General features: G+C 36.1%; 44 protein-coding genes. 27 read left to right on the forward strand and 17 right to left on the reverse strand.

From position 1 onward, the window contains the following. The first annotated feature begins 85 nt into the window (after positions 1-85). On the forward strand, positions 86-2,587 hold the full coding sequence (locus tag ACZ1AQ_RS09105) for a cation-translocating P-type ATPase (RefSeq protein ID WP_489632601.1): 2,502 nt from the start codon (positions 86-88) through the stop codon (positions 2,585-2,587). A 106-nt stretch (positions 2,588-2,693) separates the two neighbouring features. Here ACZ1AQ_RS09105 and ACZ1AQ_RS09110 read toward each other — a convergent pair whose 3' ends face one another. The 4 genes from ACZ1AQ_RS09110 to ACZ1AQ_RS09125 form a co-directional block, all read right to left on the reverse strand. After that, the gene (locus tag ACZ1AQ_RS09110; RefSeq protein ID WP_489632602.1) at positions 2,694-4,100 is read right to left on the reverse strand and encodes a DUF5723 family protein; all 1,407 of its coding nucleotides are present in this window, start codon (positions 4,098-4,100) and stop codon (positions 2,694-2,696) included. After that, positions 4,097-4,639 (reverse strand): hypothetical protein, encoded by a 543-nt coding sequence (locus ACZ1AQ_RS09115; protein WP_489632603.1) that lies wholly within the window; start codon positions 4,637-4,639, stop codon positions 4,097-4,099. Before ACZ1AQ_RS09115 ends, ACZ1AQ_RS09110 begins: the two co-directional genes overlap by 4 nt. Positions 4,640-4,696: 57 nt before the next feature. Beyond that, on the reverse strand, positions 4,697-5,560 hold the full coding sequence (locus ACZ1AQ_RS09120) for a hydroxymethylglutaryl-CoA lyase (RefSeq protein WP_489632604.1): 864 nt from the start codon (positions 5,558-5,560) through the stop codon (positions 4,697-4,699). A gap of 136 nt (positions 5,561-5,696) precedes the next feature. Continuing rightward, entirely contained in the window at positions 5,697-6,719 is a 1,023-nt protein-coding gene (locus ACZ1AQ_RS09125; protein ID WP_489632605.1) for a quinone-dependent dihydroorotate dehydrogenase, read from the reverse strand. 131 nt (positions 6,720-6,850) lie between these two features. Here ACZ1AQ_RS09125 and pepT point away from each other — a divergent pair, with 131 nt between their 5' ends. After that, positions 6,851-8,128: a peptidase T gene (gene pepT, locus ACZ1AQ_RS09130; protein WP_489632606.1), complete on the forward strand. Its 1,278-nt coding sequence runs from the start codon at positions 6,851-6,853 to the stop codon at positions 8,126-8,128. Positions 8,129-8,335: 207 nt separating this feature from the next. Next, positions 8,336-8,899 (forward strand): hypothetical protein, encoded by a 564-nt coding sequence (locus ACZ1AQ_RS09135; RefSeq protein WP_489632607.1) that lies wholly within the window; start codon positions 8,336-8,338, stop codon positions 8,897-8,899. Between the two features lie 78 nt (positions 8,900-8,977). On the opposite strand, the gene yajC is transcribed toward ACZ1AQ_RS09135, so the two are convergent. From yajC to ACZ1AQ_RS09150, 3 genes are all read right to left on the reverse strand, one after another. After that, positions 8,978-9,250, reverse strand: a complete 273-nt coding sequence (gene yajC, locus ACZ1AQ_RS09140; RefSeq protein ID WP_489632608.1) for a preprotein translocase subunit YajC — start codon at positions 9,248-9,250, stop codon at positions 8,978-8,980. A 60-nt stretch (positions 9,251-9,310) separates the two neighbouring features. Beyond that, a complete protein-coding gene (gene nusB / locus ACZ1AQ_RS09145; RefSeq protein ID WP_489632609.1) occupies positions 9,311-10,222 on the reverse strand; it encodes a transcription antitermination factor NusB in 912 nt (303 codons plus the stop codon). Between the two features lie 194 nt (positions 10,223-10,416). After that, positions 10,417-11,520, reverse strand: coding sequence for a Glu/Leu/Phe/Val family dehydrogenase (locus tag ACZ1AQ_RS09150; protein WP_489632610.1), 1,104 nt, complete (start codon positions 11,518-11,520; stop codon positions 10,417-10,419). Between the two features lie 198 nt (positions 11,521-11,718). Here ACZ1AQ_RS09150 and ACZ1AQ_RS09155 point away from each other — a divergent pair, with 198 nt between their 5' ends. From ACZ1AQ_RS09155 to ACZ1AQ_RS09170, 4 genes are all read left to right on the forward strand, one after another. Further along, entirely contained in the window at positions 11,719-13,497 is a 1,779-nt protein-coding gene (locus ACZ1AQ_RS09155) for an ABC transporter ATP-binding protein (RefSeq protein ID WP_489632611.1), read from the forward strand. Positions 13,498-13,561: 64 nt separating this feature from the next. Further along, complete coding sequence (locus tag ACZ1AQ_RS09160) at positions 13,562-13,942, forward strand: PUR family DNA/RNA-binding protein (RefSeq protein ID WP_489632612.1); 381 nt, start codon at positions 13,562-13,564, stop codon at positions 13,940-13,942. Between the two features lie 241 nt (positions 13,943-14,183). Next, positions 14,184-15,011: an alpha/beta hydrolase gene (locus tag ACZ1AQ_RS09165; protein ID WP_489632613.1), complete on the forward strand. Its 828-nt coding sequence runs from the start codon at positions 14,184-14,186 to the stop codon at positions 15,009-15,011. Further along, positions 15,011-15,556, forward strand: coding sequence for an RBBP9/YdeN family alpha/beta hydrolase (locus ACZ1AQ_RS09170; protein ID WP_489632614.1), 546 nt, complete (start codon positions 15,011-15,013; stop codon positions 15,554-15,556). The genes ACZ1AQ_RS09165 and ACZ1AQ_RS09170 overlap by 1 nt, the downstream gene beginning before the upstream one ends. Here ACZ1AQ_RS09170 and ACZ1AQ_RS09175 read toward each other — a convergent pair. Beyond that, positions 15,553-15,906 (reverse strand): tRNA-binding protein, encoded by a 354-nt coding sequence (locus ACZ1AQ_RS09175; protein WP_489632615.1) that lies wholly within the window; start codon positions 15,904-15,906, stop codon positions 15,553-15,555. The genes ACZ1AQ_RS09170 and ACZ1AQ_RS09175 overlap by 4 nt on opposite strands. A gap of 88 nt (positions 15,907-15,994) precedes the next feature. Here ACZ1AQ_RS09175 and ACZ1AQ_RS09180 point away from each other — a divergent pair, with 88 nt between their 5' ends. Continuing rightward, complete coding sequence (locus ACZ1AQ_RS09180) at positions 15,995-16,513, forward strand: lactoylglutathione lyase family protein (RefSeq protein ID WP_489632616.1); 519 nt, start codon at positions 15,995-15,997, stop codon at positions 16,511-16,513. 67 nt (positions 16,514-16,580) lie between these two features. Here the strand turns inward: ACZ1AQ_RS09180 and ACZ1AQ_RS09185 are convergent, their stop codons facing one another. The 6 genes from ACZ1AQ_RS09185 to ACZ1AQ_RS09210 form a co-directional block, all read right to left on the reverse strand. Then, a complete protein-coding gene (locus ACZ1AQ_RS09185) occupies positions 16,581-17,513 on the reverse strand; it encodes a peptidylprolyl isomerase (protein ID WP_489632617.1) in 933 nt (310 codons plus the stop codon). A 58-nt stretch (positions 17,514-17,571) separates the two neighbouring features. Continuing rightward, entirely contained in the window at positions 17,572-18,033 is a 462-nt protein-coding gene (locus tag ACZ1AQ_RS09190; protein WP_489632618.1) for a hypothetical protein, read from the reverse strand. A gap of 26 nt (positions 18,034-18,059) precedes the next feature. Further along, the gene (locus ACZ1AQ_RS09195; RefSeq protein WP_489632619.1) at positions 18,060-18,443 is read right to left on the reverse strand and encodes a VOC family protein; all 384 of its coding nucleotides are present in this window, start codon (positions 18,441-18,443) and stop codon (positions 18,060-18,062) included. Positions 18,444-18,483: 40 nt separating this feature from the next. Next, a complete protein-coding gene (locus ACZ1AQ_RS09200) occupies positions 18,484-19,203 on the reverse strand; it encodes a hypothetical protein (protein WP_489632620.1) in 720 nt (239 codons plus the stop codon). Between the two features lie 153 nt (positions 19,204-19,356). Then, positions 19,357-19,923 (reverse strand): PepSY domain-containing protein, encoded by a 567-nt coding sequence (locus ACZ1AQ_RS09205; protein ID WP_489632621.1) that lies wholly within the window; start codon positions 19,921-19,923, stop codon positions 19,357-19,359. A gap of 146 nt (positions 19,924-20,069) precedes the next feature. Then, the gene (locus ACZ1AQ_RS09210) at positions 20,070-22,193 is read right to left on the reverse strand and encodes a M3 family metallopeptidase (protein WP_489632622.1); all 2,124 of its coding nucleotides are present in this window, start codon (positions 22,191-22,193) and stop codon (positions 20,070-20,072) included. Positions 22,194-22,354: 161 nt separating this feature from the next. Between ACZ1AQ_RS09210 and ACZ1AQ_RS09215 the strand changes: the two genes are divergently transcribed. The 10 genes from ACZ1AQ_RS09215 (at position 22,355) to uvrB (ending at position 34,443) form a co-directional block, all read left to right on the forward strand. Then, a complete protein-coding gene (locus ACZ1AQ_RS09215; protein WP_489632623.1) occupies positions 22,355-22,825 on the forward strand; it encodes a DUF1569 domain-containing protein in 471 nt (156 codons plus the stop codon). A gap of 228 nt (positions 22,826-23,053) precedes the next feature. Continuing rightward, on the forward strand, positions 23,054-23,731 hold the full coding sequence (gene trmD, locus ACZ1AQ_RS09220) for a tRNA (guanosine(37)-N1)-methyltransferase TrmD (RefSeq protein ID WP_064714047.1): 678 nt from the start codon (positions 23,054-23,056) through the stop codon (positions 23,729-23,731). Positions 23,732-23,917: 186 nt separating this feature from the next. Next, positions 23,918-24,268: a 50S ribosomal protein L19 gene (rplS, locus tag ACZ1AQ_RS09225; RefSeq protein WP_438061146.1), complete on the forward strand. Its 351-nt coding sequence runs from the start codon at positions 23,918-23,920 to the stop codon at positions 24,266-24,268. A 266-nt stretch (positions 24,269-24,534) separates the two neighbouring features. Then, the gene (locus ACZ1AQ_RS09230) at positions 24,535-26,757 is read left to right on the forward strand and encodes an NADP-dependent isocitrate dehydrogenase (protein ID WP_489632624.1); all 2,223 of its coding nucleotides are present in this window, start codon (positions 24,535-24,537) and stop codon (positions 26,755-26,757) included. Positions 26,758-26,885: 128 nt separating this feature from the next. Next, complete coding sequence (locus tag ACZ1AQ_RS09235) at positions 26,886-29,297, forward strand: TonB-dependent receptor (RefSeq protein WP_489632625.1); 2,412 nt, start codon at positions 26,886-26,888, stop codon at positions 29,295-29,297. A gap of 5 nt (positions 29,298-29,302) precedes the next feature. Then, complete coding sequence (locus tag ACZ1AQ_RS09240) at positions 29,303-30,124, forward strand: DUF4249 domain-containing protein (protein ID WP_489632626.1); 822 nt, start codon at positions 29,303-29,305, stop codon at positions 30,122-30,124. A 22-nt stretch (positions 30,125-30,146) separates the two neighbouring features. Beyond that, positions 30,147-30,593 (forward strand): DinB family protein, encoded by a 447-nt coding sequence (locus ACZ1AQ_RS09245; protein ID WP_489632627.1) that lies wholly within the window; start codon positions 30,147-30,149, stop codon positions 30,591-30,593. Between the two features lie 65 nt (positions 30,594-30,658). After that, positions 30,659-31,321, forward strand: coding sequence for a thiamine diphosphokinase (locus tag ACZ1AQ_RS09250; RefSeq protein ID WP_489632628.1), 663 nt, complete (start codon positions 30,659-30,661; stop codon positions 31,319-31,321). 43 nt (positions 31,322-31,364) lie between these two features. Then, positions 31,365-32,312 (forward strand): 23S rRNA (adenine(1618)-N(6))-methyltransferase RlmF, encoded by a 948-nt coding sequence (rlmF, locus tag ACZ1AQ_RS09255; protein WP_489632629.1) that lies wholly within the window; start codon positions 31,365-31,367, stop codon positions 32,310-32,312. A gap of 139 nt (positions 32,313-32,451) precedes the next feature. After that, complete coding sequence (gene uvrB / locus ACZ1AQ_RS09260; protein WP_489632630.1) at positions 32,452-34,443, forward strand: excinuclease ABC subunit UvrB; 1,992 nt, start codon at positions 32,452-32,454, stop codon at positions 34,441-34,443. On the opposite strand, the gene ACZ1AQ_RS09265 is transcribed toward uvrB, so the two are convergent. Next, positions 34,440-34,886, reverse strand: a complete 447-nt coding sequence (locus ACZ1AQ_RS09265; RefSeq protein ID WP_489632631.1) for a tellurite resistance TerB family protein — start codon at positions 34,884-34,886, stop codon at positions 34,440-34,442. The genes uvrB and ACZ1AQ_RS09265 overlap by 4 nt on opposite strands. An 11-nt stretch (positions 34,887-34,897) precedes the next feature. On the opposite strand from ACZ1AQ_RS09265, the gene ACZ1AQ_RS09270 reads away from it, so the two are divergent. The 5 genes from ACZ1AQ_RS09270 to ACZ1AQ_RS09290 all read left to right on the forward strand — a co-directional run bounded on the left by ACZ1AQ_RS09270 (position 34,898) and on the right by ACZ1AQ_RS09290 (position 39,101). Then, on the forward strand, positions 34,898-35,710 hold the full coding sequence (locus ACZ1AQ_RS09270; RefSeq protein ID WP_489632632.1) for an alpha/beta hydrolase: 813 nt from the start codon (positions 34,898-34,900) through the stop codon (positions 35,708-35,710). Positions 35,711-35,740: 30 nt separating this feature from the next. Next, positions 35,741-36,751, forward strand: a complete 1,011-nt coding sequence (locus tag ACZ1AQ_RS09275) for a dipeptide epimerase (RefSeq protein ID WP_489632633.1) — start codon at positions 35,741-35,743, stop codon at positions 36,749-36,751. A gap of 5 nt (positions 36,752-36,756) precedes the next feature. Next, positions 36,757-37,785: an aminotransferase class I/II-fold pyridoxal phosphate-dependent enzyme gene (locus ACZ1AQ_RS09280; protein WP_489632634.1), complete on the forward strand. Its 1,029-nt coding sequence runs from the start codon at positions 36,757-36,759 to the stop codon at positions 37,783-37,785. 207 nt (positions 37,786-37,992) lie between these two features. Next, positions 37,993-38,445, forward strand: coding sequence for a DUF1456 family protein (locus ACZ1AQ_RS09285; RefSeq protein WP_489632635.1), 453 nt, complete (start codon positions 37,993-37,995; stop codon positions 38,443-38,445). Further along, entirely contained in the window at positions 38,445-39,101 is a 657-nt protein-coding gene (locus tag ACZ1AQ_RS09290; RefSeq protein ID WP_489632636.1) for an oxidoreductase, read from the forward strand. The genes ACZ1AQ_RS09285 and ACZ1AQ_RS09290 overlap by 1 nt, the downstream gene beginning before the upstream one ends. A gap of 51 nt (positions 39,102-39,152) precedes the next feature. On the opposite strand, the gene sucC is transcribed toward ACZ1AQ_RS09290, so the two are convergent. After that, positions 39,153-40,346, reverse strand: a complete 1,194-nt coding sequence (gene sucC / locus ACZ1AQ_RS09295) for an ADP-forming succinate--CoA ligase subunit beta (protein ID WP_489632637.1) — start codon at positions 40,344-40,346, stop codon at positions 39,153-39,155. A 406-nt stretch (positions 40,347-40,752) separates the two neighbouring features. Between sucC and gltB the strand changes: the two genes are divergently transcribed. From gltB to ACZ1AQ_RS09315, 4 genes are all read left to right on the forward strand, one after another. Next, the gene (gltB, locus tag ACZ1AQ_RS09300; protein ID WP_489632638.1) at positions 40,753-45,270 is read left to right on the forward strand and encodes a glutamate synthase large subunit; all 4,518 of its coding nucleotides are present in this window, start codon (positions 40,753-40,755) and stop codon (positions 45,268-45,270) included. 2 nt (positions 45,271-45,272) lie between these two features. Then, the gene (locus tag ACZ1AQ_RS09305; protein ID WP_489632639.1) at positions 45,273-46,727 is read left to right on the forward strand and encodes a glutamate synthase subunit beta; all 1,455 of its coding nucleotides are present in this window, start codon (positions 45,273-45,275) and stop codon (positions 46,725-46,727) included. A 186-nt stretch (positions 46,728-46,913) separates the two neighbouring features. Further along, a complete protein-coding gene (gene lysA / locus ACZ1AQ_RS09310; protein WP_489632640.1) occupies positions 46,914-48,131 on the forward strand; it encodes a diaminopimelate decarboxylase in 1,218 nt (405 codons plus the stop codon). Between the two features lie 118 nt (positions 48,132-48,249). Next, entirely contained in the window at positions 48,250-49,665 is a 1,416-nt protein-coding gene (locus tag ACZ1AQ_RS09315) for an alkaline phosphatase (RefSeq protein WP_489632641.1), read from the forward strand. Positions 49,666-49,719: 54 nt separating this feature from the next. Here the strand turns inward: ACZ1AQ_RS09315 and pafA are convergent, their stop codons facing one another. Beyond that, positions 49,720-51,336, reverse strand: a complete 1,617-nt coding sequence (gene pafA / locus ACZ1AQ_RS09320; RefSeq protein WP_489632642.1) for an alkaline phosphatase PafA — start codon at positions 51,334-51,336, stop codon at positions 49,720-49,722. Between the last annotated feature and the right edge of the window lie 221 nt (positions 51,337-51,557).

Consider the following 51,557-nt stretch of genomic DNA (forward strand, 5'->3'; position numbering starts at 1 on the left):
TTACATTTATTGCCTAAATTGCAGGAATTGGAATATTTGTCAGTACTCATCAAACGGACAAAAACAATCAACAACCCCTATCATCATGTCTGAATCCAATATTACCTCTATTCAAGGGCTTTCTTCGGAAGAAGTAATCGCCTCTAGAACAAAAAACGGTGCCAATTCAACCGAACATCAACAAAAAAACAACTTTTTGCACTCGCTCTTCGAATTGATAAAGGAACCTATGTTCTTATTATTACTCACGGCTTCTAGTGTTTATTTCATAACTGCGGATTACAATAATGGCATTTTTATGCTTTTGGCTATTATTTTGGTCGTATCGATTTCCTTGTACCAGGAATCGAAAAGTAGAAATGCCATCGCTGCATTATCAAAATTAACACAACCCAAATGCAAAGTCATTCGAAATGGGGTAGTTGTTGAAATTCCTAGTGAAGAAATTGTTTTGGGCGATTTTATGCAAACAGAAGAAGGAACTTTTGTTCCCGCAGACGGAATTATCATCCAATCCAATGACTTTTCAGTTAATGAATCCATATTAACAGGCGAATCTTTAGCTGTATTTAAAAGCGAACAAACCCAAGACAAACAAATTTATCAAGGAACTATAGTCGCTAGCGGATTGGCTATTTGCCAAGTTACAGCTATTGGTAATCAAACACAATTGGGTAAAATTGGAAAAAGTCTAGACAACATAACGGAAGAAAAAACGCCATTACAGATTCAAATCAGCAATTTTGTCACTTACATTTCTTTGATTGGTTTGATTGCTTTTGTAATTGTTTGGGGAATCAACTATTGGAATTCTAAACTAATTTTAGACAGCTTACTAAAAGCATTAACCCTCGCTATGAGTATTATCCCCGAAGAAATTCCGGTAGCTTTTACCACTTTTATGGCACTTGGAGCTTGGCGATTACTCCGAATGGGAATTATTGTAAAGCAGACTAAAACCGTAGAAACTTTAGGAAGTGCCACCGTAATTTGTACCGACAAAACAGGTACCATCACCGAAAACAAAATGAGTCTTGCCGAATGGTTTACTCTTGATGCTACAACGGTTACGGCAAGCCATACCCATTTAAACCCTAAAGAACAAGAACTTATCAAGGCTGCAATGTGGGCAAGTGAGCCCATCCCTTTTGATGCTATGGAAATAGCGTTGCATGAAACCTACACCAACTCCATTGCAACAGACGAGCGTCCTCTCTATAAAATGATTCACGAATATCCTTTGAGTGGAAAACCACCCATGATGACACATCTATTCGAAAACAAAGAAGAAAATCGAATTATTGCAGCCAAGGGAGCTCCAGAAGCCATTATTGCCTGTTCAAAACTATCGGAATCTGAAAAAGAAAAAATCAACAATGCTTTTCTCGCTATGACCCAAAAGGGATTTCGTGTGTTGGGCGTCGGGACAGCTGATTTTAACGGAACCAATTTCCCTAAAACACAACAAGAATTTGAACTAGATTTCAAAGGGCTAGTTGCTTTTTATGACCCTCCAAAAAAGAACATCAAAGCTGTTTTAGAAACTTTTTATAAAGCTGGAATTGCCGTAAAAATAATTACAGGCGACAATGCCGCAACCACCGCAACAATTGCTCAACAAATTGGTTTTAAAAACCCTGAAAAAATACTCAATGGAGACGAACTAATGCAAATGAGTCCTGCTACATTAAAAGAGAAAGTAATGGAAACTACTATTTTTACTAGAATGTTTCCAGAGGCAAAACTCAAAATCATTCAAGCGCTAAAAGACAATAATCAAATTGTAGCCATGACCGGAGATGGTGTAAACGACGGGCCTGCGCTAAAATCAGCACACATCGGAATTGCTATGGGCAAAAAAGGAACTGAAATTGCCAAACAAGCCGCCAATTTAATTTTGATTGACGATGATTTTTCAAAAATGACAGAAGCCATTGCCATGGGAAGAAAAATCTATATGAATCTCAAAAAAGCCATTCGATACATTATCTCTATCCATATTCCCATCATTTTAATTGTGCTTATTCCTTTAGCTTTGGGATGGGTTTATCCTAACATCTTTTCACCAGTGCATATTATTTTTTTAGAAATAATTATGGGACCTACTTGCTCTATCATTTATGAGAATGAACCAATGGAAGACAATCTGATGACACAAAAACCAAGACCATTGAGTACCACTTTTTTCAGTTGGAAAGAAATCACCATTAGCCTAATTCAAGGACTATGGATAACCGCAGGATTGTTGGTCGTTTACCAATTTGCTGTAGTCAATCAATATAGCGAAAACAGTACTCGAACTATGGTATTTTTGACCTTGATTCTGTCGAATGTGTTCTTAACTTTAGCCAATCGCTCCTTTTATTATTCTGTTTTAACCACTTGGAAATACAAGAATAACCTGGTAGTGCTCATCATCGGAATCACGCTTTTCATCACCGCTTTACTGCTTTTTATTCCACCATTATCTGAATTTTTCTTATTCGAAAAAATCACTTTACTTCAAATAGGATGGTGTACTCTAGTAGCTATAATTGCCGTCTTTTGGATTGAAATTTACAAATTCTTCAAAAGAAGAAAAAGCTAAAAAATATAAAATTTCAAGAATAAAAAATCCCAAATTCCAACTATAACTTTGGAATTTGGGATTTACTATTTAGGATTTGGAATTTAGGATTTGGGATTTGAATTATCTAGTATTCTCCCTCTTTTTTCTCAGCAAAAATAAGGTTAAGTCCTAGTTGAAAAGAGGCACTTTGCGCCTTGGCTACATCTCTAAGTTCTAATAAATTATCGGCCATCAAATAAAAATTGACAGGCCCTATTTGTGTTGACAAACCCAAACCAATATTCTTACTCGAAAATGAATCAACGGTATACGAGGCTTTGGCTTCTAAACCAGTAAAAATTTTCTTTCTATAAAAAGCCGTCAGCGCCATCATTGGAAGTCGTGGTGTAGACATTGCAAAATATTGTAATCCAACGGAATTATTATACTTTTCAGAGCCATCATTGGGTTTACAATTACAACTTTCTTCTTCGGTTTGCCCAAAGGAATATTGAGCAGAAGCATTAAATTTGACGGGTCTCCAAGAAGTGTAACTTCCATAGAGTGTATCTCTTGGAAAAGCATCATTAAACTCTTTGGTAATGTTATTACCTCCAGTTCCTGTAAAAAAATCAGGAAGAATACCTTCATATTTATAGGTTCCTCTGGCACGATAGCTCTCTACTTCTTTTGTATGACGAATAAAACCTACATCAAGTACGCTAGCGGTAATTTGAATGTCTTTTTTGGGATAATAGGTGATTCCAGCATCGAAACCTAAACCTAAATTACCTCCTAAAAGCGCTCTTTTTTGTATGTCTTTTGCAACATCCGAGTCGTCATCTTTGTCATCATACTTTGCAATTCCAGAGGTATTCAACAACATATCAGCCGAGATGACTTGTTCATACATAGTGTTCCCATTTGAAGGAATCGTATACAAATAGCCTGAATTTTTGGTGGAACGCGCATCGAAAATACTAGAATAAATCTTTCCTCTCACACCCCAAACCAATTTTTCATTTTCTCGCTTATTGTAGCCTACGTGAAAAACACTCAACATTTCGGCACGAGCATTCAAATCACTCAGATTAAAATACTTTCCTAAATAATTTTGATTTCCGTCTAAAGCTAAAATGGCTAAATCCTTCGGTACATAACTCAACACATCAAATTCTTCATACATTCCAAAAGAAATATAAGCAGTATTATTCCAATCGCCTACTTTAAATCCTCCTTGAAAAACCTCCAATTGCTGATTAACACTTACTTTGTCATTTCTTGATGTTGAAAAAATAACATTACGCAATTTGGTATTAAAATCTACACCATTGTCCGCAAATAAATCATAAGCAGAAAATCCAGTTGAACCAACATTCGCAGAAATCCCAGACAATAAAGGAACACCAGCGTACCATCTATAAGATACATCAGCCCCTGGATTTAAAGATAAAGATTGTGGAATTGCCGTAAAATTATACAAAACGGCTTTGTTTTGAGCCAATAGTACACCCCCTAAAATTAGTAGCGCACAGGTAATAACTTTTCTCATTGAATATCAAAATAGGCGGTTACACTTGAACGTAATTTCAAATTCCCAACACTAGTCGAGGATAATGGCGGCCCTGGCAATAAGGTCACAACAAAAGCAATCTTTTTGGTTTGCTTTAATAAATCAAGATTAGTGCCTTGAAATGTTTGTGTCAAAGTGGTTTGATTGGGTGTTCCAGCATAAGCAGGAATATTCATTTGAATCGTTGTAAGTGGTGTATTGGCAGCGTCAAGAAATACCAATCGCAAAGTAAAAGCTCGATTGATGGTATTGTTGACTTCAAAAAACAAATCGGCTTTGTTTAAATTATCTCTAAAAAAAGAATCATTAAAAACACCCACTTCTGGTGTATCTATTGAGACCGCTTGTTCTGTACCATTATTTACAAACTGATTTGCCGCAACGTCAAAACTTGATAAATTAGCCACAACCACAGGTTGCAACTGAAGATCATTTACCTGATCAAAATCAAGATCACTACTGCAAGACACCGTCAAAAGCAGTACAAAAAATCCGAGTAGGGTTTGGGTTACTTTCATTTTATCATCTTTATTTCTACTATTCCAAACGAATAGTTCGTTACTTTAGTACATTTTTTAATGAAACGCTCCAAACAATTTTGAAGCCTCATTGTAGGCGCTTTCAAAACTCATGGCGCTTAAATTGGTGTTTTCTTTTTTGGCAGTAAAATAAGAAAGCAATTTTTCAGTAGGCATATTTCCCGTCAAACGATCCGTAGCCATTGGGCAACCACCAAAACCTTGAATCGCTCCATCAAATCGTCTGCAACCCGCATGATAAGCTGCATCAATTTTTTCAAACCATTTATCTGGAGTAGTATGCAAATGAGCTCCAAACTCAATATGAGGATATTTGGGAATCAAATTAGAAAACAAATGCGTAATAACTTCTGGGGTGGAACTTCCAACTGTATCAGACAATGAAAGAATCTTCACTCCCATTTGCGCCAATCGTTCTGTCCATTCGCCCACAATTTCTTCGTTCCAGGGATCTCCATAAGGGTTTCCAAATCCCATAGAAAGATAGGCTATCACTTCTTTATTGTGTTGGTCTGCAATTTCGAGAATTTCTTGTAGGGTAACCAAAGATTCTGCAATGGTTTTGTGCGTATTTCGCATTTGAAAATTCTCGGATATCGAAAAAGGAAAACCCAAATACTGAATTGGTTGATGAGAAGCGGCATCTCTGGCTCCTTGCACATTGGCGATTATGGCTAATAGTTTGCTCTCTGTTTTCGACAAATCCAGTTGTTCTAATACGGCAGCCGTATCTTGCATTTGTGGAATAGCCTTTGGAGAAACGAAACTTCCAAAATCGATACTATCAAAACCCACCCGTAATAATGCTTGAATATAGGATACTTTTCTAGCGGTAGGAATAAATGTTTTTATTCCCTGCATCGCATCTCGTGGGCATTCGATAATTTTTATTGGCTCCATATACTTCAAAGATAAAAAAAGGAATTAAAGTACAAAGCCGAAAAGTAAGAAAGTAATTAGTGATTAGTGATGAGTAACTAGTCCTTAGTTGCTAGCTTTTAGCTTAGGATTAGATGTTTTAAATTCAGAAAAACCACTAATTCTTTTGCTTCAAAATAGCTTTATTGATTGCTTTTATCAAGGCAGGCCCTTCATAAATAAAACCTGTATACAATTGAATCAAACTGGCGCCAGCTTCTAATTTCTCAATAGCATCTGCGGCAGAATGAATACCTCCCACTCCAATTATTGGGAAAGCGCGATTGCTTTTTTCGGCCAAAAATCGTATCACTTCTGTCGAACGGTTCTTCAACGGCTTGCCAGACAAGCCACCGGTTTCTCCTTTAGCTTCAGACAAAAGTCCATCACGAGAAAGCGTAGTATTCGTAGCAATTAAACCCGCGATTTTAGTTTCCGCCATAATATCAATGATGTCTAGCAACTGCTCATCGGTTAAGTCAGGCGCAATTTTTAGTAAAATCGGCTTAGGATTTACTTTAGCTATGTTTTTATTTTGAAGTGTTTGCAGTAATTGAGTCAAGGGTTCTTTGTCTTGCAACGCTCTTAAATTTGGAGTATTAGGAGAACTTACATTCACCACAAAATAATCCACATAATCGTATAAAGCATCAAAACAAATTTCATAATCCGAAGTAGCTTCTTCGTTGGGTGTCAATTTATTTTTACCAATATTACCTCCAATAAGCACATTGGTATTCGATTTTAAACGTTCTACTGCTTCTAAAACACCTCCATTATTAAATCCCATTCGATTAATAATGGCTTGATCTGCTTTTAATCTAAACAACCTTTTTTTAGGATTTCCTTCTTGTCCTTTTGGTGTTAACGTTCCTATTTCGATAAACCCAAAACCAAAATTAGAAAGTTCTTTATAAAGTGTAGCATCTTTGTCAAAACCAGCCGCCAAACCAACTGGATTTTTGAACTTTAACCCAAAAACTTCGGTCTCTAAACGTTTGTCATTTACCACATAAAGCGCTCTAAAAATTGCTGTAAATCCGGGGATTTTGGAAACTATTCTAATTAACGAGAAGGTAAAATAATGTACTTTTTCAGGGTCAAAACAAAAAAGTATCGGGCGAATCAATAATTTATACATAAGTAGTGTAGTTGTGTGCCACAAAAGTAAAGAATTGATTTCAAAAACCAGCAAAAAAGTGATCCCGAACGCTTGCTTTCAGTATAAAAAAAACTATACAAAATGTTTACCTTTGCTCAAAAAATAATACCATGCAACACATTATTGATCGTTTTATAAGTTATGTAACTGTTGATACAGAATCTGATCCAAATTCTGACACCACCCCTAGTAGCGCTAAGCAATGGGATCTTGCTCATAAACTAGTGGCTGAACTCCAACAAATTGGGCTGCAAGACGTGACTATTGACGACAAAGCTTACATTATGGCAACTTTACCAAGCAATGTTGACAAAAAAGTGCCAACCATTGGTTTTATTGCTCATTTTGATACTACTCCAGATTTCACTGGAGCCAATGTAAAACCTCAAATTGTACCCAACTACGACGGAAAGGATATCGTACTCAACGATGCACAAAACATCGTTCTTTCTCCAAAATACTTCAAAGATTTGTTGCAATACAAAGGACAAACTTTAATCACCACCGACGGAACTACGCTTCTTGGCGCCGATGATAAAGCCGGAATCACTGAGATTGTTTCGGCTATGGAATTTTTGATTCAAAACCCAGAAATCCAACACGGAACCATCAAAGTTGGTTTTACTCCTGATGAAGAAATTGGTCGTGGCGCACATCATTTTGATGTAGAAAAATTTGGCGCAGATTGGGCTTATACAATGGATGGAAGTCAAGTTGGCGAATTAGAATACGAAAATTTCAATGCCGCAGGAGCTAAAATTACCTTCAAAGGAAAAAGTGTGCATCCAGGTTACGCTAAGGGGAAAATGATCAATTCAATGCTTATAGCCAATGATTTTATTTCGGCTTTGCCAAAAGGAGAAACACCACAAGAAACCAGAGGATATGAAGGCTTTTTCCATGTTCACCATCTTAATGGAAGCATTGAAGAAACCGTATTAGAACTCATCATCAGAGATCACTCGAAGAAAAAATTTGAAAAAAGAAAAGAGTTGATTGAAAAAATGGTTCAAAAAATCAACAAAAAGTTTGCTAAACAATTTGGCGAACCCATAGCTATCGCCGAAATTAAAGACCAATACTACAATATGAAGGAAAAAGTCTTGCCAGTAAAACACATTGTAGATATTGCAGAAGAAGCCATGAAACAAGTCGGTATAAAACCAATTATCAAACCTATTCGTGGAGGAACTGACGGTTGTCAATTGTCTTACAAAGGTTTACCTTGCCCAAATATCTTTGCAGGTGGCCATAACTTTCACGGCAAATACGAATATGTTCCTGTTGAAAGTATGCAAAAAGCAGTTGATGTAATTGTAAAAATTGCGCAACTCACCGCAACTACCGATTTTGAAAATCCAGCACCTAAAACAAGACGTAAAAGATAAATTAAAACATATCTCACAAGATTAAGTTTATCTTCAAGATTAGGCCTCCAATTTGTCATTGAACATTTTGGAGGTTTTTTATTATCTGCGCTATAACACTGTAAATCAACAAAAACCTTAACATTGAATTTGATTATTGTTCGCTAAATTTGTTAATACTGAACAAAAAAAATCCATTAACAAAAGACATAATCAATAGCTCAAACCATGGCAGAAAAAACAGAAGACAACAACGCCCCAGAAGCAACAACTGAACAAGCAAAAATCGAAAAACCAGTTGTTAGAAGAACAAGAACAGCAAAAACACCTACAAAAACGGTAGCTCAAGAAACTACAACACCTGAACCACCAAAAGTAGAAAAACCTGTTATCAGAAGAACAAGAACGGCAAAAACTCCCATAAAAAAGGCAACACCAGAAACTTCAAAAACAAATGCTGTAGCACCAAAAACAAGAAGGCGTAGTACAAAAACAAGCCCTCCGAATACTGTCTCTGAAGAAAAAACAAGCCCAGAAATCGAAGAAACAATTACGATACAAGAAACAGAAATTACGGCATTTGACCTCATTCCTAATAAAAAGTCAAAAGACAAGAAAAAGAAAAAAAGTAAAGTAAAAAAGAAGGAAAAGGAAAAAGCTAAAGCCAAGAAAGCTAAAAAGGCAAAAAAAGAGAAAGCCAAAAAAGAAAAAATTAAAGCTAAAGCCAAAGAGAAAAAAGCAAAAGCAAAGGCGAAAAAGGCTAAGAAAAACAAAAAGAACAAAAAGAAATAAACCGATTGTTCCAAACTAAAAAATCCCAAATTCCAACTAATTAGGAATTTGGGATTTTTTAGTTGACTAGAAAAACTATTATTTCTTAGCCAAAGCAGCGCTCAACTCCATAGAGATTGCTGAACGTTCCATTTTTAACTTTCCTGACATTGTTTCGATAATCACAGTGGTTTCAGCTAGCTCAGCAACTTTACCATGCAATCCACTTTTTGTAACAATTTTATCTCCTACTTTCAAACTGCTTTCAAATTCTTTTTCGTTTTTAGCACGTTTTTGTTGTGGTCTAATCATGAAGAAATAAATCACCACAAACATCAATAAAAACGGTAAAAACTGTTGTAATTGTCCCATAATAAAAATCTTAATTTGTTATTTTTTGTTTTGTTAAATTTAAATGTTACACGCAATTGACTACATCAAACCGCGACCAACTTTTACCAACTTCTTGCTTTCAGTTAATTCTTTTACAAGGTTATCTAAAATTCCGTTGATAAAAATACTACTTTTAGGCGTAGAATATTCTTTTGCAATTTCTAAATATTCGTTCAAAGTTACCTTCACAGGAATTGATGGGAATTTTAAAAACTCACAAATAGCCATTTTCAAAATGATGGTATCGATTTCTGCAATACGATCACTGTCCCAATTTGGTGTTTTATCATCATAGGCTTTGGCTAATTCTTTTTCATTCAATACGGTCTTGCGGAACAAATCGCGGACAAAATCTTTATCCTCTGTGTCCTTGTATAATTTTGGCACCCTAAAACTATCCTCTTCAAGAGGCTTCAATGCTTTTAACTGTTTCAAGATCTGAGTATTCACCATCGGAATATCATCAATCCAAGTTAATTTATCGTCCTCTAAGTATTCGTATAATTTTTCATTAGGCACGATAATTTCTTCAAAGATAGCCGCAATAAATTCTTTATCCTCTTCAAAAGTATTGACTGTATTGCTCATATATTTAGCATACAACTTGCTTTCTTTTATCGCATTAAGCAAAATAAAAATGTAATCATCATTCAATGACCAATTATTAATTTTGCGATTTTCCATAGCAATGCTCAAAGAATTATTTTCAGCCAAAATCTGAAAAACAGCATTTTTGATAAATTTTTCGTTGGGTTTGCGTTCTTGAGGAGTTGCAAGGTGTTTTTGACTTGATAAATGCAAAAAGATTTGTTCTTTTTTACAAATTTCTAATAATGATGACACCATTGTAAGGTATAAATCTAGAATGTTATCAATACTGTAAAAAAGAAATTTTTCTTCTTTTTCTAGATTATCAGCACCATTTTGATGCATTGCATAAATGGATTGCATGACTTTAACGCGGATGTGTCTTCTGTTTACCACCTTGTAAGAACTTTTAAAAATTAGTCTGCAAAATTAAGGATTTCATCGCTCAAATGAAAATTTGAACAGTAATTTATTTAGTAAATAAAAAAGTGTCCCAATTAATAAAAGATTCGAAAAAACCTTTCTATAATTGGGACACTAAAATTTTCTAAAAGCTATTATTTACTATTTGCTAGTTTTCTTTCAGCAATACGTTGTTGTGCAATAGTCAATGCTGCTTGGTGCGTGGTCATTTTGTTAGCCATTGCAAAATCAAAAATCTCCAAAGTTGTATTGTAGATATTTTCGGTTTTAGCCATAATTTCTGCTTTTCCGTAATGTGCTAATTCTGCATATACATTAATGATTCCTCCAGCATTAATCAAGAAATCTGGCGCATACAAAATACCTCTTTCTTGCAAAATTGCTCCGTGAACCACTTCATTAGCCAACTGATTATTAGCGGCTCCTGCAATTACCTTTGCTTTAATTTTATGAATAGTTGCATCATTAATAGTAGCTCCCATTGCACATGGCGCATAAATATCTACTTCTTCTGCATACACATCTGTTCCTGTAAAAACAGTTGCATTGTATTTTTTTCCTACTTCATACAAACGCTCTTCGTTGATATCTGCAATGGTAACCAATGCACCTTCTTTAGTCAAATAGTCTACCAAAGCTTCACCAACGTGACCAATTCCTTGTACTAAAACTTTTTTACCAGTTAAAACATCTGACCCAAATTGTTGTTTAGCAGCCGCTTTCATTCCCATATAAACCCCAAAAGCAGTAACTGGAGATGGGTTTCCAGCTCCTCCTCTTTCTTCTGAAATTCCAGTTACATATGGAGTAACATCTCTCACGATATCCATATCGGCTGTTTCCATTCCAACATCTTCAGCTGTAATATATCTTCCGCTTAACGAATGCACAAATTCACCAAACTTACGCATCAATTCTGGTGTTTTTTGTGTTTTGGCATCACCAATAATTACTGCTTTTCCTCCACCAATATTCAAACCAGTAATTGCTGATTTGAAAGTCATTCCGCGCGATAAACGCAAAACATCATTCAAAGCTTCCCATTCATTGCTATAATTAAACATTCTTGTACCACCCAAAGCTGGCCCCATTACAGAATTATGAATACCAATTATTGCTTTTAATCCTGTATCTTTGTCGTTGCAAAATACAATTTGTTCGTGGTCATCAAATGACATTTGACCAAAAACAGGATCCATTTTTTGAATTTCCTTAGCAGTTGCTAGCGTTGCATTCATAAGCATGTTGATTTTATTATTTTACAAATTTGATAAAATTTCGATTCAAAAATATAAAATAATTAAATATAACCTAATTTAAAAACTGTATTTTGACAATATCATAAATTTACATCAGACTCAATAGAAAAACCGCCTTGCTTTTTTTAACAAAAAAGTGATAATAGAAAAAGAAACAAGTCCGAATCTCAAAAAAAAATGAAAGAATTACGTTATTTAGATAAATACTTTATAAAATACAAATACAGTTTTTCTCTTGGTATTTTAATCACAATTATCGCACAAATCTTTTCTTTATTTACTCCAAAACTAATCAGTAGTTCTCTCGAAGCTATCGAAAAATTCGACAAACTTTCTAGCGTAGAAAAATCATCTGTAGTAGTTATTGCAAATTATAGAGAAGAACTCATTCATAATGTTTTATTAATTATTGCGACAACTATTGTTGCTGGATTTTTAACCTTTTTGATGCGACAAACATTGATAGTCATGTCGCGTCATATCGAATTTGATTTAAAAAATGAAGTGTTTCGTCAATACGAAAACTTATCTCAAAACTTCTACAAACAAAACCGCACTGGAGATTTAATGAACCGCATTAGCGAAGATGTTTCCAAAGTTAGAATGTATGTAGGACCAGCGGTGATGTATACCATCAACACCTTTATTCGATTTGCCATTGTTATTGCTTACATGTACAATGTCTCGCCAAGATTAACCCTTTACACTTTGCTTCCTCTGCCTATTTTGTCGTATGCCATTTTCAAATTAAGCTCTGAAATCAACATTCGCAGTACGGTTTTCCAACAATACTTATCCAAAGTTTCTAGTTTTACTCAGGAAATATTCTCAGGAATTCGTGTAATCAAGGCTTATTCTTTAGAAAACCAACAACAAAACAACCTCATCTCACTTGCAGAAGAAAGCAAAAGTAAAAGCTTAAGTCTTGCCAGAGTCCAATCATTGTTTGGCCCATTGATGTTGGCTTTAATCGGGATTAGCAACTTAGTAGTAATTTATTTTGGTGGCGTTTTATATATCAATGGCACTATAAAAAGCATTGGTACCATCGCAGAATTCATTTTGTATGTCAATATGTTAACTTGGCCAGTCGCCTCTTTAGGCTGGGTTTCGTCTATGGTTCAAGAAGCAGAAGCGTCCCAAAAACGTTTGAACGAATTCCTAAAAATTGTTCCCGATATCCAAAACAACAATCCAAATCCAAGTTCAATCGAGGGCCATATCGCTTTCGAAAACGTAAGCTACACTTACGAAGATACCAATATCGAAGCCCTTAAAAACATTTCGTTCACTGTAAGAAAAGGAGAAACATTGGCGATTCTTGGTAAAACGGGTTCAGGAAAATCTACGCTTCTCTCGCTCATTTCCAGAATGTACGATGTAACCGAAGGACAAGTAAAAATTGACGAAAAAGAAATCAGTCAGTTGAACTTATTCGACTTAAGAAACAGCATCGGAATCGTGCCTCAAGATGCCTTCCTTTTCTCGGATAGCATCAAAAACAATATCAAATTTGGCAAAGAAAACGCCACTGATGAAGAGGTAATCGCAGCCGCCAAAAGCGCTGTAGTTCATGATAATATCGAAGGTTTCAACAAAGGCTACGACACCATTTTAGGGGAACGCGGCATCACTTTGTCTGGCGGACAAAAACAACGTGTTTCTATTGCTAGAGCCATCATCAAAAAACCCGAAATTTTACTTTTTGACGACTGTTTATCAGCGGTAGACACAGAAACCGAAGAAGCAATTTTAAACAATCTATTCGAAATTTGTAAAGACAAAACTACCATAATTGTAAGTCACAGAGTTTCTTCTGCAAAAAACGCCGACAAAATCATCATTCTTGAAAACGGCAAAATCATTCAGCAAGGCTCTCATAATCAATTAATAAACGAAAATGGTTATTATTCTGCTCTTTATTTGAAACAACTTTCGGAAAAAGAATTACTCTAAATGTTGTTTTATCAATAATTTTTTATGATTTTTGATTGCTATTTATAAAAGGATCGAAAGAATTATGAGAGAAAATGACATGCTAGAAAAAGAAGAAATTTACTCTAAAGTGCTTCGCGCTGGAAGAAGAACGTATTTCTTTGATGTAAGAGCCACAAAGGCTGACGATTACTACATTACCATTACCGAAAGCAAAAAATTTACTGAAGAAGATGGCTCTTTCCATTTCAAAAAACACAAGATTTACTTGTACAAAGAGGATTTTGCAGCCTTCGAAGAAATTTTAAGCGACATGACTTCTTACATTCTAAACCACAAAGGAGAAGAAGTAATCTCGGAAAGACACCAAAAAGATTTCAAAAGAGAATTCTCAAACGAAACAGTAGAAAACGAAAATACCCCAAAAGTATCTAGTTTTACTGATATCGATTTTGATGACATCTAAAAACTATTAAAACAATTATCAAAGTCCAAAAGTCAACTGATTTTTGGGCTTTTTTTTTGGAGCAAAAGTCCTTTTTATCCTTCACGCCTCGTCCTGCTGTACGCTATATCTTGCTGAGGCTCAAAAAAAGAGCCCCAACAAGGATGCCGCTCCCATCAGGGCTAGAAATCACGTCTCTTTTTCATAACATGCACCAAATAAAAGTCGAAAAATCATATATTTATGGAGTAAAAAACAATCCATGAAAACCACTTATTTTACCCTTCTGCTATTGCTCATAAGTCCTATTCTTTGGGGACAAAAATTAGAATATGTTCAAGAAAACAACATTCCTTATTACAACGAAGCTGTTGCACAAAGTGATCCCTACATCAAAGAGCGCTGCGTTTTAGACATTTATTACCCAAAAAACAGCAAAGGATTTGCTACCATCATTTGGTTTCATGGAGGAGGTTTATCAGGAGGAAACAAAGAAATTTTATCTGGATTAAAAGAAAAAGGTTTCGCCATTATTGGAGTAAACTACCGCCTTTCACCTAAAGTAAAAGTAAAAAACTGTATCGAAGATGCCGCTGCCGCAGTAGCGTGGACCTTCAAGAACATCACAAAATATGGCGGTGATTCCTCGTTGCTTTTTGTGTCGGGTCACTCTGCTGGAGGCTATCTTGGAATGATGATTGGACTCGATAAAAAATGGTTACAGCCTTATGCTATCGATGCCAATACCATTGCAGGACTTATCCCTTTAAGCGGTCAAGCCATTACTCATTTCGAAATCAGAAAAGAAAGAGGCATTCCAGATACTCAACCCATAATTGACGAATTCGCCCCTTTGTATCACGTTCGAGCTGATGCACCACCTTTATTATTAATTACTGGAGATCGCGAACTCGAACTCCTAGGGCGCTACGAAGAAAATGCCTATTTGATGCGCATGATGAAAATCAAAGGTCATCCATCGACCACACTTTATGAATTAGAAGGATTTGATCACGGAATGGTAGAACCCGCACTTCCACTATTAATTAAAGAAGTAAAAAGAATAACAGCATTAAAAAAAAAATTATAATGACACCAAAACTCCTCATTATTCCTGGTTTAGGTGACTCAGGCGTGGGTCATTGGCAAAACTTTTGGTTAAACCATTTTCCAAATACTACCAAAGTAACCCAAGACAACTGGGACCAACCTTTGCTCGGCGACTGGCTAGAACGTTTAGAAGCGACCCTAAAAACCATTAACGAACCTATCATTTTGGTAGCGCATAGTTTAGCCACCATCTTAGTAGCTCATTGGGCAAAGACAATTGAAAACTCATATATTAAAGGAGCATTATTAGTAGCACCCGCTGATGTTGATTCCCCTGAACACACCCCAGAATGCATTTGGAATTTTGCACCAATTCCTATGAAACCTCTTCCTTTTCCTTCCATCGTGGTTGGAAGCGAAAACGACCCTTATATGACGTTGGAGCGAGCTCAAGAATTAGCTAAAAACTGGGGTAGTGATTTCATAAATATTGGCAAAAAAGGACACATCAATTCTGAAATGAATCTAGGTCTTTGGCCAGAAGGGCAAGACATATTAAAACTTTTAATCCAAAAGATAAACTAAGCGATTCTTAATCCGTTTTCTACCTTAAAATCAGGCGACAACAAAACTACATCACCCTGCTCGCCAACCGCGCCAAGCACTAAGCATTCGCTCATAAATTTACCAATTTGTTTGTCCGGAAAATTAACCACAGCAACGATTTGTCGACCAATTAGATCTTCCTTGGCATATCGTTGCGTAATTTGAGCCGAGGATTTAAGAATACCTAAATGAACCCCAAAATCAATAGTGAGTTGATACGCAGGTTTTCTGGCTTCAGGAAAATCATTTACTTCTAAAATGGTCCCTACACGCATATCGACTTTTTCGAATTCGAACCAAAGTAATGAAGGAGCATGAACTTCGTTCATAGGAATACGCTAATTAGATAATAAACAGCAATATAGCAATTTTAAAAATTAGTTTTGTACATTTATACTAACTTTTAAATAACTGACTATGAACAATTTAAATTCCTATCCAAGAGTTTTTTCACATATCGGTATTTCAGTACCAGATATAGAAGCAGCCGTAGTATTCTACAAATATGTTATGGGTTGGTATGTTATTATGGAACCGACCATAGTACAAGAAGAAAAAGATACAGCAATTGGACAAATGTGTATTGATGTTTTTGGTTCTGGATGGGGAAACTTTAAGATTGCACATATGTCAACTGGAGACCGCATAGGTATTGAACTGTTTGAATTCCCTCAAAACACCAAGCCAAAAGCCGATTTTGAACCCTACAAAACTGGACTTGTCCATTTTTGTGTACAAGACCCCGATGTAGAAGGATTAGCAGAACGCATTGTGGCAGCTGGTGGAAAACAAAGAATGCCGATACGAGAGTACTACCCTGGAGAAAAGCCCTACAGAATGGTGTATATGGAAGATCCCTTTGGCAACATCATTGAGATATATTCACATTCCTATGAATTGCATTATGGAACAGGAGCGTACCAGCATGATTTATAATTGTATAAAAAATCCCAAAACAGTCAATTAGTCTGTTTTGGGATCTATTTATTGAGTAACGCTTTTATTATTTTACGTCCATTAATTCAACATCAAAAATCAAAATAGCGTGTGGCGGTATAACTCCTCCTGCTCCACTTGGACCATAAGCCAAATCAGATGGGATTACAAAACGAGCTTTGTCTCCCACTTGCAACAAAGCAATACCTTCATCCCAACCTTCAATTACTTGACCTTGACCTAAACGAAATTCGATTGGTTTTTTTCTTGGGTAAGAAGAATCAAATACTTTTCCGTTTTCAAGAGATCCTTCATAATGTACTGAAACCGTTTTTCCGTTTTCAGCTTTTTTACCAGAACCTCTTTGAATAAATTGGTAACGCAATCCGCTTTCTGTTTTTTCAAAACCAGCAGCTAATTGTTCCATTTTTGCTTCTGCCTCTGCTTTCAGAGCTGCTTCTCTTTTCATTCTAGCACCTCTTAAACTGATAAACGCTTCGATAGCATTCCAATTTTTTGCTTCTTCACCAACACGAATAATCTCTAAAGTCTCCAATTGATCTCCTTGAGCTACCGCATCTACAACCTCTTGTCCTTCGATTACGTGTCCGAAAACAGTGTGTTTGTTATCCAACCAGCTTGTTGGAACGTGAGTGATGAAAAACTGTGATCCATTGGTTCCAGGTCCAGCATTAGCCATTGATAATACCCCTGGACGATCGTGTTTCAAAGAAGGATGATACTCATCATCAAATTTGTATCCTGGATCTCCAGTTCCTGTTCCTTTTGGACATCCGCCTTGAATCATAAAATCAGGAATTACTCTGTGAAAAGATAAACCATCATAGTATTTTACACCTTGAGGTTTTACTTTGTTTTCCATATTTCCTTCTGCCAAAGCCACGAAATTCCCAACAGTTCCTGGAGTCAAATCGTGAGTCAATTTTACCAAAATCGAACCTTTTGAGGTATTGAATTTAGCGTATATTCCGTTTTCCATCGTTAATATTTTTTAATGAGGGGCAAATTTACAAAATTTAAAGCGAATTAAAATCCAATTATTTTTTTTGCGTTCGGGATTTCCCTGCTTCAGAAATTGCAAAACTAGAACTGCGAGTAAGCGTTTTAATATAGGTCGTTTTTCTGAATCTTAGAGCACTCCAATCCGCATCAATAGCCACCATACGCACAGGCTCAAAACCCAGTCTCCCCAGAGCTTCCCAACCATTATCTCTATTGAATTCGCATTTGTATTTTTTAGAAGTCCCTTTTGGATAACAAAACCAAACAATAGCATCTCCGTTAATTTTTGGAAAAAGTGTCGTAATCGCTGTTTCTATTTCTTGCAATTGCGTGACAAAAACCATTACAAAATCAATAGTTGTTATTTCATTTTCGTTGTTGTAAAAAACAGTTTCGTTTGCCATTGCCTCTTTTTCTGAAACAAAAGATGCTGGAGCATTCAGAACTAAAATAGCTTTATGATTTTTAAAATTTAATTTTTTGAATAGTGGAGTCATTCGAAAGTATTCTTTTTTGAGCTATATTATTGTATTGAGTGAAAACCGATTGTATTGCCTTCGGTGTCAGAAGCTAATCCACAAAAACCATGTTCGCCTATAGCAAACTTTGGCGCAACGATTTTGCCTCCAGCTGCTTCCACTCTGCTTAATTCTTCTGCACAATCTCTGCAAGCAAAATAGACTAAAATTCCTGCTGCACTTGGCTTCCTCGTTTCATCATACACAAGCGCTCCTGACGAATTAGTAGCACCTTCTACCCAAGGAAAAGCAACCATTTGACCAGAAAACCCTTCAGGCATTGGCATTGGTATCATCACTTCTCCTAAAACAGTTTCATAAAATTTTCTAGCTCTATCCATATCATCAACATAGATTTCGAACCAAGTCACTGCATTTACTGTTCTCATAGCATTATAATTTTAGATTAAAAATTCTTGTGAAACTCTATTACAATTTTCCTTTTGAGGCTAGGTAATTCTTGACAAACACTTCAAAATTGGGCAAGTTTTTATCTTCATAAACCAAAATAAATTGCTTGAATTGCATATAACCATAAGTATACGGATTTTGAGAAGCTTGCTGGTAATTAGCCTTAAAATAAGCTTGTAAAGTCATTCCTTCCGGTACTGGATTAGGTAGTTTTGCCCACATTTTCTTGGCATAGTTGTAACATTGTTCCAACTCTTTTTGTTTGCCTTGTTTTTTCCACCAAAGCATCGCAACAACATTTGCGAAATACTCACTCTCATAAGAGCCGAACACATTCCCTTCAATCATTTGTTCTAAGGCATGTCCTAGCTCATGTGGCAAATAAAATCCGTTAAAAAACAATCCAAAAACCTCCTTTCCCTCTACTTCTCCCCCAGCCACTTCATAAAAAAAAGCTTTTTGTTCTGGAATTACCTGCTCCCATAAAGGCAAATTGGCTGTTTTTTGTTTGCCATCATCATCATAATAAATAAGATAAGGCGTGGTATTCAATCTGGTTTTTATGGTTAGCACCAATGTTGGTTTGATTTTGGCTATGTCTTTGATGAACGTTGATGAAATCTGATTGGCTTGTTTGACCAAAGCGGTCGAATCAGTAAAAGTGGAAAACCATTCTTTTTGCCCGAAAGTAATTTGAGACAAAAAGAGTAAAACGAAAACTACCCATCCCTTTTTCATATTTTTATTTGTTAAAATTACAGTGAATCAATTAAAGGCTTAGAGTGTTTTACTCGCTTTTACAAACAAACCACAACTCTTTAAAAAACAACAACTTAACAAATCTACAAAACAAAATTGATTTGGATAACTAAAAGTAGTTTCAAATTACAGCTAGGCAACACGCATCCGCTTAGGGCCATACCAAAGCCAAAAACCAGTAATGGTAAAAACCAAAAGAGCTAGTCCCATTACAGTGGTATAAATCAATTTAAAAATCCCATTGCCTGTTTCGAAATACACATCTAAGTACGAACCATCGTGAATGTTTTCGACAAAATCAGCATTTCGCCTTTCTAGATGAAGTAATTGTCCAGTGGCACCATCCAATTGAACACCCCAATAGTCTTCTTCAAAAACAAACTTCACCATTCCTTTATCGGGACGAATGTCAATTCGGTTCAAAGCTAAAGAAACATTTGGTGAAACTTCTTTTTGCAAATAATAACAGGCTTTTTGTTGTAAACTATCCACAGGAAGCCATTGCCTCAAATCGGTTGTGGTTCCTTTGCGAGAATCAGCCAATAGTAAACCACCGCTATTCTTTTTCCACCCTAAAAGCAATCCAGTGATGGATATAATAAAAAAGAAAACAAATAAAAAAGCGCCCGTGGTCCGATGCACTTTTCTAAAAACTCTCAATGTTTTAGCCTGACTTTTTCTTTTGTTACTTTCGATCATATGACAATTCGTAGTAATGCATTAAAAATATTGTCTGACAATATAGTTATTTCAACAAGTGTAAACAAAAGAATTCTGCAACTAATAAAAAAAATGACATCCTTTCGAATGTCATTTTAAGTTATAATAAAATGGATATGAATCAACTATTTAGTCAATCCTGCATTTTTTAAATACGGCTCAATCTTCATATCGTGACCAATGAATTCTTTGAAAGCTTTGTTCAAATCTACACTGTTTCCTACTGACAAAATGTATTTCACAAAACGATCGCAATTTTTTCGGGTCATTCCACCATTAGCCTCAAACCAATCGTAAGCATTATAATCTAAAGTTTTAGACCAAGTATAAGCGTAATATCCTGCAGAGTAACCGCCTCCCCAAATGTGAGCAAAGTAAGGAGAATGATAACGAGTAGGTACTTCATTCACCAACAAACCATATTTTTGCAAAGCCTCTTTTTCAAAATCTAAAGTAGGTTTAAAATCCGATTCTTTTTCTACACTATGCCAAGCCATATCAAGCGTTGCGGCAGCCAACAATTCAGTTACCACATACCCTTTGTTGAAGGTATCCGCTTTTTTAATTTTATCGATTAACTCTTGTGGAATGGCTTGTTTGGTTTGGTAATGCACTGCGTAATTTTTCAAAACCGTTGGATCTAAAGCAGCGTGTTCGTTGATTTGCGAAGGAAACTCTACATAATCTCTTGGTACAGCCGTTCCAGAAAGTGTTACATATTTTTGGTTGGCAAACAATCCATGTAAGGTGTGTCCAAACTCGTGAAACAATGTCGTTACATCATCAAAACTGATTAAAGATGGATTACCATTAACTGGTTTTGCAAAATTGTACACATTGACAATGACTGGTTTTTGGTTTAAATAATGCGATTGATTCACCAAATTACTCATCCAAGCGCCCCCGTTTTTATTGTCTCTCGCATAAAAATCCAAATAGTAAATCGCGATTGAAGTTCCCTTATCATTGAAAACCTCGTACACTTTTACATCAGGATTGTACACGGGTAAATCGTTTCTTTCTTTGAAAGTAAGCCCATACATTTGTTTTGCTGCAAAAAAGACTCCTTTTTCCAGCACCGATCCGATTTCAAAATACGGTTTGATTTGACTTTCGTCCAAATCGTATTTGGCTTTACGCACTTGCTCAGAATAGAAATCCCAATCCCAAGGTTCTAATTTAAAACCACCATTTTGCGCATCAATTAAGGCTTGAATGTCTTTGGCTTCTTCGTTGGCTTTGGCTACTGCTGGTTTTGCGATTTTGGCTAACAAATCCATTGCAGGCGCCGGCGTTTGTGCCATTTGATCTTGTAATTTCCACTCAGCAAAACTCTTTTTACCCATCAATTTGGCTTTTTGCAAACGCAATTTGGCCATTTTTTCAAGGGTTTCACGAGTATCTCCTTCATCTCCTTTTTCGGCACGATACCAAGAAGCTTTGAAAACCTTCTCTCTAGAGGCACGATTGGTCAAACTCATCAAAACAGGTTGCTGTGTGGTATTGATAATCGCAATCATGTATTTTCCGTCTTGTCCTGCTGCGGTAGCATTGGCTTTGGCAGCTGCAATTTCATCAGGAGTTAAACCTGCCAAATCCGAGGCCGAATCAAAAAAGACAGCAGCATTTTTACGAGCAACCAACAATTTATTATTAAATAAGGTGCTTAAGGTAGCCAACTCTTCGTTGATCTTTTTCATTTTTTCTTTATCGGCTTCTGAAAGATTAGCCCCTGCTAATTCGAATTGTTGCAAGTAGTATTCGGTTAGTTTTCTGTCTTCTCCCTTCAAACTCGACAATGGAATGCTTTTGATGCGGTTATACAATTTACTGTTCAAGTAAATTTTGTCGTTATGCGCCGAAAAAATGGGTGCATATTCTGCTTCAATCGCCTGAAGGGTTGGATTAGTGTTCGAACCCGAAAGATTATAAAAAACACCAGTTGCTCTACCTAAATCTACGCCACAAGTTTCTAGCGCTAAAACGGTATTCTCGAACGTAGGTTTTGCGGTATTATTCGTGATTTTCTCGATTTCTTCGTCATGTACTTTTAAACCATAATCAAAAGCTGGTTTAAAATGTTCGTCTTTAATTTTATCAAAAGGTGGCGTTTGGTACTGTAAAGTACTGCGTTGCAAAAGAGGATTGTTCATAGGAGCAGTAGTATTTTGGGCATTCACATTCTCGACTAGCAGCGTACTGAACAGCAAAAGACAGCCCGCACTAGCTATTTTTGAAAAAGAATTCATATTGAAAAATTTACAAATTATTAGGTTTTAAAAGTACTAAAAAAAACAGTATCGCAAACAAAAGATTGTTTTATTGAGAAACCATCAACCCTACCAAATAATTCCTCAAAAAGTAATTGACTAAATGTAAAACAACTAAATTTTAAGCGAAAGAATTATATTTGTTACAACCTAATACCAAAGAACATATGCCTTCTATTTATAGCACTTCCGACAATGCGAACTTGATTGAGAGAATTCAGAATTTAAGCGCCACTTCTACTCCGCTTTGGGGCAAAATGAGTGTAGATCAAATGTGTGAACACTGTATTGCTGCCATAAATGTAGCGTTTGGGAAACAAGATTTAACAATTAGTTTCCCTATGCGCTTGCTAGGACGATTATTGAAAAACAAAGCCTTTAACAGTGACTTTGGAAAAAATAGTCCAACGGCAAAAGAATTCCGCATTACCGGCCATTCAGATTTTGAAAAAAGCCGAGACCAACTTATAACTTGTGTTCAAGAATTTGCCAAAGGAACTTCGGTCATTACGGTAATGCATCATCCGTTTTGGGGAAAGATGAGTTTTGAGGATTGGGACAAACTGATGTACAGACACTTGGACCATCATTTGAGACAGTTTGGGGTATAACCGAAAAGTGTCTTGATTGCAGGGATTGCGAGAGGGATAGCAGCGGCATCCTCTTGGGGCGGGGTTCGCCCCAAGAGATATAGCGGATAGCCCGACCCCGAGGAGCAGGGACTTTTGGTAGTGCAAAGTCGTATGCCTCGGGGTCACGCCCAAATAACTATAAGGATGTATCACTTGATTCGTGTCCTATCATTTAATTTGTACCTTTGCGCGATATAAAATACTACAATGAGAATTGATATTATTACCGTTTTGCCTGAATTATTGAGAAGTCCTTTTGAGGCTTCGATTATGAAACGTGCTATCGACAAGGGGTTGGTGGAAGTGCATTTTCACAACTTGAGAGACTATACGACCAACAAACAAAAAAGTGTAGACGATTATCCTTTTGGCGGAGGCGCGGGTATGGTGATGACTGTGCAACCGATTGATGCTTGTATAACGCATTTGAAGAGCGAGAGAACCTACGACGAAATCATTTATATGTCGCCCGACGGAGACACGCTGAACCAAAAAATGGCCAATACGATGTCGATGTATGAAAACATTATCATTTTGTGTGGGCATTATAAAGGAGTGGATCAGCGAGTGAGAGATCATTTTATTACCAAAGAAATTTCTATTGGCGATTATGTTTTGTCTGGAGGCGAATTGGGCGCTTTGGTTTTGTGCGATGCCTTGATTCGATTGATTCCAGGGGTTTTGAGTGACGAAACCTCAGCTTTGACCGATAGTTTTCAGGACGGATTATTATCGGGTCCAATTTACACGCGACCTGCCGACTACAAAGGCTGGAAAGTTCCTGATGTTTTGTTGAGTGGGCATTTTGCTAAGATTGACAAATGGAGAGAAGATATGGCTTATGAGCACACCAAGAACAGAAGACCGGATTTGTTGGAGGAATAAAACTCTAATAATCAACATTTAAATCCCAAATCGCAAAAATAAAAATCAATTTTATTTACCCATAAAAAAAATTGGAATTTGGATTTTAAATATTCTTTTTTTGTTTACATTTGCACCCACATTAGACCAACCTCTGGCGAGAACCGTGAATGTTGCTCTATTTTAAACCATAATTAAACATTTATCATGGCAGATTTATTGAAATTCGTTCAAGACGAGTTTGTTACAAGAAAAGATTTCCCTGAATTCGGAGCTGGAGACACTATCACAGTTTACTACGAAATTAAAGAGGGTGAAAAAACAAGAACTCAGTTTTTTAAAGGAGTAGTGATTCAAAGAAGAGGTTCAGGAAACACTGAAACTTTTACTATTCGTAAAATGTCAGGAGCTATTGGAGTAGAGCGTATCTTCCCAGTTAACTTACCTGCTTTACAAAAAATTGAAATCAACAAAAAAGGTCACGTTCGTAGAGCTAGAATTTTCTACTTTAGAGAACTTACTGGTAAGAAAGCAAAAATCAAAGACAAAAGAAGATAATCTTTTTTCTTTCAAATATAAAAGTCCCGTCTGTCGGGACTTTTTTTTTGGCGGTATTTCGCCAAAATTATTATCATTTTAAAGATTTACCCCCATTAAAAATAACGATTTCGTAATATCACAAGAACCTCAAGAATTATGATATTTTTATAGCAAAATCAGGGAGTAATTACATTCGATTTCCATATATTTGTCCGCCTTATTTTTTTGCACTTTTCGCAAAGTAAGACACACATCTAAGTGATTTCGATTAAAAAAAAAGAAAAATGACACAAAAATCAAAAATTTTTTACACCCTTACAGATGAAGCGCCATTGTTGGCTACTTACTCTTTTTTACCAATTGTTCAAGCATTTACTGCCACATCGGATATAGAAATTGAAACAAGAGATATTTCGCTGGCTGGAAGAATTTTAGCCAATTTTCCAGAATTTTTAAAAGAAGATCAAAAGACAAGTGATGCCTTACTAGAATTAGGTAAACTAGCAACTACACCAGAGGCTAACATAATAAAATTGCCAAATATTTCTGCTTCAGTACCTCAACTCAAAGCAGCTATTGCTGAATTACAAGCACACGGTTATGCCGTACCAAATTTTCCAGAAGACCCTCAAACAGAAGAAGAAAAAAACACAAAGGCTAAATACGCCAAAGTGTTAGGTTCTGCTGTGAATCCAGTTTTACGTGAAGGAAACTCTGATCGTAGAGCTCCAAAAGCGGTGAAAAATTACGCCAAAGCCAATCCACATTCAATGGGCGCTTGGTCTTCTGAGTCTAAAACGCACGTGGCTTCAATGGAACAAGGTGATTTTTACGGAAGTGAACAATCAGTTACTGTTAGCCAAGAAACTGATGTAAAAATTGAATTCGTAGGAACAGACGGAACCACTACAGTTCTTAAAGCAAGCACTCCATTGAAAGCTGGAGAGATCATCGACAGTTCTGTAATGAATATTGCTGCTTTAAAAAGTTTTGTAGCCAAAACAATAGAAGAAGCAAAAGCACAAAACATCTTACTATCCGTTCACTTAAAAGCTACAATGATGAAGGTGTCTGACCCTATCATTTTTGGAGCTATTGTTGAAGTGTATTTTGCTGATGTTTTTGAAAAATACGCAACACTTTTCAATGAATTAAATATTGATACTCGTAACGGTTTAGGTGACGTTTACGCAAAAATAGCTGGACACCCACAACAAGCTGAAGTAGAAGCTGCCATTGATGCTGCAATTGCTAATGGTCCTGCTTTGGCAATGGTGAATTCAGACAAAGGAATCACCAACCTACACGTACCATCAGATGTAATTGTAGATGCTTCTATGCCTGCAATGATTCGTACTTCGGGTCAAATGTGGAATAAAGAAGGAAAGCCACAAGATACTGTAGCTATCATTCCGGACCGAAGTTATGCTGGTGTTTATACTGCAACTATTGATTTTTGTAAAAAACACGGAGCTTTTGTACCGACTACAATGGGAAGCGTACCTAACGTAGGTCTTATGGCTCAAAAAGCAGAAGAATATGGCTCACACGATAAAACCTTCCAAATTCAAGGAGAAGGAGTGGTTCGTGTAGTAACTACAGAAGGAACTGTCTTAATGGAACAAAAAGTGGCTAAAAATGATATTTTCAGAATGTGTCAAGCCAAAGATGCTCCAATCCAAGACTGGGTAAAACTTGCGGTAAACAGAGCACGTCTATCAGCTACTCCAGCGGTTTTCTGGTTAGACAACAACAGAGCGCACGACAGAGAATTGATTGTAAAAGTTGAAAAATACCTAAAAGACCACGATACAACAGGATTAGACATTCGTATTTTAAACCCTATAGAAGCGACTAATTTCACTCTAGAGCGCATCATCAAAGGATTAGACACTATCTCTGTGACTGGAAATGTATTGCGTGATTACTTAACCGATTTATTCCCAATCTTAGAAGTTGGAACTTCAGCCAAAATGCTTTCTATCGTTCCATTGATGAATGGTGGTGGTTTATTTGAAACTGGCGCTGGAGGTTCTGCTCCAAAACACGTAGAGCAATTTATTGAAGAAGGCTACTTACGTTGGGATTCTCTTGGTGAATTCTTGGCTTTGGGCGCTTCATTAGAACATTTAGGGCAAACACTACATAATTCAAAAGCGATTGTCTTAGCAGAAGCCTTGGATGTGGCTACTGAAAAATTCTTAGCCAACGACAAATCTCCTTCTAGAAAAGTAGGTGGAATTGACAATAGAGGTTCTCATTTCTACTTAGCGATGTATTGGGCTGAAGCTTTAGCTGCTCAAGATAAAGATGCTGATTTAAAAGCAATTTTCTCGCCTATTGCAGCTGAATTTATTGCTAATGAATCACAAATCAACGGCGAACTAATTGGTGCTCAAGGAAAACCTCAAACTATCGGAGGGTACTACCAACCGAATCCAGAATTGACGAGTAAAGCGATGCGACCAAGCACCACTTTCAATACGATTTTGGCAAAAATTGCATAGTCATACAATAAGTAAATAATAAAAAGACAACTGGAAACGGTTGTCTTTTTTTGTTAACCATACATTAACAGTTGTACACTAGTAATTAACCCAAAAAATCGTCTACTTTGTAGTATTAAAATCAATCTATGAAAAATTATTGTTTTACGGTTTATACATTCTTCATACTATTTGCTTCAACTTTTTTCTATGCGCAAGAAAACACCAATTCTAATTCAACTAGAGAAAAATTTACGTTAAGCGGAACCATTACTGACCAAAACAGTAATGAGACATTAATTGGTGTCAATATTTTTTTTCCTGAATTAAAAACAGGCGTAACTACCAACGAATATGGTTTTTATTCCATTACACTTCCCAAAGGAAAACACCAAGTTCAAATTTCTTATTTGGGCTACAAAACGGTAAATGAAACCATCGAATTAACGCAAAACACCAAATACAATTGGCCTTTGTTGAATGAAGACAATGTACTCAAAGAAGTCATCATCACTGACGACAGAACCAAAACCGACATCAGAAAACCCGAAATGAGTGTAAATAAACTCTCGATTTCTGCCATTAAAAAAATGCCTGTGGTTCTAGGAGAAGTAGATGTACTGAAATCCATTTTATTACTCCCTGGAGTGACCAATGCTGGAGAAGGTGCTTCTGGATTTAATGTGCGTGGTGGTGGAGCAGATCAAAATTTGATTCTGTTGGACGAAGCTACTATTTTTAACTCATCACACGTTTTTGGTTTTTTCTCAGTTTTTAATCCCGATGCTATCAAAGATATTCGACTCTACAAAGGCGGAATTCCATCTCGATACGGAGGAAGAGCTTCCTCTGTTTTAGATATTTATCAAAAAGACGGAAGCAGTAAAAAATTCCATATGAATGGGGGTATTGGTTTAATCTCAAGTCGTCTTCTTGCAGAAGGTCCATTGGTAAAAGACAAAGGTTCCTTCCTGATTGGTGGTCGTGGGTCCTATGCCCATTTGTTTTTGAAATTATCTCCAGAACAAAAAGATAATGCCGCTTACTTTTATGACCTAAATGCAAAATTCAGTTATAAATTAACCGAAAACGACAATTTATATCTTTCTGGATATTTTGGCCGAGACGTTTTTAGCCTTAATAAAAGTTTTACCAATATTTATGGTAATTCAACGCTAAACTTACGTTGGAATCATTTGTACTCTGACAAGCTATTCTCTAATCTTTCCTTGATTTATAGCGATTACTATTATGGTTTAGACCTTGATTTTGTGGGTTTCAAATGGGATTCAGGCATCAAAAACTATAATATAAAATACGACTTCAAAGACTACTTAACCGACTCGTTCAAATTAAACTACGGGCTGAACGCAATTTATTACGACTTCAATCCGGGCACCATTGTTCCATCTAATAGCACTTCTGGCATTAACCCAGATCAATTGGATAAAAAATACGCCTTTGAACCCGCCATCTACATCAGTGCCGATCACGATTTAAGCAAAAAAGTGAGTATTTCTTATGGATTACGCTACAGTTTGTTTTATCGCTTAGGACAATCTACAGTCAATATTTATGCGAATAACAATCCTGTTCTTTTCAATACTGACCTACAATTGTATGAAAAAGCAACGCCAATTGATACAAAATTTTATGGCAAAAACGATGTGATTCAAAGTTTTGACAATTTTGAACCAAGGTTTTCTGCCGCTTATCAATTCAATGACACCCAATCGGTAAAAGCAAGTTACAACCGAATGGTGCAGTATTTACAGTTAATTTCAAATACCTCATCACCTACTCCACTCGATGTTTGGACGCCGAGTGATAACTTTATTAAGCCTCAAATTGCAGACCAAGTAGCGCTTGGATATTTCAAAAACTTCAATGACGGAATGTACTCATTAGAAGTAGAAACCTATTATAAAAAAATAAAAAACCGTATAGATTACATTGATGGAGCACAATTAATAGCCAATAAGGCCTTAGAGCAAATCATTTTGAATGGTAGAATGCGAGCCTACGGATTAGAAATTTTATTGAAGAAAAACGAAGGCAAACTCAACGGTTGGATTTCGTATACCTTATCAAGATCCGAACAACAAACGCCGGGCAGAACGCCACTAGAAACAGGAATTAATAATGGTCAATGGTATAAATCTGTTTACGACAAATTACATAATTTGGCAGTAACTAGTTCTTATACTTTGAACGAGAAATGGAGCTTTGGAGCTAATTTTGCTTTACAAAGTGGTCAACCAGTTACCTATCCTGAAGGACAATATGAGTATTTAGGAATTACTGTTCCAAGCTACGGATTGCGCAACGAAAATCGTTTACCTGCTTATCATCACTTAGATATTGCTGCTACGTTAACTCCAAGAAAAAACAACAATCGCAACTACAAAACCGAATGGGTTTTTAGTATTTACAATCTGTACAACAGAAGAAATGCGGCGTCAATCAACTTCAGACAAAACATTGACACTGGTAATAATGAAGCAGTAAGAACTTCAATTTTTGGTATTGTTCCAGCTGTGAGTTATAATTTTAAATTTTAAGCATTATGCAAAAGATCACTTTCTTTTTCGTTTTTATACTAGCCACCTTATTCGTAGGATGTGAAGATGTAGTTGATGTAGACCTAAACACTGCTCCACCAAAATTAGTTATTGAAGCTTCCATCAATTGGCAAAAAGGGACTTCTGGGAATCAGCAACGCATCAAATTAACTACAACAACGGATTATTTCAGTAGTACAATCCCTAAAGTTTCAGGAGCAATTGTGACCATTACCAATAGCACTAATACAGTTTTTAATTTTGTAGAAGTACCAAATACAGGCGAATATTTCTGCTCGAATTTTGTCCCTGTAATCAATGAAACTTATACTTTGACTGTGGTTAGTAAAGGACAAACCTATACCGCAACAGAAACTTTACAACCTGTGGCTCCAATTACCAAACTAGAACAAAAAAATGACGGTGGTATTACAGGTGATAAAGTTGAAGTGAAAACATTTTATAATGATCCTTCTGGTATTCCCAATTATTATTTGTACAAATATGTATACTCCAATCAGGTAAAATCAAATCTCTATGTAGACAGAGACGAATTTTTTGATGGGAATGAGTTTTTTAGTATTTCGCAAAATGACGAACTTAAAAAAGGAGACCAAATCCAAATTACCCACTATGGTATCTCAAAAGCCTACTATAACTATATGAGTATTTTGGTAAGCATTGCGGGTAATAATGGCGGAGGTCCTTTTCAAACACCCCCAGCTACGGTTCGAGGAAACATAATCAATACTACAGACAAAGCGAATTATCCTTTGGGCTATTTTTCCTTAAGTGAAATTGACTTTAGAAGTTATACGATTCAATAATACTCTTTTCAAGTATCTTTTTATGCTAATTCAGACCTTACAAACACTTTTCAAAAGGGATTTGACTTCCTTAAAAAGAGAAATAAATGCCTATCAAAACGAGGCTGCAATCTGGGCTACTGACCAACAAATCAACAATTCGGCAGGCAATTTATGCTTGCATCTTATTGGCAATCTCAATACTTATATTGGAGCTGAAATTGGTAAAACAAATTATATTAGAAATAGAACCTTAGAATTTTCTGCAAAAAATAGCTCCAAATCAGAATTGATTCAAAAAATTGATGAAACCATAACTGTTGTTCATCAAGCACTTAATCAACTATCAAAAGAAGATTTAGAAACAGAATATCCATTGTTAGTTTTAGACAAAAAGACCTCTTATGGTTTTTTCTTAGTGCATCTTGCTTCGCATCTAGCCTATCATTTGGGACAAATTACCTACCACCGCAGACTACTTGATGCATAAGAAATGAACTAGCTCAATAACTTTTGTACATTTGTTTCGAATAATCTTAAATCTAAATCCAAAAAATGTCCTCACATCACATCGTTCGCGACGACCAAGAACCGGCGTTAATTATCGCCAATGGAGCTTCTTGTCAGCCCGAATTATTGGGTCAATTATTAGAATGGTCACCTTTGGTTGTTGTGCTTGACTCAGCCATAGAACGCGTGATGCATCTTGACATTAAAATCGATGTGCTCTTGGGGGACTTTGATCGTGATTTTGATCCAGAGGTTTATAAAACCAAACAATATCCGTTGGAAATTGTGCACACTCCGGATCAAAACAAAACCGATTTAGAAAAAGCATTAGACTATTTAATCGAGCGAAAAATTCCTTCAGTCAATATTGTTTGGGCTACAGGAAAAAGAGCCGACCACACCATAACCAATCTCACAAATATCGTACGCTACCGCGATTTAATCAAAATTGTGATTTTAGATGATCATTCCAAAATATTTCTTCTACCCAACAAATTCGAAAAATGGTACACGGCAGGCACACCTATTTCGCTAATCCCAATTGGCGTGGTAAAAGGTATTCATTCTAAAAACTTAGTGTATCCTTTAGCAAATGACACCTTGACGATTGGGTACAGAACTGGCAGTAGCAATGCTGTCGCGTCCGATGGATTGGTCACAATTGAACATTCTGAAGGCGATTTATTACTGATGGAGTGCATGGATTAAATTACAAAAAAGGAATGCCTATCTTTGCACCGAAATTTAGAAAATGAAACGTACCAAGCAGCCCGAGAAAAAAAACCTACATCCAAGAAATCAGCACCGTTTAGGATACGACTTTGATTCCTTAATAAAGATCTTGCCTGAACTCAAAAATTTTGTAGGTATTAATGAACATCAAATTCAAACGCTAGATTTTAGTAATCCTGATGCCGTAAAAGCATTGAACAAAGCATTATTACTGGCGCATTACGACATTCAATATTGGGAGATTCCTTCTACTTTTCTTTGCCCTCCCATTCCAGGTAGAGTAGATTACATTCATTACTTAGCCGATTTGTTGGCCCAAAGTAATAATGGTATTATCCCAAAAGGAGAAACTGTTCAGGGCTTAGACACTGGCGTAGGTGCGAATTGTATTTATCCTATTCTAGGAAATGCGGTTTATGGCTGGAGTTTTGTAGGCACAGATATCGATGAAAAAGCGATTCAAAATTGCAAAAAGATTATCGAGAAAAATCCAAAACTAATCGATGCTATTAGCTTACAGTTACAGACAGAACCTCGCTTTATTTTCAAAAACATAATAGAATCTGAAGATAAATTCGCTTTTACCATTTGCAATCCTCCCTTTCATAATTCAAAAGAAGAAGCCACAAAGGTAGCTTTACGAAAAGTCAATAATTTAAGTACCAACAAAACCACTACACCTACTTTAAATTTTGGTGGACAAAACGCTGAGTTATGGTGTCCTGGAGGTGAATTGGGTTTTATCACTCAAATGATTTACGAAAGTGCCAAATATCCTATGCACTGTCTTTGGTATACTACTTTGGTCTCCAAACAAGCACATTTGAATAGTTTGTACAAGACCCTAAATAAAGTAAATGCTGCCAACATCAGCACCATTGATATGGCACAAGGCCAAAAAACGAGCCGCATCTTGGCGTGGACTTTTTTGACCGAAAAGCAACAAAAGGAATGGAAGTTTGAATAGACTATATACGTACAATTTAGCTTTTCTCAACGAATAAATACTTAACAAAATCAGACGAATCCAAAAGTAGCAGTCTCATTTCGTTAAAAAAGATAGTATCTTTGAATTCAATCGTACAGCACTTTAGCATCTTCAACTAATGAAACTACAAATTGTATCAGATTACCAACCTACGGGTGACCAACCTCAAGCGATAGAAAAATTAGCACAAGGCATCCTTGCTGGTGAACCATTTCAAACGCTGCTTGGAGTTACTGGGTCTGGAAAAACATTTACGGTTGCAAACGTCATTCAAGAAGTACAAAGACCTACCCTAATTCTTGCTCACAACAAAACATTGGCAGCGCAGTTGTACTCAGAATTCAAACAGTTTTTCCCTAATAATGCGGTGGAGTATTTTGTTTCGTATTACGATTATTACCAACCCGAGGCGTTTATGCCCGTTACGGGAGTTTTTATAGAGAAAGATTTGTCAATCAATGAAGAGTTAGAAAAAATGCGTTTGAGCACGACTTCTTCTTTATTGTCTGGACGAAGAGATATTATAGTAGTCGCCTCGGTTTCTTGCATTTATGGTATTGGAAATCCCGTGGAATTTCAAAAAAACGTAATTGCCATAGAAGTCAACCAAATGATTTCAAGGACTAAATTGCTACACAGTTTAGTTCAAAGTTTATATTCTAGAACCGAAGCTGAATTTACCCCAGGAAATTTCAGAATTAAAGGTGATACGGTAGAAGTCTATCCAAGTTATGCGGATGATGCGTTTCGAATTCATTTTTTTGGTGATGAAATTGAAGAAATTGAAAGCTTTGATACCAAAACCTCCCAAGTCATTGAACGTTTTGAAAAATTGACGATTTATCCCGCCAATATGTTCGTGACTTCGCCAGATGTGTTACAAAATGCCATTTGGGAAATCCAGCAAGATTTAGTAAAACAAGTAGATTACTTCAAAGAAATAGGCAAACATTTAGAAGCCAAGCGCCTCGAAGAACGCACCAACTTCGATCTAGAAATGATTCGCGAATTGGGTTATTGTTCAGGAATTGAAAATTATTCACGATACCTTGACGGAAGAGAAGCGGGCTCAAGGCCTTTCTGTCTATTGGATTATTTTCCTAATGATTATTTGTTAGTAGTCGATGAAAGTCACGTGACTTTATCACAGGTGCAAGCTATGTATGGTGGCGACCGTTCTAGAAAAGAAAACTTGGTAGAATATGGCTTCCGACTTCCAGCAGCTATGGACAACAGACCTCTGAAATTCGAAGAGTTTGAAGCCCTTCAAAATCAAGTTATTTATGTGTCGGCAACACCTGCGGATTATGAATTACAAAAATGTGATGGCGTTTATGTAGAGCAAATCATTCGTCCAACTGGCTTGTTAGACCCGATTATCGAAATTCGTCCAAGTTTGAATCAAATTGATGATTTAATCGAAGAAATACAAGTACGTTGTGAGTTAGACGAGCGTGTTTTGGTCACGACTCTAACCAAAAGAATGGCAGAAGAATTAGCTAAGTATTTGGCAAAAGTTTCCATTCGTTGTCGCTATATTCATTCTGATGTTGACACCTTAGAACGTATCGAAATCATGCAAGATTTAAGAAAAGGCTTATTTGACGTTCTGATTGGCGTTAATTTATTGAGAGAAGGATTGGATTTACCTGAAGTGTCTTTGGTTGCCATTTTGGATGCCGACAAAGAAGGTTTCCTTAGAAGTCATCGTTCACTTACTCAAACCATTGGTCGTGCGGCTCGAAACTTAAACGGAAAAGCGATTATGTATGCCGATAAAATTACAGCGAGTATGCAAAAAACGATTGATGAAACCAATTATCGCCGTACCAAACAAATCAATTACAACACCCAACACAATAAAGTACCACAAGCTTTAGATAAAAAAATAGACAGTGCATTTACCAAAAATCCACTGGTGGAATACGAATTAGGACATACTATTGCAAAAGCAGCAGAACCAGACACCACTTACCTTTCGAAACCAGAATTGGAAAAATTAATTCGTGAAAAACGAAAAGCTATGGAAAAAGCCGCAAAAGATTTGGATTTTATGCAAGCTGCCAAGTTCCGAGATGAAATTAAAGCATTACAAGAAAAACTCTCTTAATTGTGTTGTTCTTGAAACATTCCTAACAATGCTTTAGCATCAATCATAGCGTTTGGAGATTCCTGCATCATTTGCAAAACTCGTTTGGTAGCTCCAGGATTTAATCCCATATCAATGGCTATTTGACGAATCGCAACGGACTCTTTTTCGTGCAAAACACCATCACAATGCATAATCAGTGCCAAACGATAGAACTGCTGAATACGCTTAAATTCTGATTTAATAGGCAAATGAGGTAACTCTTGATGAAACAAATCAGAATATTCTGCTCTGGTAAAACCCAATTCTTTGGCTACAATCCAAATAAAATCCAACTCGCGTTGATGCAATACACCGTCTACAATAGAAAAACTTATCATTTCTAAAAGTAAACTTCTTTTTTCTTCAAAACTATTCATCAATTCCTTATTTTTAGCTAAATTATTATTTTTAAATGTATCCACAAAATTCAATTATGTCTAAAAAAACAATCCTCTTTTTTTGCTTCTTTTTTCTGGTGATGAAAGGATGGGCACAAGAAACCACAGCTACTTCTCAAGTCAGTACTTTTAATATAGTATCTCCCGAATTACAAACGACAAAAAAAATCTGGCTGTATTTACCCAAAAATTATAGCGCTACCAAGAAGAAATATTCCGTGATTTATATGCCCGATGCCCAAAATTTATTCGATGCTAAAACTTCCTATAGTGGCGAATGGAATATTGATGAAAAACTAGACAGCTTAAGCGCACAAGTAATCGTAGTGGGAATTGAACACGGAAACGAAAAACGACTCGAGGAGCTTACTCCTTATCCTCACGAAAAATACGGTGGTGGCAAGGCGAATCAATATTTAGATTTTATTGTCAACACTTTAAAACCTAGCATCGACAAAAAATACCGCACCAAAACTGATAAAACGCACACACTTATAATTGGCAGCTCCTTGGGTGGATTGACCGCTTTTTACGCTACGCTAAAGTATCCCGAAGTTTTCGGCAAAGCAGGCGTTTTTTCTCCTGCCTTTTGGATTAATAGAAAGGACATTATCGCATTAACAGAACAAACTCAAAAGCTAAAAACAAAGTACTATTTCCTTTGTGGAGATCAAGAAGGCGATGATAACAGTATGGTCAAAGACTTGAATACAATGGAAAACATCATCAATACCAAACGTTGTACTTGTAAACATTTGAACAAAAAAACCATCATAAAAGGCGGTAAACATAACGAAAAGTTATGGCGAGATGGTTTTGTTAAAGCGCTACTTTGGTTGGGCTACTAATCCTTTTTTAGAACAGTAAAATTTTATGTTATGCAACTAATCCTTCGCGAATACAACCTAAAACTAAAACACACCTTCACCATTTCAAGAGAATCTATCGATTTTCAACCTTCACTTATTGTAGAATTGCAAAGCGAAGGATACTCAGGATTTGGCGAAGCAACCTCCAACCCTTATTATCACACCACAGTTCCAATGATGCGTGCGGATTTGGAAAACATTCGTTCGTTGATAGAAAACACAACAACCGAAACTCCCGAAGAATTTTGGAACAAAGTACATCCTTTTTTGAAAGAGGATATGTTTGCGCTTTGTGCTTTAGACTTGGCTTACAATGATTTATATGCCCGCAAAAAAGGCAAAAAATTATACGAACTTTGGAATTTTACTACCGATAAAAATCCTTTAACAGATTATACTATTGGCATCGCTTCTATTGAAAAAATGGTTGCCAAAATGAAAGAACTCCCTTGGCCTATCTATAAAATTAAATTAGGAACCCAAGAAGACATCGAAATCGTAACCGAATTACGAAAACATACAGACGCCATCTTCAGAATCGATGCAAACTGCGGTTGGAGCGTTGAAGAAACCATTTCTAATTCCATAGCTTTAAAAAAACTCGGGGTGGAATTCTTAGAACAACCTATGAAAGCCGATAATTGGGAAGCACATAAAGAAGTATACAAACACTCCGCTTTGCCCATCATTGCCGACGAGAGTTGCATCATCGAATCCGATGTAGCCAAATGCCACAACCATTTCCACGGCGTAAATGTCAAATTAGTAAAATGTGGCGGTCTTACTCCTGGCAAACGTATGCTGGAAGAGGCCAAAAAACTAGGACTAAAAACTATGGTAGGCTGCATGACAGAATCTACAGTAGGCATCTCAGCCATAGCCCACCTACTACCACTACTGGATTACGTAGATATGGACGGAGCGCTACTACTAGATAAAGATATTGCCACAGGAGTAACCATTACTTACGGCAAAATTGATTACCCAGACGGAAACGGAACTGGAGTGACTCTTTTATAATTCGTATGAAAGTCCATCAATTCCCCAATCGTACAATCGAAATTAACCAAGAAACGTTCCTTTATTTTGGAGGAACGGCTTATCTTGGTTTACCAACTTTACCCGAATTTCAAGAAATCATTTTCAAAAATATCCAGCGTTGGGGCACCGCATACGGAAGTTCAAGAAACGCAAACGTCCAATTGAGCGCCTACGACACTGGCGAAACTCACCTTGCACAATTCATTCAGGCCGATGCTGCAGTTACCGTTTCATCAGGAATGCTAGCAGGCAAACTAACTATAGATTTTTTAAGCACAAGTACAGATGTTTTTTACCATTTTCCAAATGCTCATCCCGCCATTCAAAGAAAAGACAGCATCCCTTTGTTGGCAGAAAACGAGTTGAATCCAAGGATTTTAGACAATAAAAAAGAAAAAATCACCATCGTTACAGATGCGGTGCCTTCGTTTCAAACACAAGCCATAGACCTAAAAATTCTCGATAGCATTCCCTCCCACAAAGAAATCACTTTGGTTGTAGATGAATCACATTCTATCGGAATCCTAGGCAAAAACGGGTCAGGAATTTATTCGAGTATCACCAATCCTAACATCAAACGCAAAATTTTGGTCGCCTCACTTGGCAAAGCTTTTGGATTAACAGGCGGGGTAATTGCTAGTGACTCCAATTTTATTCAGCAAATCAAAAATTATGACACCTTTGTCGCGGCCGCTGGAATGAATCCTGCCTATGTACAAACCCTTGCCGAAACTGGGCACTTAGTACAACAGCAACTTCAAAAATTACAGGACAACTTAAACTATCTCGCCCAAGATTTACAACCCAGCCCCAAAATCAATTTCACCGCAAACTACCCTTCCATTTACTTAAATTGGGACAAGAGCTACGATATATTGTTGCAAAACAAAATCGTAATCACCCATTTTGATTATCCCTCAGACCAAAAAACCTTGAACCGAATCGTCATTTCCGCCAATCACCAAAAAGAAGACCTTGACCAACTAGTTAAGGTTTTAAATTCCTTTTCATAGGTTTTAGGAGCAGGAAAAAAAGGCTTTTATGCCATCATAGAACCCGTCATCCGCTATATCTTTCCTTTTTTAAAGGAAAAAAGCAAAGGATGCCGCTACTACCGGGGCTAAAGGGAAACATCTAGCCTCTTTGTAAACATCAAATTCAGACTCGAATATACCGTCGCTCTATTTTTAAACTGTACCTTTGTAAAAAATTAAAAGAATATGACCAACAACGATATTTTCAAAAAATTACGCGTAGCCTTAATGTTGCGTGACGACCAAATCGTTGAAATCCTAGAATTAGTAGATTTCAGAATATCAAAATCAGAATTGGGTGCCTTTTTCCGCGACGAAAAACATCCCAACTATATGGAATGTGGCGACCAAGTATTGCGTAATTTCCTTAACGGATTAGTAATTCACTTACGAGGCACCAAAGAAAACCCAAAAGTACCTACTGAAGTTTTAGCCAAACACAGAGCTGAAATCCCAGCAAAAGACGGAGCCGTAAAACGACCAGAGTTCAAAGCCAAACCAAAAGATGCAGAACAAAGCCGCGGAGACAAAAAGCCAGCAAGCAAAAAACCTTTCAAAAAAAGTAATAAAGCAGCTGCTCCAAAAATTCAAGTGGTAGAAAAAGTAAAATTCAACAACGGCAAGCATAAAAAATCATAATGAAAACAGCTCTAGTTATTGGCAGTACAGGACTTATTGGTTCACAGCTAGTAGATATACTCTTAGAAAGTGAACACTATCAAAAAGTCATCATTTTTGTAAAACGAGAATCTGGAAAATCACATCCCAAACTAGAGCAACACATCATCAACTTTGATGCTCCCGAAACCTATCAGCATTTTGTAAAAGGCGATGATTTATTTTGCACCATTGGTACCACCATCAAAAAAGCGGGAAGTCAATCCGCCTTTCGAAAAGTTGATTACGAATATCCTATTGCATTTTCAAAAATTGCAAAGACGAACAACATTAAGCAATTCCTAATTGTTTCTTCCTTGGGCGCCAACAAAGACTCGAACAACTTCTATTTAAAAACCAAAGGAGAAATGGAAACAGAACTAGCCAAAGCTAATTTTGAAACCACAGTCATTGTTAGACCTTCATTATTACTAGGACAACGCTCAGAATTCAGATTAGGAGAAAAAATAGGCGCTATTTTTATGAAAGGATTTTCATTTGTACTATTAGGAAGCTTAAAAAAATACCGCGCTATAGAAAGTTCCACTGTTGCAAGAGCATTATATCTTTTGGCACAATCCAGTCTAAAAGGCTACACCATTTACGAATCGGATGAACTTCAAAACATCGGAAAATAAAAAAGCCTGTTCATAACGAACAGGCTTTTCAATATATAACTAGATTGTAAATTAAGACAATGCAGCTTTAACTTGGTCAGCAGCTTCTTGAAACTCAACTGCAGAAAGAATTGGCATTCCTGAATTATCAATTAATTCTTTTGCTATAGCAGCATTAGTTCCTTGTAAACGCACAATGATTGGCACTTTTATAGCATCACCCATATTTTTGTAAGCATCTACAACACCTTGTGCTACACGGTCACAACGAACAATTCCACCAAAAATATTGATTAAAATTGCTTTTACGTTTGGATCTTTTAAGATAATACGGAAAGCAGTTTCTACACGTTTTGCATCAGCAGTTCCTCCTACGTCTAAGAAGTTAGCAGGCTCAAAACCAGCATACTTAATCAAATCCATAGTTGCCATAGCCAAACCAGCTCCGTTTACCATACAACCAACAGTTCCGTCAAGATCTACATAGTTCAATCCTACTTCTTTTGCTTCTACTTCGATTGGATTTTCCTCACGAATATCGCGCATATCGGCATATTTAGGTTGTCTATACAAAGCATTATCATCGATATTCACTTTAGCATCTACAGCCATAATTTTATTATCAGATGTTTTTAACACTGGGTTAATTTCGAACATCGAAGCATCTGAACCAATGTAAGCATTGTATAGAGAATCGATGAATTTCACCATTTCTTTGAAAGCGTTTCCTGAAAGCCCTAAGTTAAAAGCAATTCTTCTTGCTTGAAAACCTTGTAAACCTACAGCTGGATCTACTTCTTCTGTAAAAATTAAATGAGGAGTATGCTCAGCCACTTCTTCGATATCCATTCCACCTTCAGTAGAATACATAATCATGTTACGACCTGTAGCACGGTTCAATAAAACTGATACATAAAATTCAGAAGTTTCACTCTCTCCTGGATAGTACACATCTTCAGCTACTAAAACTTTATGCACTTTTTTACCCTCAGCAGAAGTTTGTGGTGTAATCAACTGCATTCCGATGATTTGTTCCGCTAACTCTTCTACTTGTTGCAAGTTTTTGGCCAATTTTACTCCACCACCTTTTCCGCGTCCACCTGCGTGAATTTGAGCTTTGATTACATGCCATCCAGTACCTGTTTCGGCAGTTAATTGTTTTGCAGCAGCAACTGCTTCAACTGCATTATTAGCAACGATTCCGCGTTGAATACGAACGCCGTAGCTTGCTAAAATTTCTTTTCCTTGATATTCGTGTATGTTCATATGTATATAAAATTTGACCGAACTCTGAAAACGTTCCAGAATAAAGTGCGACAAAAATAGAAAATTAAACTCAAATAGAATTATTTTTTTTTCCTAAAAAAAGAAGGGTTTAACTTAAAAATAACCTTACATAATAATCTGGTTCATTAAAAAAATTAAAGGTTATTTAAAAATTTGTGATATTTTTTCTTTAAAGAACCAAAATCAATAAAAAAGCTAGTTTTTACAGGGAAATAAGACGTTTTCAATTTCAAATATTATGAAAATGTTAACAGAGACGGGGCAAAATTTTACAATTGTCATTTTTGCAAGCCAAATTTGATTTTATAACAAAAATAATAGCCAAACCTAGCATTTAGACAGATTATCTCATGAATTACATAATTTTGTAAAAAAAATAGCAAGCATGAAAGTTAAAGAACAAGGCCTTTATTTGCCCGAATTTGAACACGACAATTGTGGCGCAGGATTCATTTGTAATTTGAACGGAATCAAATCTAATGACATTATTCACAAGGCATTAGACATTTTAATTAAATTAGAGCATCGTGGTGCCGTAAGCTCTGATGGTAGAACTGGTGATGGAGCGGGAATTCTTTTTGATATTCCTCACACATTTTTCAAAAAAGTTTGTGAATTCTCCATTCCTGAACCAAGAGAATATGCTGTTGGTATGGTATTCATGCCTAAAAGTAGTAATCAAGTTGATTTTTGTAAAACTACTTTCGAAAAAGCAATAGCAGATCAAAAATTAGAAATTCTTGGATGGAGAGATGTTCCTGTTGATGTTAATAATCTAGGACAAATTGCTGCCGAGAAAGAGCCTACAATAAAACAAGTCTTTGTTGGTAAAAATGGTTTAGACTTAACAGAACAACAATTCAATGCCAAAATGTTTGCTGCTAGAAAAATAGCCGAACATGCGGTTAGAGGCTCCAAAACTTCAGAAAGTCATATGTTTTACTTCTCAAGTTTTTCAACTACTACTATTATATATAAAGGTCTTTTGATGCCTGAGGACATTAGTCGTTATTATACTGATTTGTTAGACAATGATTTAGTAACTCGTTTAGCCTTAGTACACCAACGTTTCTCAACCAATACCTTCCCTTCATGGGATTTAGCGCAACCTTTCCGATATATGTGCCACAATGGTGAAATCAATACATTAAGAGGAAATGTAAGCCGTATGAGAGCCCGTGAAGAACTCATGAAAAGTGATATTTTTGGTGAAGATCTAAAAAAACTTTTCCCTATCATCCTAGAAGGAAAATCAGATTCTGCCTCTATGGACATGGTAGTAGAACTTCTTTTAATGACCGGTCGTTCTCTTCCCGAAGTTATGATGATGGTAGTACCTGAGGCTTGGGAAAAACACCATACCATGACCCCTGAGAAAAAAGCATTCTACGAATACAACTCTTGTATAATGGAACCATGGGACGGTCCTGCATCTATTCCTTTTACAGACGGAAATGTAATTGGAGCCTTATTGGACAGAAATGGTCTTCGCCCTTCGAGATATACTTTGACAAAAAGTGGTTTTGTAATCATGTCATCAGAAATTGGAGTACTTGATATTAACCCAGAAGACGTGGTACAACATGGTCGTTTAGAACCCGGAAAAATGTTCTTGGTTGACATGAATGAAGGAAGAATCATTGAAGATGACGAAGTTAAACACGCTGTGGTAACGAAACGCCCTTATCAAAAATGGTTAGACGAAAATCTTTTGCAATTGGCTAGTATTCCATACACCAACAATCCTATTCCAGTTGAAAACTTAGATTTCGAAACCAGACAACGCATGTTTGGTTACACTATCGAAGACTTAAAAACGATCATCAATCCAATGGGTGGTTCTGGAAACGAAGCCATTAGTTCAATGGGTAATGACACTCCATTGGCCGTTTTATCAGATCAACCTCAGTTATTATACAACTATTTCAAACAATTATTTGCTCAAGTTACGAATCCTCCTTTAGATGGAATTCGTGAAGAAATCATTACTGATATTAGCCTAGCTATTGGTGGAGACTACAATATTTTTGATATTGAAGCCAAACAATGCAAAAAATTAAAGATCCAAAACCCAATCATTTCTAATGAGGATCTAGATAAAATTAGAAACATTGAACATGAAGATTTCAAATCAGTAACCATTTCTACTTTGTATAAAATAGAAAAAGGAGCAAATGGTTTAGAAAGAGCTTTAGAAAAGTGTGTTCAAGCTACTTTTAAGGCTGTTTCTGAAGGAAGTAATATTGTGATTCTTTCAGATCGTGGTGTGAGTGAAACTTTGGCACCAATTCCTATGCTTTTAGCTTGTTCATACATCCATCATACTTTAAACCAACTTAAAGTACGCTCTAAGTTTGGAATTGTAATTGAATCTGCAGAGCCAAGGGAACCGCATCATTTTGCCTTGTTATTTGGTTATGGAGCAAGTGCCATAAATCCTTACATGGTTAATGAAATTATTCACCATGAAGTAAAAGAAGGACATATCACTGGAATTACTGCCGAATACGCAATTAAAAACTACAACAAAGCAATCGGAAAAGGGATTTTGAAAATCATGAATAAAATCGGAATCTCAACGCTACATTCATATAGAGCTGCACAAATTTTCGAGATTTTAGGTTTAAACAAATCATTTACAACTAAATATTTCCCTTACACACCATCCCGCATAGAAGGTATTGGATTAATGGAAGTGGAAAAAGAAGTAAAAAAACGTTTCCAAAAGGCATTCCCAAATTCAAAAGTGGCCAATCTATTACCTCTTGAAATTGGTGGAATTTACAGATGGAGAAGAAATGGAGAGAAACACATGTTCAATCCTACAACCATTTCAAAATTACAACAAGCCGTTCGTTTAAATAGCCCTGAAAGCTATGCTGAATATTCTAAAATGGTCAACGAGCAAAGTGCCAATTTAATGACTATTCGTGGATTATTTGAGTTCAACAATCTAGATCCAATTTCAATTGATGAAGTAGAACCTTGGACTGAAATTGTAAAAAAATTCAAAACAGGAGCTATGTCTTATGGCTCAATAAGTCAGGAAGCACATGAAAATTTAGCCATTGCTATGAACAGAATTGGTGGTAAAAGTAATTCTGGAGAAGGTGGTGAAGATTCAAGACGTTTCCAAAAAGAATTGAATGGCGACTCAAGAAATAGTGCTATCAAACAAGTGGCTTCAGGTCGTTTTGGAGTGTCTATTAATTATTTGACCAATGCCAAAGAGATTCAAATAAAAATGGCTCAAGGAGCTAAACCAGGTGAAGGAGGACAATTACCCGGTGAAAAAGTAGTGCCTTGGATTGCTGCAACCAGAAATTCTACACCTTATGTTGGACTAATTTCTCCACCTCCACATCACGATATTTATTCTATTGAAGATTTATCACAATTAATTTTCGATTTAAAAAATGCCAACCGTGAAGCTAGAGTAAATGTAAAATTAGTATCAGAAGTTGGAGTTGGAACCATCGCTGCGGGTGTTGCTAAAGCCAAAGCCGATGTGATTTTGATTTCAGGTTATGATGGGGGTACAGGAGCGGCACCACTTACATCATTAACACATACTGGTATTCCTTGGGAACTTGGTTTAGCCGAAGCACAACAAACTTTAATATTAAATGATTTAAGAAGCCGTGTTGTTTTAGAGTGCGATGGACAGTTAAAAACCGGCCGTGATGTTGCTATTGCCGCTTTATTAGGAGCTGAAGAATTTGGTTTTGCTACTGCTCCACTGGTAGCTTCAGGATGTATTATGATGCGTGCTTGTCACCTAAATACGTGCCCAGTAGGTATTGCAACGCAAGATCCTGAGTTGCGTAAAAACTTCAAAGGTACTCCAGAACATGTTATTAATTTCATGTACTTCATTGCTGAGGAATTAAGACAAATTATGGCGCAACTTGGCTTCAGAACCTTAAAAGAAATGGTGGGCCAATCTCAAAAATTAAACGTAAATAAAGCGATTCAGCATTATAAAGCAATGGGATTAGATTTATCTACCATTTTATACAAACCCGAAAAAGCAAAAACAGTTCCTAACCACAATACCATGCCTCAAGATCATGAATTAGAGCATGTTTTAGATTTTGATATTATCAAAGCTGCAATTCCTTCAATTTATAGAAAAGAAAGAACAAGAGTAACCTTTGATATCAAAAATACGGATCGTTCAGTTGGAGCCATTTTGAGTAACGAAATTTCAAAAATATACGGTGCACAAGGACTACCAGAAGATACTATTCTAGTTGACTTTACAGGATCTGCAGGACAAAGTTTTGGAGCTTTTGCTACCAATGGACTGTCATTTAAAATCCACGGAAACTGCAATGATTACCTAGGAAAAGGACTTTCAGGAGGAAAATTGATCATCAAAGTTCCGCCAACAGCAACTTTCAAACCTGAAGAAAACATTATCATTGGTAACGTTGCACTTTATGGAGCCATTACCGGTGAAGCATATATCAATGGTATGGCAGGAGAACGCTTCTGCGTAAGAAACTCTGGTGCAACAGCTGTTGTTGAAGGAATTGGAGATCATGGCTGTGAATATATGACTGGTGGAACCGTAGTAGTTTTAGGTAAAACAGGAAGAAATTTTGCAGCTGGTATGAGTGGAGGCATTGCTTATGTATATGATCCGAATAATAAATTCGACCATACGGTATGCAATATGGAAATGGTTGCATTTGATCCTTTACAAGCAGAAGATATAGCAAAAATGAAACGTTTAATCAAAAATCACTCCCTATATACCAGCAGTCCATTAGCAAAAAGAATCTTGGCAGACTGGGACAATCAAGTGCACCATTTTGTAAAAGTGATGCCAACAGATTACAAAAAAGCGTTGCAACGCATTGCTAAAGAAAAGGAAGTTGAAGAATTAATTGCACAATAGTCATGGGAAAAATAGGAGGATTTAAAGAATATAGTAGAGCCGACGAAAGTAACGTAGCTGTTGCAGAACGCGTTACCAATTACAATGAATTTACAATTGCATTACCAAAAGAGAAAATAAAAGAACAAGGTTCACGATGTATGGACTGTGGCATCCCTTTTTGTCACAGCTCTTGTCCGTTAGGAAATTTAATCCCTGACTTCAACGACATGGTACATCAAGAAGAATGGCAAAGTGCCTTGGAAATTTTGCAATCAACAAATAATTTCCCTGAGTTTACAGGAAGATTGTGTCCTGCTCCTTGCGAAAAATCATGTGTACTGGGCATTATAAAAGAACCTGTTGCGATCGAAAACATCGAAAAAAACATCGTCGAAAGAGGTTTTGCAGAAGGCTGGATTAAACCACAACCACCCGCAGTTAGAACAGGAAAAACTATTGCTGTTGTAGGATCTGGCCCTGCTGGTTTAGCAGCTGCCCAGCAATTGAATCGTGCTGGTCATACAGTTACGGTATTCGAAAGAGACAATGCCATAGGCGGTTTATTACGCTATGGAATACCTAATTTCAAACTAGAAAAAGCTATTATCGATAGACGTATAGCAATATTAGAAGCTGAAGGTATCGTATTTAAAACCAACGTAAATGTAGGAATCAACTATTCAGTAGACGAGCTAAAAAGTTTTGATGCTGTAGTTCTTTGTGGAGGAGCAACAGAAAGAAGAGGCTTACCTACAAAAGGAGCCGATAGTAAAGGCGTGGTACAAGCCATGGATTTCTTGACGCAACAAACCAAAGTTTTATACGGCGAAGAAGTTCCTAATCAAATTAAAGCTACTGGAAAAGATGTTATAGTTATTGGAGGCGGAGATACTGGTTCAGATTGTATTGGTACCTCAAATAGACAAGGTGCTAAATCAGTTACTAATTTTGAAATCATGCCAAAACCCCCCGTTGGACGTAGCGAAACTACACCATGGCCCTTTTGGCCTTTACAACTAAAAACTTCCTCTTCACACGAAGAAGGTTGTAATAGGAATTGGTTAATCAATACCAAAGAATTTATTGCTAACGAAAAAGGAGAACTTACTGCATTAAAAACTGTTGAAGTAGCTTGGAAAATTGTTCCAGGCCAACGTCCTGAATTAATTGAAAAAGAAGGTTCAGAAAAAATTTGGCCATGTGATTTAGCTTTATTAGCATTAGGATTTACTGGTCCAGAAAAAACATTGGCAGAGCAATTAGGATTAGAAGTGGATATGAGAAGCAATTATAAAGCAACCAAATATCAAACGAACATTCCAAATATTTTTACTGCAGGTGATATGAGAAGAGGTCAATCATTAATTGTTTGGGCAATTTCTGAAGGTCGCGAAGCTGCGAGAGAAGTTGATTTATATCTAATGGGATATACCAATTTGCCAACCAAAGGTAACGGAGATTTACCAAGTTTATAAAAGAACCATTTTTTTTAAATCCCTTGGCTTTGCTATTTTGAGCCAAGGGATTTTTTTATTGTTACAAAAAACAAAATTCAAGAACAAAATGTTTTAAATTAAACATTTTGTTATATTTTGTTATATTTTGTTTTTTATTTGGTCGACGGTAGAAACTGTAATAAATTTGTAAAAAATTAAATCACAATGCAAGGAAAAGACTTACTTCAATTAGCCGAACAATTTGGAACGCCATTATATGTTTATGATGCGGAAAAAATTCAATCTCAATTCAACAGATTAACCAAAGCTTTTTCTAAAGTTGAAAAACTTCGCATCAATTATGCGATGAAGGCATTGTCGAACATCTCTATTCTTCAACTCTTAAAAGAAATGGGCTCTGGTTTAGATACTGTTTCTATTCAAGAAGTTCTACTAGGATTGCACGCAGGTTATGCTCCAGAAAAGATTTTCTATACTCCAAATGGCGTTTCTTTAGAAGAAATAGAAGAAGTAAATGCTTTGGGTGTTCAAATTAATATCGACAATCTATCTATTTTAGAACAGTTTGGAACCAAACATCCTAATGTTCCTGTTTGTATTCGTATCAATCCACACGTCATGGCTGGAGGTAACACAAACATTTCTGTGGGACACATTGATAGTAAATTTGGAATTTCTATTCATCAATTACCTCACCTAGTTCGTATAGTAGAAAATACAAAAATGAATATTGTTGGAATCCATATGCACACTGGTTCTGACATTTTAGATATTGAAGTGTTTTTATATGCTGCAGAAATTCTTTTTGACGCTGCTAAAAACTTCAAAAATCTTGAATTTTTAGATTTTGGTAGTGGTTTCAAAGTACCATACAAAAAAGACGATGTACAAACAGATATCGAAGAATTAGGTAAAAAATTATCAAAACGTTTTAATGCTTTCTGTGATGAGTATGGGAAAGACTTAACACTAATTTTTGAACCAGGTAAATTCTTAGTTAGTGAAGCAGGCTACTTTTTAACCAAAGTAAATGTAGTAAAACAAACTACATCAACTGTTTTTGCTGGAATTGATAGCGGTTTCAACCATTTAATTAGACCAATGCTTTATGGTTCTCAACATCATATCGAAAATATTTCTAATCCAAAAGGAAAAGAACGTTTCTATTCTGTAGTAGGTTACATCTGTGAAACCGATACTTTTGCAAACAATAGAAGAATCGCTGAAATAAAAGAGGGAGATATCCTTTCGTTCCACAACGCTGGAGCTTATTGCTTCTCAATGTCTTCAAACTATAACTCCAGATACAAACCAGCTGAAGTTTTGTGGTTAAATGGCAAAGGGCATTTGATTCGTGCTCACGAAAAATTCGAAGATTTACTTCAAAATCAGATTCCTCTACAAATAGAAACAACAGTATAATATTTAAATCCCATTTGAAAAAATGGGATTTTTTCATTTATGTTTTATATATTTAAAAAAATCTTAACCTCAATCAAACGTAAGCTTTCTTAAATTTGATTTATAATAAAAACAATATATGAACAGACGGAATTTCTTCAAAAACGGTTCCCTTTTCGCTCTTGGAACAACTCTACTAAATCCATTCGAAAGCCCTGCAAACGAATTAGATTTATCCAATTTTCACAAAAATAAAAAAGCAAAAAACATTATAGTCATTGTAAGTGATGGGATGAGCATTGGCACTCTTAATATGGCTGATCTTTATTTAACCCGAAAAACTGGTAAAGGGAGTAATTGGATGCAATTGTATAAAGACAAAAAAGTTAGTCGTGCACTAATGGATATGGCCTCTGCTTCTTCAATTGTTACTGACTCAGCAGCTGCAAGTTCATCTTGGGGTTGTGGTTTTCGTGTTAAAAATGGATCCTTAAACATAGGTACAAATGGTGAAGAATATTTACCAATTTGGCAAAAGTTTCAAAAAGCTGGAAAAATGGCGGGTTGTGTAACAACTGTACCTATAACACATGCAACACCAGCAGGATTTTGTATTTCTTCTAAAAGCAGAAATAGTCAAGAGGGAATAGCAGAACTTTATTTGGACTTAAAATTTGATGTCATGTTGGGTGGTGGCGACAACTACTTTTCTGCTGATATTAGAAAAGACAAAAGAGATCTTTACAAAGAATTTAAAGATAAAGGTTTTACTGTAGTCAAAAACAAAACTGAAATGTGGTCTAGCGACAACAGCAAGCCAATTTTAGGCGTATTTGACAAAGAAGGACTTCCTTACTCCAAAGACAGAGAAAGCAGCAAAGAACTAACCAATAGCATCCCTACTCTTGCTGAAATGACACAAAGAGCTATTGACAAAATGAAAAATCACCCAAAAGGGTTCGTTCTACAAGTAGAAGCTGGAAAGGTAGACTGGGCTGCACATGGAAATGATGTAGCTGGGTTAATTTATGATCAAGTCGCACATGATGAAGCTATAAAAGTGGCTATAGATTTTGCCGAAAAAGACCAAAATACTTTAGTAATCATAACTTCTGATCATGGGAATGCCAATCCTGGGATAGTATATGGAAAAGATGCCAATGATAACTTTGATAGTATTCAAAAATATACTCAAACCAATGATTGGATTTTAAATGGTATCGGAAAAGAAACTAGTGTAGCGCAAGTAATAGAAAGAATTGAATATGCCAATAAGATAATTTTAAAGGAAGAGGAAGCTAAGGAAATTTTAAGCTACTACACTAATATAAAACTTGAAGATGGACTTTACAATCCAAGACATTTACCTCTTAAAGTATTAGGAGATATTCAAAAAAAGCGCAACTCGGTAGGTTGGATCAGTACTGACCATTCGGCTGATTATACTGAACTAGCGATGTATGGACCAGGAAGTCAACTTTTATCTCCATTTATAAAAAATACGGACCTACATTATTTGATGCTTCAAGCTGCAGAAATAGAAAATAAATTTTAATCAAAAAGACTCCTGAAATTCAGGAGTCTTTTTTGTACTTTCTAGAGAAATAATTTATTTAGAAATTAAAAGTTCTTCTAAAACTTCAGCTTCAGTTCCATTCGGAAATGCAATTTTTAGCATTTTAGACAAAGTTGGTGCTATTGATGTTATGTAAACTTTTTTATAAGATTCTCCTTTTGGAACATGCCAACCATAAAACAACAAGGGTACATTAGTATCATAACTATTAGGCGTTCCATGAGTAGTCCCGGTTTCATTATATTCCATAAAACCAGTTTTTTGAACCAATACTAAATCTCCATTCTGTTTTGGGTCAAATCCTTTAAAAATAAAATTTAAATAATAATCACCTCCTGATGATGCCAAAATTTCTTCATCGGTATATACTCTTTTTATATGAGGTAGTTCCAAAATGAAAGTTTTGAAAGCCTGTTTTACAGCGCTTAATTCTATTCCTTTGGTTTTAACTAAATCTCTATTCAAATAAATATTATAATTAGAATAATTCGATACTAAGTTAACTCCATAAGTTGCGATTGAAAACTTTTCAAGAGATTTAAAAGTTTCTTTTGATGGCACATTCGTAACATCATATTTACGATCTCTTAAAAAAATAGGGTTCTCAGCAGCAGCATGATCAGCAGTTAAAAAAAGTAAATAATTGTCCTTACCAACATTTTTATCAAGATAATCCAACATTCTAGCTAAAGTTAAATCCAACCGCAAATAAGTATCTTGAATTTCCATAGATCTTGGTCCAAAAGTATGTCCTACATAGTCAGTTGAAGAAAAACTAACTGTTAAAAAGTCAATATCATTATCTTTCCCTAAATTTTCACTTTCAATAGCTTGCAAAGCGATATCTGCTAACAAATCATTTCCAAAGGGTGTTGTTCTAAGAATATCAGCACCAGATTCTTTGTATAATTTATTTAAGTTATAAGGAAAAATAGGAGCCTTTGATTTATCTATTTTCCCTTCGTATGGATTATCATCAGGAAGGCTCTCATTATAATCAACAGCAGGTTTTAACAAGCTCCAACCTTTCTGAATGTAATTCAAATAACGTTTTTCACTATTGAATTTGGTAACCCAATCAGGCATCTTATCACCATAAAAAGAACTTGATATAAAGTCACCAGATTTACTAAACCAAAATGCCCAATTTGCAAAATGCCCTGCAGGCAAAATAGCTCCCCTATCCTTAATGCTCAAACCTATAACTTTTCCTTTAAAATTAGTTGCCAATCGCAACTCATCGGTAACAGTAGTTGCAAAAAGATTTTTGGGAGACATCATTCCTTCTTTTTCGGTTCCCACAACTAATGAATATACAGAGTCATCATCTGTACAATACCTGTTTTTACCCGTTTCACGAATATACCAATCATTACCAATTATTCCGTGAGTTGCTGGAGTAGTCCCAGTATAAATTGAAGCATGGCCTGGAGCAGTATAAGTAGGAACATAATTATAATTCATATTATAAAATGCATAACCATTATTCATTAAACGCTTAAATCCGTTTTGTGAATAATCATCATAAAATCTATCTAAATATTCAGCTTTCATTTGATCTACAACTATTCCAATAACAAGTTTAGGACGTTGCTGAGCAATAGAAACACAAGAAACAAGGTAGAATACTAACAAAAAAACTTTTTTCATAAATAAATATTTTACACAAATTTAAATTATATAATCAATAAAACAGGAAAAAACGAAGATTTTAGTATACCCTTTCAACTACTTAAAAAAAGAGCAAAAAAAAACCCCTTCATCGAATGATGAAGGGGTTTTAAAAGAATCTGAAAATATTTCAGATTAAAGAAAGGCGGCGACATACTCTCCCACAAAATGCAGTACCATCTGCGCTGGCGGGCTTAACT

Source organism: Flavobacterium sp. UM26, assembly GCF_057922445.1.

What these genes read in the sequence shown, in the direction of transcription:
- ACZ1AQ_RS09245 (WP_489632627.1), top strand. Translation starts at nt 30,147, where the DNA reads ATGCTAATTCAGACCTTACAAACACTTTTCAAAAGGGATTTGACTTCC.
- ACZ1AQ_RS09285 (WP_489632635.1), top strand. Translation starts at nt 37,993, where the DNA reads ATGACCAACAACGATATTTTCAAAAAATTACGCGTAGCCTTAATGTTG.
- rlmF (WP_489632629.1), top strand. Translation starts at nt 31,365, where the DNA reads ATGAAACGTACCAAGCAGCCCGAGAAAAAAAACCTACATCCAAGAAAT.
- ACZ1AQ_RS09150 (WP_489632610.1), bottom strand. Translation starts at nt 11,520, where the DNA reads ATGAATGCAACGCTAGCAACTGCTAAGGAAATTCAAAAAATGGATCCT.
- ACZ1AQ_RS09280 (WP_489632634.1), top strand. Translation starts at nt 36,757, where the DNA reads ATGAAAGTCCATCAATTCCCCAATCGTACAATCGAAATTAACCAAGAA.
- ACZ1AQ_RS09250 (WP_489632628.1), top strand. Translation starts at nt 30,659, where the DNA reads ATGTCCTCACATCACATCGTTCGCGACGACCAAGAACCGGCGTTAATT.
- ACZ1AQ_RS09205 (WP_489632621.1), bottom strand. Translation starts at nt 19,923, where the DNA reads ATGATCGAAAGTAACAAAAGAAAAAGTCAGGCTAAAACATTGAGAGTT.
- lysA (WP_489632640.1), top strand. Translation starts at nt 46,914, where the DNA reads ATGCAAGGAAAAGACTTACTTCAATTAGCCGAACAATTTGGAACGCCA.
- ACZ1AQ_RS09110 (WP_489632602.1), bottom strand. Translation starts at nt 4,100, where the DNA reads ATGAGAAAAGTTATTACCTGTGCGCTACTAATTTTAGGGGGTGTACTA.
- ACZ1AQ_RS09135 (WP_489632607.1), top strand. Translation starts at nt 8,336, where the DNA reads ATGGCAGAAAAAACAGAAGACAACAACGCCCCAGAAGCAACAACTGAA.
- rplS (WP_438061146.1), top strand. Translation starts at nt 23,918, where the DNA reads ATGGCAGATTTATTGAAATTCGTTCAAGACGAGTTTGTTACAAGAAAA.
- gltB (WP_489632638.1), top strand. Translation starts at nt 40,753, where the DNA reads ATGAAAGTTAAAGAACAAGGCCTTTATTTGCCCGAATTTGAACACGAC.
- ACZ1AQ_RS09305 (WP_489632639.1), top strand. Translation starts at nt 45,273, where the DNA reads ATGGGAAAAATAGGAGGATTTAAAGAATATAGTAGAGCCGACGAAAGT.
- ACZ1AQ_RS09290 (WP_489632636.1), top strand. Translation starts at nt 38,445, where the DNA reads ATGAAAACAGCTCTAGTTATTGGCAGTACAGGACTTATTGGTTCACAG.
- ACZ1AQ_RS09105 (WP_489632601.1), top strand. Translation starts at nt 86, where the DNA reads ATGTCTGAATCCAATATTACCTCTATTCAAGGGCTTTCTTCGGAAGAA.
- pepT (WP_489632606.1), top strand. Translation starts at nt 6,851, where the DNA reads ATGCAACACATTATTGATCGTTTTATAAGTTATGTAACTGTTGATACA.
- pafA (WP_489632642.1), bottom strand. Translation starts at nt 51,336, where the DNA reads ATGAAAAAAGTTTTTTTGTTAGTATTCTACCTTGTTTCTTGTGTTTCT.
- ACZ1AQ_RS09115 (WP_489632603.1), bottom strand. Translation starts at nt 4,639, where the DNA reads ATGAAAGTAACCCAAACCCTACTCGGATTTTTTGTACTGCTTTTGACG.
- ACZ1AQ_RS09270 (WP_489632632.1), top strand. Translation starts at nt 34,898, where the DNA reads ATGTCTAAAAAAACAATCCTCTTTTTTTGCTTCTTTTTTCTGGTGATG.
- ACZ1AQ_RS09240 (WP_489632626.1), top strand. Translation starts at nt 29,303, where the DNA reads ATGCAAAAGATCACTTTCTTTTTCGTTTTTATACTAGCCACCTTATTC.
- sucC (WP_489632637.1), bottom strand. Translation starts at nt 40,346, where the DNA reads ATGAACATACACGAATATCAAGGAAAAGAAATTTTAGCAAGCTACGGC.
- ACZ1AQ_RS09125 (WP_489632605.1), bottom strand. Translation starts at nt 6,719, where the DNA reads ATGTATAAATTATTGATTCGCCCGATACTTTTTTGTTTTGACCCTGAA.
- ACZ1AQ_RS09170 (WP_489632614.1), top strand. Translation starts at nt 15,011, where the DNA reads ATGACACCAAAACTCCTCATTATTCCTGGTTTAGGTGACTCAGGCGTG.
- ACZ1AQ_RS09235 (WP_489632625.1), top strand. Translation starts at nt 26,886, where the DNA reads ATGAAAAATTATTGTTTTACGGTTTATACATTCTTCATACTATTTGCT.
- ACZ1AQ_RS09185 (WP_489632617.1), bottom strand. Translation starts at nt 17,513, where the DNA reads ATGGAAAACGGAATATACGCTAAATTCAATACCTCAAAAGGTTCGATT.
- nusB (WP_489632609.1), bottom strand. Translation starts at nt 10,222, where the DNA reads ATGCAATCCATTTATGCAATGCATCAAAATGGTGCTGATAATCTAGAA.
- ACZ1AQ_RS09275 (WP_489632633.1), top strand. Translation starts at nt 35,741, where the DNA reads ATGCAACTAATCCTTCGCGAATACAACCTAAAACTAAAACACACCTTC.
- ACZ1AQ_RS09195 (WP_489632619.1), bottom strand. Translation starts at nt 18,443, where the DNA reads ATGAGAACAGTAAATGCAGTGACTTGGTTCGAAATCTATGTTGATGAT.
- ACZ1AQ_RS09315 (WP_489632641.1), top strand. Translation starts at nt 48,250, where the DNA reads ATGAACAGACGGAATTTCTTCAAAAACGGTTCCCTTTTCGCTCTTGGA.
- ACZ1AQ_RS09210 (WP_489632622.1), bottom strand. Translation starts at nt 22,193, where the DNA reads ATGAATTCTTTTTCAAAAATAGCTAGTGCGGGCTGTCTTTTGCTGTTC.
- ACZ1AQ_RS09190 (WP_489632618.1), bottom strand. Translation starts at nt 18,033, where the DNA reads ATGACTCCACTATTCAAAAAATTAAATTTTAAAAATCATAAAGCTATT.
- ACZ1AQ_RS09180 (WP_489632616.1), top strand. Translation starts at nt 15,995, where the DNA reads ATGAACAATTTAAATTCCTATCCAAGAGTTTTTTCACATATCGGTATT.
- ACZ1AQ_RS09155 (WP_489632611.1), top strand. Translation starts at nt 11,719, where the DNA reads ATGAAAGAATTACGTTATTTAGATAAATACTTTATAAAATACAAATAC.
- yajC (WP_489632608.1), bottom strand. Translation starts at nt 9,250, where the DNA reads ATGGGACAATTACAACAGTTTTTACCGTTTTTATTGATGTTTGTGGTG.
- trmD (WP_064714047.1), top strand. Translation starts at nt 23,054, where the DNA reads ATGAGAATTGATATTATTACCGTTTTGCCTGAATTATTGAGAAGTCCT.
- uvrB (WP_489632630.1), top strand. Translation starts at nt 32,452, where the DNA reads ATGAAACTACAAATTGTATCAGATTACCAACCTACGGGTGACCAACCT.
- ACZ1AQ_RS09200 (WP_489632620.1), bottom strand. Translation starts at nt 19,203, where the DNA reads ATGAAAAAGGGATGGGTAGTTTTCGTTTTACTCTTTTTGTCTCAAATT.
- ACZ1AQ_RS09175 (WP_489632615.1), bottom strand. Translation starts at nt 15,906, where the DNA reads ATGAACGAAGTTCATGCTCCTTCATTACTTTGGTTCGAATTCGAAAAA.
- ACZ1AQ_RS09230 (WP_489632624.1), top strand. Translation starts at nt 24,535, where the DNA reads ATGACACAAAAATCAAAAATTTTTTACACCCTTACAGATGAAGCGCCA.
- ACZ1AQ_RS09165 (WP_489632613.1), top strand. Translation starts at nt 14,184, where the DNA reads ATGAAAACCACTTATTTTACCCTTCTGCTATTGCTCATAAGTCCTATT.
- ACZ1AQ_RS09160 (WP_489632612.1), top strand. Translation starts at nt 13,562, where the DNA reads ATGAGAGAAAATGACATGCTAGAAAAAGAAGAAATTTACTCTAAAGTG.
- ACZ1AQ_RS09120 (WP_489632604.1), bottom strand. Translation starts at nt 5,560, where the DNA reads ATGGAGCCAATAAAAATTATCGAATGCCCACGAGATGCGATGCAGGGA.